We start from the raw sequence: 57221 nt of genomic DNA on the forward strand, positions 1-57221 counted from the left end.
AGTTCACCGATTTCAGCGTCGCCAGAACATCCTTATCGCGCACATGCACGACAGGCGCGGCCTCAAGCGAGGCCCCGATCACCTTGTCGCGGCGCTGGATTTCCAGTGCGGCTGTCACCACGCGACGAGCCCTGCGGATGCCTGACCATTTCGCGGCCAGCGGTTCGTCAAGCCAGTCGGCGGGCGTGTTCGGGAAATCGATCATATGCACCGAGCTTTGGTCGCCGGGGAAGCGTTCCAGCCAAACCTCTTCCATCGTGAAGACCAGAACGGGCGCAAGCCACGTGGTCAGTCGGTGGAACAGGATATCCAGCACTGTGCGCGCGGCGCGGCGGTTCAGGCTGTCGGCCCCATCGCAATACAGCGCGTCCTTGCGGATGTCGAAATAGAAACTCGACAGGTCCACCGTCGCGAAGTTGAACACGGCCGAGAACACACCTTGGAAGTCGAAGGTCTTGTATCCCTCGCGCACCGTGTGATCGAGTTCCGCCAGACGGTGCAGCACCCAACGTTCCAGTTCTGGCATGTCGGCCGCGGCCACTTTCTCATCCTCAGAGAAATCGGCCAGGTTGCCCAGCATGAAGCGCATGGTGTTGCGCAGGCGACGATAGCTGTCGGCCACACCTTTCAGGATTTCCGGCCCGATCCGCTGATCGACCGTGTAGTCCGTCTGGGCCACCCACAAGCGCAGGATATCCGCGCCATATTGTTTCACGACCGTTTCAGGCACGATGGTGTTGCCAAGTGACTTGGACATTTTCATGCCCTTTTCGTCCAGCGTGAAACCATGCGTCACGACGTTCTTGTAAGGCGCGCGCCCCTTGGTGCCGCAGGCCTGCAGAAGCGAGGAGTGGAACCAACCGCGGTGCTGGTCGGTGCCTTCCATATAGACATCCGCGATGCCGTCCGGCGTGCCGTCTTCACGGTCGCGCAGGACGAACGCGTGGGTCGAGCCACTGTCAAACCACACGTCCAACACGTCAAACACCTGGTCATAGTCGTCGGGGTTCGCTGCATCCCCGATGAAGCGCTCCTTGGCGCCGTCTTTATACCATGCGTCCGCGCCTTCAGCCTCGAACGCCTCGGCGACACGGGCGTTGACGCCTGCGTCACGCAGCAGGAAGTCCGGGTCAGTCGGCAGAGCACCTTTCTTGGTGAAACAGGTCAGCGGCACGCCCCATGCGCGTTGACGCGACAGAACCCAATCGGGCCGCGCCTCGATCATCGAATACAGTCGGTTGCGCCCCGATTGCGGCCACCATTTCACCAGCTGGTCGATGGAATTGAGCGCGCGGGTGCGGATGGTCTTGCCCATCTCGTCCTGCCCGTCACCGACCTCTTTATCCACGCTCGCAAACCATTGCGGCGTGTTGCGATAGATGATCGGCGCTTTCGACCGCCATGAATGCGGATAGGAGTGCTTGATCTTGCCACGGGCCAGCAACCCGCCAACCTCGACCAGCTTGTCGATCACGGTCTTGTTGGCATCGCCTTCGCCACCTTTGCGCGACAGAATGAATGTTCCGCCAAAGAAGGGCAGATCTGCACGGAATGATCCGTCATCAAGCACGTTGTAGGTAATGACCTGCTCAAGCATCCCAAGGTCACGGTAAAGCTCGAATTCTTCCATCCCGTGAGACGGCGCACAATGGACGAAACCGGTGCCTTCTTCATCGGTGACGAAATCGGCGGCGCGGAAGTCACGCTGATCATCCCATTCGCCATTCCCGCCTTCGGCACCCGCCAGAGGGTGGTTCAGCGACAGCGTGGCCAGTTCGTCCGCCTTGACGTCCCGAACGCGCGTCCACTGGTTGTCGTCAAGGCGGGCGCGGGCGAATACGTCACCGGCAAGCTTGTCCGCCAGAAGAAAGCGGTCGCCTTTACTGGCCCAGCATTCCGCCGGGGTGTCGGTCACTTCATAAAGTCCGTAATCGTAGTTTTCACCATAGACCACGGCTTTGTTCGACGGGATCGTCCAAGGAGTCGTGGTCCAGATAACCACGTTCGCGCCTTTCAGGTCACCATCTGTCGCGACCGGGAATTTCACCCAGATCGTGAAGCTTTCCTTGTCGTGGTATTCCACCTCGGCCTCAGCCAGCGCAGTCTGCTCAATCGGCGACCACATCACGGGCTTGGACCCCTGATAGAGCGTGCCGTTCATCAGGAACTTCATGAATTCCTCGGCGATCACGCGCTCGGCGTGGAAATCCATCGTCAGGTAGGGATCGGCCCAGTTGCCGGTGATGCCCAGCCGCTTGAATTCGTCGCGCTGGATGTCGATCCAGCCTTCCGCGAACTTGCGGCATTCCTGACGGAAATCGACCACGTCGACGTCGTCTTTGTCCTTGCCCTTCTTGCGGTACTGTTCTTCGATCTTCCACTCGATGGGCAGACCGTGACAATCCCAGCCCGGCACATAACGCGCGTCGAACCCCATCATCTGGTGGCTGCGCACGATCATGTCCTTGATCGTCTTGTTCAGCGCGTGACCGATATGCAGATGCCCGTTGGCATAGGGGGGGCCATCGTGCAGCACGAAGGGCGTGCGGCCTTCTTTTTCGCGCAGGCGGTCATAGACGCCGATCTTTTCCCACCGGGCCAGCCATTCAGGCTCGCGCTTGGGCAGGCCTGCGCGCATGGGGAATTCGGTGACGGGAAGCGTCAAAGTGTCTTTGTATTCAGGGGTGTCGGCACACATGTGTCCGGTCCTTTTCAGGATATTTCGCAATCTATCGGATGGGTCGGCGCGGGTCGCCCATGCGCCTTGTCCCGGCGGCTCAGTGGGTCAGAGCGCCGGGCTGATAATTCGAATAATGATGGCTTTGGCGTGCATCATGGGCGCGTTATAGGCGCGTGGGTCGGCGGCGTAAAGACTTGGCAGACCGGCAAAGATCATGACGTGGTGCGCGCAATTGTCTCTTTCGCCCGCACACTAATCTGACTAAAAGCATCAGATTAGCAGGAGCCACCATGACTGACCTCAACCCCCTTGCCCGCTTTCCCGTGTCCGGCGACCAGATCGCGCGGGTCATGCAGGTGTTTTATACGCGCATTCGACGCCACCCCGAGCTTGGCCCGGTGTTCAACGCCCATATAGGCGAAACCGACGCCGAGTGGGCCGCCCATATCGACAAGATTGAAAGCTTTTGGCGCAACGCGATCTTGCGTGAGAAAGGGTATGACGGGAACCCGATGCGCGTTCATGTTGGGTCGCCCGACATCCGGCTGGAGCATTTCGCCCCGTGGCTTGAGATGTTCGAGGAGGTATTGCGTCAGGAACTACCCGAAGATCTGGCCAATACGTGGATCGCCTTGGCGCAGCGCATCGGACGGGCCTTCAAGTTCCAGATGGAGGATACGCGCAGGCCTGCCTCTGCCCCGCCCAAACTATTCTGACTTCGTCCCGAACAGCCCTGTCAGGGCACGTTTCACAATTCCGGTGACGCTTGGGCGTTTCTTGGGGCCGAAGGGCAGCGGGCGACAGACCTCAAGCGCGGCCACACCCACGCGGGCGGTCAGCGCGCCATTCACCACGCCTTCGCCAAACCGGCGGCTGAGCTTGGACAGCATCCCACCGCCAGCCAGCGACCCGATCATGTCATCCCCCACCGCGACGGCCCCGGTGGCGACAAGATGCGCCATCACAGCGCGGGTCAGCCGCCAACTGCCCAGCGCACCAGAGCGACCGCCATAGATCTCGGCCACGCGGCGGATCATACGGATATTGGCCGTCAGGGCTGTTGCTACATCGGCCAGTGCGATCGGCACGATGGCGGTGACGGTCGCGACCTGACGGGCGGCGGCTTCGACCTCTTTCAAGGCGGCGGCGTCCAGCGGGGCCATCAACTCGGCCTCAGCCAAAGCAAACAGTGTGTCGGCGTCGAAAGCATCGCCTTCGCGCTCGGTCATGCGTTCCAGCCCCCAGCGCAGATCGTCGCGCCCGTGGTAAAGCTGCTTCAGGCGGTCCACCACGCGCCGCGCCTCGGTCAGGTCGCCATGGGCAATCGCAGCTTCAGACGCGCGGTGCAGGCTGTCGACGCGTCGCAACCGGGCGAAGGCCACCCATTCCTTCAGCGCAATGACCAGCAGAACCAGAATGAACGCCGCGACCAGACCCAGCGCTGCATATCCCAGCAGAGGCTGGCGTTCGATCAGACCCGTCACGAAGTCGTAGGCGGCGACCGACAGCACAAACCCCATGATCGCCATGAGAAGCGACCAGAACCAACGCGCCAGACGCGACCGTTTACGGCCCGCAAAACTGATCGCGCCTTGCATCGCGGCCCCCGTGGCATCGACCGCGGCCAACTCGGGCACCGGCGGGGCGTCGGCGGGCGTGGCCCGTGGCGCATCACCCAATTCGATCAGGACCGGGCCTGTGGACTTCTTTGGGGTGTCAGCCATCACGCGGCCCTCCAGATGAACCGTATGTCCGGCAGGTTTTCGTCATTGCCCGCGCCATCGGTGCGAAACGCCTCGGTGAAGCCCTCGCGCCGATAGAAGCGACAGGCGCCTTCGTTGGCTTGAAACGCAAACAACGCGAGATCGGCGCGGGCGGTTTTAGCCTGATCCAGCAGCGCCTTGCCCATGCCCCGACCACGCGCGGCAGGCGACAGGTAGAGCGCATGAACCTCGCCCCCGTCACGGGCCAGAAACCCCCGCACGCGGCCCCGTTCACGCGCGACCACGGTCCAGCCGCGATCCACCAGCATCCGCGCGAACCCCTTTTCATCCGCGCGGCTGTGGACGCGCGGCATCCACGGCGTCGCGGCCACCCAACCGGTCAGGATATTGGCAATCGCGGGCACGTCCGCCGGGGTTGCTGGCGCGATCATCACAGGCGATCCCCGATCAGAAATTCCGCGGCCTTGTCCAGCCGGATATGCGGCGGCCCCTCGCCGGGTCTGAGCGTGACAGCGGCAGGCGCAAACCGCATGATCTGGTAATCTGCATCCAACCACGCCTCGGCCCCGTCACGCGCAGGCGACAGAAGGCGGGATGGGTCATCGGGCAGCGCGCCGGGATAGAACGCGGCCGTCTTGCCGCTGTCCAGCAACGTCCCGCGCACGCAGTCAAGCGTTTGGCCGTCATGCTCCAACCGTTCCTCGACCGTGGTGCGCAGCGCGGCGATGGACATGGCGGCGGTCTTGGCGCCCGCAAAATCTGCGCGATCACGGGCTTCGCGCAAAAGCGCCTCGGTGATCGCGGTCAGGCGGGGGTGCTGGCTGTGATGCAGGTGGTCGGCCTTGGTGGCGGCAAAGAGGATGCGTTCGACCCGCCGCCCCAAGAAGATCGAGCTGAGAAACGCATTCGCGCCGGGGCGAAAGGCGGTCAGGATCTCGGCCATCGCGCGGCGCAGGTCTTCCAGCGCAGCGGGGCCGGAATGGATCGCGCCCAGCACATCCACCAGCACGATCTGACGGTCGATCTTGGCGAAATGATTGCGGAAGAACGGTTTTACCACGCGGGATTTATAGGCCTCGAACCGGCGCTCCATCTCGCGCCACAAGCTTTTGCGCGGGGTGGTGTCGGGATGCGGGATCGGGGCGAAGGTCAGGGCCGGGCTTCCCTCCATATCGCCGGGCAGCAGGAAACGCCCCGGCGTGCAGTCGCTATATCCATCCTCGCGCGCGGCGGTCAGATAGCCGGCAAATCCGCCGGCAAGGCGCTTGGCTTCCATTTCGTCGAGCGGCTCGGCCCCATCGATGCCCTGAAGCATGCCCAGATAGCTGTCCGCCTGGGGGCGGTCCGCGATCCGGTCCAACACCTGCGCGGCCCAATCGGTATAGCTGAGGTCCAACAGTGACAAATCCAACAGCCATTCACCGGGGTAATCCACGATATCCAGATGCACGGTGCGCGGCCCACGCAGCCCACCCAACAGACCCGAGGGCTGAACCCGAAATGACAGCCGCAACTCCGACGTCGCGCGGGTTGAGGCAGGCCAATGCGGGGTCGGCCCGGTCATCGTCGCCAGATGTGTTTCGAAATCGAAACGCGGCACCGTATCGTCTGGCTGAGGTTGCAGAAACGCAGTTTGAATGCGCCCGTCCGCCGCTGCCATCAGGCCAGACATTCGCCCCCTGTTCATCAGATTTGCCACCAGCGACGTAATGAAAACGGTCTTGCCCGCGCGTGACAGCCCGGTCACGCCCAAGCGGATCACCGGTTCGAACAGCGCCTCGCTGGTCGCGTCGCCGATCGCTTCGATCTGACGCGTGATACTGTCTGCGATATCGCCTAGCCCCACGGGTGCCTCCGTCTTTCAATTAGGCTGAACATAGGCGCGCGGACACCCATGTGCCAGAGGGGAGCTTTCAATGCGCTCTCCCCTTAGAGTCGCGCCTTGCCCGCACCGTCATCGCGCGGTATGCGGAATGCCATGCCCAGATACACTTTGAAAGTCGAATATCACGGCGCGTCCTTTGCCGGTTGGCAGCGCCAGAAAGAACATCCTTCGGTTCAGGGGGTGATCGAGGCTGCGTTGACGAAACTTGAACCCCGCGCGCATAAAATTGTTGCGGCCGGGCGCACTGACGCTGGCGTGCATGCGTTGGCGCAGGTCGCGCATTGCGATCTGGCGAAGGAATGGGACGCTTATCGCCTGTCCGAAGCGCTGAATTTCCATATGAAGGGCGCGCGCGTCGCAATTGTTGATTGCGCAAGGGTGGACGATGATTTCCATGCGCGCTTCTCGGCACTCGAACGTCGGTATCTTTTTCGGCTGATTAACCGACGCGCGCCATTGACGAATGATCGTGGTCTGGCGTGGCACATTAAACGCAATCTGGACCTAGACGCCATGCAGGCCGGTGCCGATCGCCTGTTGGGACGACACGACTTCACCACGTTCCGATCGACGATTTGTCAGGCAGAAAGCCCAATAAAAACGCTTGATGAACTGCGGATTGAGAAGCATGCCATCGCCAATGGCACAGAATATCGCTTCCACGTTCGCGCGCGTTCCTTCTTGCACAATCAGGTGCGCAGCTTCGTGGGCACGTTAGAGCGGGTTGGGGCGGGCACATGGACGCCGGATGATGTCACTCGTGCACTCGAGGCGCGTGATCGCGCCGCATGTGGTCCGGTTTGCTCTCCTGATGGGCTTTATCTTGCTGGCGTCACCTATCCCACAGACCCGTTTGCCTGACCGTTCACGCCGAATGCGCAAAAAGGGCTTCTGGCAACATGATCAGGCCACCAAATCGGCGGGCGGGTACCGCTTTGACAAGTGTTTGCCGTGTTTCCCCTTATGTGATGGTCGTCGCGGTATTAAACTCCCATAATTGTTAAACTGGGAGGTATTGATATGAGTCTTGTTGGAACACTGGCAAAAATCGCCATCGGCGCCGCTATCGCAAAAGGGGTTTCGAGCATGAGCAAGGGTGGCGCAAGCAGACGTCCTGCGCCTGAACCCGGCACGGGCAGTATTTTTGGAAGCGAACATTCCCCGGAAGGTGGTCTTGGTGACATTCTCGGTGGTCTTGCCGACGGGCGGCCGGAAGCGGGCGAGCGGCCCAGTGGGGATTTGTCCGATATGTTGGGCAGCATCATGAAAGGTTCAGGCAGCAATGGCCGTGACACGGGCGGCGGACTGTCAGACATTTTCGGAGGCGGCGGGCAATCAACAGGCCGTCAGTCGGCCAATCCGGGCGGAGAGCTGGTGGATATGCTGGGCAAAATGCTGGGCGGCGGCAAGGCGGCGGCCGGTGGCGCGCAAGGCGGGCTGGGTGGTCTGCTGGAAAGCCTGACCGGCGGCGGCGCTCCGGGCAATACACCTGCGGCACCCGAGGCCGGTTCGTTGGGCGATATGCTGAATGATGCCTTCCAACGTGGCGGCGCGCCCAAGGCCACGCCGACGCAAGCCCAGGAAGATCAGGCCGCACTGCTGCTGCGCGCCATCATTCAGGCTGCCAAATCCGATGGCCGTATCGACGCGAAGGAAAAGGAAGCACTGATGCAGCATTTGGGCGACATGACGGACGACGAGGCGCGCGCTGTGAATGACGAACTCCGCCGCCCTGTCGACATTCAGGGCTTGGCGCGCGATGTGCCACGCGGCATGGAGGGTCAGGTCTATGCGATGTCGCTGGTCGGGCTGGACCTCGACAGTCAGGCCGAGGCGAAATACCTGCACGCGCTGGGTCAGGCACTTGGCATTGACGCACGCACCGCCAATGCGATCCATCAGAAGATGGGCGAGCCGTCCTTGTATGGCTAAGCGCTGACCTGATAAGCATCACGTAAAAGGGCATCGGGTTTTCGGTGCCCTTTTGGTTTTGCAGGATCGCGCTACGTGCTGAGTGTGGCTGGATCGCCCCGTGCCAGTGCGTGCAGATCCTTGATCGCTGCATGAATATGACGATCACGGGTGCGATGATTGGTCAGCGCGGCACGCAAGCAGGTAATTCCATTCACATGCGTCGTCGAAAACACCGCGCGTTGGTCCAGCTGCAGCTTGATTGCAATCTCGCTGTTCTGGGCCGATTGCTGGGCTGGTGACAGGCCGGGGCTTGCCGTAAACACGCAGATATTCGACACGACCGGGGCCATCAGCGCCATGCCATGCGCCACCACCAGATCGGCCATCATGGACGCCTGCGCGCAGTTGCGGGTGATCGCGGCGGAAAACGCCGCTTCGCCGAACATTTCAAGCGCACACCATACCTTAAGCGCGCGATTGCCCCGCGAAAGATCAATGCCGTAGTCGCAGAACCAGCGGTCCCCGCCCGACAACCCGGTGGCCGAGCCTTCAAGATAGGGCGGACGCACGGCGAACGCGGCGCGGTGGTCGGCCTCGCTGGCAATCAGGGCCAAGCCGCAATCATACCCGACATACATCCACTTGTGGAAATCAAGCGCGATGCTGTCGGCCCGTTCGATTCCATCGGTTAGATTGCGCCAAGGCGTGTCTGCCAGACGGGTCCACGCGCCGAACGCGCCATCAATGTGCAACCAGATGCTCTCGGCTTTCGCCACGTCAGCCAAGGCGTTCAGGTCATCGAAACTGCCCACATCCACCGATCCGGCGGTGCCGACGACGGCCAGCGGCAGAAAGCCATCCTGTCGATCCTTTTCGATTTGCTGCTGCAAAGCCGCCACGTCCATCGCCCCGCGCGAGGTCGGAATAAGGCGCAGCGCATTGTGCCCGAGGCCAAGCAGTTCCACCGCCTTGCGCGTCGCGTTATGAACTTGACCCCCGGCATAAACTGTCAGCTTCGCGCCACTGCCCCCGGGCCGCAAATCGGGACATGCGCGCACCTTGGCGGCATGAAGCGAGATCACGGTCGCCTGAGACGTTCCGGTCACAAGCACACCGCTCGCATCTGGTCCCATACCCATCTTGCGGCGCGTCCAGTCGATGACCGCCTGTTCCATCGCGTTGGCACCATGATCGCGACCGCCGACATTAGAATTCATCACGGCCCCTGCAATCCCAGCCATAAGGTCCGACGGCAATCCGCTGCCCTGAACCCAGCCCCAGAATTGCGGATGCGTGTTGCCGCTGTGATAGGGCATGACCTGTTTGGTCAATCGGGTCACCAGGTCTCCGCCCTGTCCGATCGCATAGGTTTCGGCTAGATTTTCAGGTGGCGCTTGCCACGGGTGGCTTTCCGCATCGCGCATCCGGTCCACGCTTTGATCCAGCAATTCATGCATTTGGGCGCGAAACACCTCCCAATCAGGCGGGGTCAACGGGTCGCTGGGCACACGCCCGAAGTGTTCCTTGTCATTGGGGTTTGAATGCTCTGCCACGATCTGGTCCTTTAAATTCCCGGTGAAAAGGCGTCTCAAGGCCAACAAGCAGCGCGCGCGCCCTTTTCCCGGTCGGGGTGCTCTGTCATAGTATGGCAAATAGCAAAGCAAAGCAGCATGCAGGGCAAAAAATCTATGAGCAACGACCTTCTGGCCGGTCACGGCCAAGATACCTATGACGCGTCCTCGATCGAGGTGCTTGAGGGCCTTGAACCCGTTCGCCAGCGTCCCGGCATGTATATCGGCGGAACCGACGAACGCGCGCTGCATCATATGGTGGCGGAAATCCTCGACAACTCGATGGATGAAGCCGTCGCGGGTCACGCCAACCGGATCGAGGTTGAGCTGCACGAAGACTACGCTGTCACGGTCCGTGACAACGGGCGCGGCATCCCGATTGATCCGCACCCGAAGTTTCCTGATAAATCCGCGCTTGAGGTGATCTTGTGCACCCTGCACGCGGGCGGCAAGTTTTCGGGCAAGGCGTATCAGACATCAGGCGGTCTGCACGGCGTTGGCTCGTCCGTGGTGAACGCTCTGTCAGACACGATGGTCGTGCAGGTGGCGAAGAACAAAGAACTGTTCGAGCAACGCTTTTCGCGCGGCATCCCTCTTGGCCCGGTTGAGAAAATCGGCGCGGCCCCCAACCGGCGCGGCACCGACATCACCTTCCACGCGGACGAAGAGATTTTCGGCCACCACAGGTTCAAACCCAAACGCCTGTTCACGCTGGTGCGGTCCAAGGCCTATCTGTTTTCAGGAGTTGAAATCCGCTGGAAATCGCACATCGACGACGGCGAAACCCCGACCGAGGCGGTGTTTCACTTCCCCGGTGGTCTGTCCGACTACCTGAAAGAAACACTGGGCAGCGCGTCCGTCTATGCCGATGCGCCCTTCGCGGGCAAAGTGACGTTTCAGGAACGGTTCAACCAACCCGGCTATGTCGAATGGGCGATCAACTGGACGCCGTCGATGGATGGTTACCTGCAATCCTATTGTAACACCGTGCCGACACCAGAAGGCGGCACCCATGTGACCGGGTTCTGGGCCGCAATGCTGAAGGGCATCAAGGCGTATGGAGAGCTGGTGGGCAACAAAAAGGCCGCCAACATCACCCGCGACGACCTGATGACGGGCGGTTGCGCACTGGTGTCGTGCTTCATCGCCGATCCCTCTTTCGTCGGGCAAACCAAGGACCGGCTGTCGACCGAAAGCGCCACCAAGATGGTCGAACAATCCGTGCGCGACCATTTCGACAACTGGCTGGCGGCGGACACGAAATCCGCGGGCGCAATCCTTGATTTCCTTGTCCTGCGCGCCGAAGAACGCCTGCGCCGCCGGCAGGAAAAAGAGACCCAGCGCAAGACCGCCACCAAGAAACTGCGCCTGCCCGGCAAGCTGGTCGATTGTTCCGCGACCAACCGCGAAGGCACCGAACTGTTCATTGTCGAAGGCGACTCGGCCGGTGGGTCCGCCAAAATGGCGCGCAATCGTAAGACGCAGGCGCTTCTGCCCCTGCGCGGGAAAATCCTGAACGTGCTGGGGGCGGCAGGCTCCAAAATCGGCACGAATGCTGAGATTAGCGACCTGACCCAAGCCCTTGGCGTCGGGCTGGGCACGCGGTTCAACGTCGACGACCTGCGCTATGACAAAATCATCATCATGACTGACGCGGATGTCGACGGTGCGCATATCGCGGCGCTGCTGATGACGTTCTTCTTCACCCAAATGCGCCCGATGATAGACGCGGGCCACCTGTATCTGGCCTGCCCACCCCTGTTCCGCCTGACCCAAGGCGCAAAACGCGTCTATTGTCTGGACGAGGCCGAGCGGGACGAGTGGTTGGAAAAAGGTCTGGGCGGCAAAGGCAAGATCGACGTCAGCCGCTTTAAAGGTCTGGGCGAGATGGACGCGAAAGACTTGAAGGAAACCACGATGGACCCGGCGTCACGCAAGCTGATCCGCGTGACGATTGACGAGGATGAACCGGGCGAAACGGCGGCTCTGGTCGAGCAGTTGATGGGGAAGAAGCCGGAATTGCGGTTCCAGTATATCCAAGAGAACGCGCGGTTTGTGGAGGAGTTGGATGTTTGAGTAAATACTTTTTCGGATTAACCGATAGTTCAATCAAAGAAGCATTAAAACTGTCGCAAGAGCTTAAGTCGAAAGGCCGCGAATTACACGAGATCACAGCCACTGCAGGTCCGCCCAAAGATCATTTTATTGTGTATGAAGACGGCCTACATCCACTGAAAGCAACAATCAAAAAGGCCATGGAGCTTAGCGGTATTGACCCTAGTGACGACTCACGACGTGGGTTCACGTCGCACAATGCCAGGGATTGGTTGCCTAAACTCGGCTATTCTTGGGAGCAAATCTCGAACCCAACTCCATCTAAGATTACTGACTTTGAACGTCACCGAAAATTGCAGAAAATCCTCGCGCGGCCCGAGCAGGCTAGGTTCCGATTGGAGGTTGCGAGGCTTTGGGGCTATCGCTGTCCGCTTACCCAGTGCTCCGCAATGGAAGCGATGGAAGCCGCGCACATTATACCCATTGGCGCTGGCGGGAGCGACGACCCATCAAATGGAATTTTGTTGCGCGCCGATATTCACAAACTCTTTGATGCTGGCCTATTGGAATTCGAATTACCCGAACTGACTATCGTTCTTAAGGGGGCTGCTGCAGAATGCTACCGTGAGCTGAGCAATTGTCGCTTAAGTGTTCCAAACACACTGGACCACGCTCGGTTTTCAAAGAACCTTCGCGTCAGGCAAAATTGCCCACCAACCAGTCACCAGTCCACCGACCGATAGATTAATCAAGCTGATTGCCCGGTCTGTTAACCGGGCGAAACTCTACCCCTGCACACTCTCCAAATACTCCGCCAGCCTCACCAACGCGCCCGGCGTCGGGGTCTGCACGCCTTTTTCGTCCACCCAGACCTCCATCTCGCTTTCCAGATGTGCGCCGAATTCGGGCATGGGGCCGCGTGTGCCTTTCGCGTATCCGTCGATGGTGGACATCACATAACTTGCGGGGAAATTGCCGCCGTGGCGGGCGGTCAGTGTGGTCAGGTCGGGTGCCTCGGCCATCACGCCGCCTTTGGCGTCCGCCCCGTGGCACGCGGCGCAGTTTTCCGCAAAAATCTGTTCCCCCGTTTCGTCCGTCACGTCAATTTTTTCGCTATTTGCGTTGAACAACCCCTCCGGCTCGCAGGCAGCAAGGGTCAGGGTCAGGACGGGAAGGATCAGGGCGGTGCGCAGCATGGGACCTCGCAGCTGTGAAAGGAGTTGCGCTAACCTAGCACGCCGCCCGTCAGGTTCAACCAAAACGCGGGGAGCAGGCGGAATTTGACCTCTGCCCCTGCGGGCCTAGTTCAGAACCAAATCCGTGATCTGTCCGCGCGCCACGGTGTTCGTGTCGTCGCTATCAGATGACAGCGCCAAAGCGACCAGCGCGCCGGGATCAGTGCCAAAAGCGCGGCGATAATCGGCGGCCAGATCAACGCGTTCGGCATGTCCGCCCGTGCCGGACGGCCGCAACACCACGGTTTTCCCGCGCGCGCCCAGATAGGGCGACGCCAACACCGCCCCGCGCCCGTGATCGCCGCCCCAGACATAGACCAGCACGCGGCCGTTCGGGTTTTTCAGAAGACGGCGCAGGTTGCGACCACCTTTGACCCGTTCCGCCTCGGCCTTCGGCAGGAAGGCGAAATAGAGCGCAAGATTGCGATCATCCCCTCCCTTCAGGCGCAGGTCAGTGGCGGGCACGGTCTGGTCCACGGACCACTGCCATTGCGCAGCCCGAGCGTCCCAATCGCTTTGGTCCAGCAGCTTATAGGTGATCGACACCGCGCCGTTGGCCTGCACGTCCAACGCTTTGGGGGAATAGGTGAAGTCCACGTCTGCGAACCGCGCAAACCAGTGTTGGCGCCAGTCGCCAAACCCAACCGGCCCTGCAGCAGCGGCTTGAGCGGTCAGGGTCGCGGCGAGGAGGATGGTTTTCATCAGATGGGGCATGGTAAATCTTTCATCAGCGGTGGTCGGGCCATACTGCCAGACCGCATGGGCCGCTCAATGGTGGTTCACGTGAATGTCAGAGGGCGCGAGCGGTCAGGTGATCACACCGCTGTCCAGCCGCAGCGTCCGATCCATCCGCGCGGCCAGTTCAAGGTTGTGAGTGGCGATCAGGGCTGACAGCCCGGTGTCGCGCACTAGCTCCATCAGTGTGTTGAACACCGTGTCTGCGGTGTCTGGGTCAAGGTTGCCCGTCGGCTCGTCCGCCAGCAAAAGCGCGGGGCGGTTGGCAAGCGCGCGGCAGAAGGCGACGCGCTGCTGTTCTCCGCCGGACAATTCAGCCGGGCGGTGAGTGGCGCGGGTATCAACGCCCACACGCGCCATAAGCTCCATCGCGTGGTCGCGGGCCGCCTTGTCGCTGATCCCGTTGGCCAGTTGCGGCAGAACGATGTTTTCCAGCGCGGTGAATTCGGGCAGCAGGTGGTGGAATTGATAGATGAACCCGACCTGATTGCGGCGCGCGGCCGTTCTGCGCCGGTCGGACAATGCGCCCATATCCTGCCCGTTGATCGACACGCTTCCAGTGTCAGCTGTGTCCAACAGCCCAGCGATGTGCAGAAGCGTCGACTTGCCCGACCCCGAGGGGGCGACCAGCGCCACCACCTCACCGCGCGCGATCTGAAGGTCGGCACCGCGCAGCACGCGAATTTCGCCGGGTGTGCCTTCGTTATAGGTCTTTTCGATGCCCGAGAGGTGAAGGACAGGATTACTCATAGCGCAGCGCCTCGACCGGGTTCATCCGCGCGGCCTTGCGCGCCGGGAAAAGTGTAACAAAGAAGGATAAGGTCAGCGACAGACCGACGGCTGAGGCAACGTCCCAGAACTCCAGCTTGGCGGGCAGGCGATAGATGCCACGGATAGATGGATCCCACACCCCGCCGCCTGAGAAATAGTTGATGGCCGAAAAGATGGAGTCGATGTTGATCGCGAACAAACACCCCAAAATGACCCCCGCGATGGTGCCGACAATCCCGGTCAGTGAGCCACACAGGAAGAATATCCGCAGGATCGACCCTTCGGTCAGGCCCATCGTGCGCAGGATGCCAATATCGCGCCCCTTGTTTTTCACCAGCATGATCAGGCCCGATGTTATGTTCATCGACGCGATCAGCACCAAGACTGACAGGATGATGAACATCACGTTGTCTTCCATATCAAGCGCCCGCAGGAACGCACCTGACCGGTCGCGCCACGTCCAATAGGATGACGGCTCCACGGTCGCGGCCAGAATGTCTTCGATCAGGCGGTCAACCTTTTCGGGCTCATCAACGATGACCTCGATCTGGTCGGCCTTGCCTTCGCGGTTAAAGAAGCTCTGCGCTTCCGCGAAGGGCAGATAGACGCGGGTGCGGTCGATGTCCCAACGCCCGGCGGTGAAGATATAGGTCACGTCATAGGCATTCACCCGCGGGCTGGTGCCAAAAGCCGTCTTCACGCCGTTGGGCGAGATGATCTTGATCTTGTCGCCCAGCCCGATGCCCAACTCGGCTGCCACGCCCGAGCCGATGGCGATGCCTTGCTCAAATGCCGAGATATCGCCAAGAAAGCTTTCCGGTTGAGCCACGCGGGGAATGGCGAGAAGATCGTCATACGAGATGCCAAAGACCTCGACGCCTGCGTTGTTCTGACCCGAACTGGCCATCACCTGGCCCTTGATCAGCGGCGCGGCGCGGGTGACACCGGGCACCTGCGCGATGCGTGCAGCCCAGCCTTCGAAATCGGTGATTGACCGTTCAACCTGCCCGGCCTCGTTCACATGGCTTTGGGCAAAAACTTCGACATGGGCATTGGCGCCAAGGATTGTGTCGACAAATTCGTCGCGAAACCCGGTGCGCACGGCCAGCGTGATGATCAGGGCCGCGACCGCCAGCGTGATGCCAATCAGGCTGATCCACGTCATCGTGCTGACACCGCCGTCAGAACGGCGTGCGCGCAGGTACCGCCACGCGATTTGCCACTCAAACCGGGAAAACGGGGCTGTGTGTTTGGACACCTGTGTCTCCTGACATCTTCTGTTTCGCGGCAAACTGGGGGTTCGGGGTGATAAGGTCAAGCAGAGTGCAATAAACCGGCTTCGTTCCGCCTTCACACACAGGTCACCCTAACCTGTGGAGAAACAAATGTTTTCTGTGGACAACTCCTTCACACGGGAAAGTTTATCTTTACAGCGACTCGGTGACCTGACACCATATCTAGTAAGGGCAAGGCGCGTAGAACGCCGAACCTAGTACAGGCATCAAGCTTTAGTGGCCATTTTGGGTCCAACTCCGACCCGCCACAGGTCGGCCACATAGCTGAAAAGAATGGAAGGGCAGCGCTATGTCCGCGACCGAGCATTTCATCGACAGTGAAGATCTTCACCCTATCGACATCGTGGAAACGATTGCGGAACACCACGCGTGGGAATTCGACCGCGTCGCGGATGATCAGATCGCCATGGCGGTCGAAGGGCAATGGCGGACCTATTCGATCACGCTGGCTTGGTCGGCCTATGACGAAACCCTGCGCCTGATCTGCACGTTTGAGATGGAGCCGCCGGAAGAAAGCTTGCCGCGGCTATACGATGCGCTGAACCGCACCAATGACATGTGCTGGACCGGGGCATTCACCTATTGGCACGAACAGCGCCTGATGGTCTATCGCTATGGTCTTGCGCTGAACGGCGGGCAGATCGTCAGCCCACAACAGATCGACCAGCTGATTTCAAGCGCAGTCGCCACGTCCGAGCGGTTCTATCCCGCCTTCCAACTGGTCTGCTGGACCGATCGCACCATAGACGACGCGCTTCAGGTCGCCATCGCCGAAGCTTACGGCCGCGCCTAAACCCAACTTTCGACATTCCATAAGAAAGGCTCGGTCCATGACCGGGCTTTTTTTCTGGCCCCACGCCCAAGCCGCGCGTTATCCATGACCTCAACAACGGAGGACGCATCATGGGCGCTGGTGATATGAAGGATCTGGAAGCACGCGGTCTTGTGCTTCTGGGCTGCGGAAAAATGGGGTCGGCGATGCTGGAAGGTTGGCTGGCACAAGGTCTGCCCGCCGGGTCGGTCTGGGTGAACGATCCTTATCCATCGGACTGGCTGTCTGCGCAGGAGGGTCTGAACTTGAACGTGGACCTGCCCGACAACCCGGCGATCGTTCTGGTCGCCGTGAAGCCGCAAATGATGGCAGATGCGCTACCAACACTGGCAAGCTTCGGCAACGGCACGACCCTGTTCCTATCGGTTGCCGCCGGCACGCCGATAGCGGCCTATGAGGCGATGCTGGGGGACCAAACCCCGATCATCCGCGCCATGCCCAACACCCCCGCCGCCATCGCGCGCGGCATCACCGCGATCTGCGGCAACGATCAAGCGACCCCCGCCCATCTGGATATGGCCGAGGCGCTATTGTCCGCCGTCGGGCAAGTTGTCCAGCTGGACGGCGAGCATCAGATGGACGCCGTGACCGCCGTGTCCGGCTCTGGCCCCGCCTATGTCTTTCACCTGATTGAAACGCTGGCCACTGCAGGGGCGGCGCAGGGTCTGACACCAGAGCTATCATTGCAGCTTGCCAAGGCCACCGTCGCCGGTGCAGGCGCGCTGGCGATGCAGGCCAATGACGACCCGGCCCAGTTGCGGGTCAACGTGACCAGCCCCGGCGGCACCACGGCAGCCGCGCTTGAGGTGTTGATGAACGAAACAGACGGCTTCCCCGCCCTGCTGAACCGCGCCGTCGCAGCCGCCGCCAACCGATCCAAGGAGCTTGCAAATGGGTGATCTTAGCTTCGACGATTTCCTGAAAGTGGACATTCGCAAGGGGACCATCACCCGCGCCGAACCCTTCCCCGAGGCCCGCAAGCCCGCCATCAAGCTTTGGGTCGATTTCGGGCCAGAGCTTGGCGAGAAGAAAAGCTCGGCCCAGATCACCACGCATTACGACCCCGAAATGCTGGTGGGCAAAGAGGTTCTGGCCGTCGTCAACTTCCCACCTCGCCAGATCGGCCCGGTGATGAGCGAGGTTCTGGTGCTTGGCCTACCTGACGAGAACGAAGATATCGTGCTGTTGACCCCGGATAAATCTGTGCCCAACGGCGCAAGGATGTATTGATGAAGCTCTTTATCTCTCGCCCCCTGCCCGACGCCGTGATCGACCGCGCCCGTGCCGGTTTCGATGTGACTCTGCGCGAGGATACCACATCCATGTCGCATGACGAGATGGTGACGAGCCTGCGTGATTTCGACCTGGTGCTGCCCACGCTGGGCGATTTCTACTCGGCCGAGGTGTTCAAGGCGGCAGGGACTATCCGCGCCAAGTTGCTGGCCAATTTCGGTGTGGGCTACAACCATATCGACGTGGACGCCGCCCGCGCGCATGGCGTCGCAGTCTCAAACACACCGGGCGCGGTGACAGACGCCACCGCCGACACGGCGATGACGCTGACCCTGATGACCGCGCGCCGGGCGGGTGAAGGCGAACGGCTGGTGCGGGCCGGTAGATGGGAAGGCTGGCACCCGACGCAGATGCTTGGCCTGCACGTCACCGGCAAAACCATCGGCATCATTGGGATGGGGCGGATTGGCGAGGCGATTGCCGCGCGGTGTCATCATGGATTCGGCATGGACGTGATGTTCTACAACCGCTCCCCGAAATCCCCACCCTTTCCAGCGCGCCAGATGGACAGCATTGGGGACGTTGCCGCCGCCAGTGATATTCTGGTAATCGCCGTGCCGGGCGGGGCTGACACTAGACACTTGATCGGCGCGGACACCTTCGCCGAGATGCAAAACCACGCCATCTTCGTGAACATCGCGCGCGGAGAGATCGTGGATGAAGCCGCCCTGATCAACGCGCTGGACGCCGGGCAAATCGCGGGCGCGGGGCTGGACGTTTACGAATTTGAACCCAAAGTGCCCGACGCGCTGATTGCCCGCGAAAACGTCACCCTGCTGCCCCATCTGGGCACCGCGACGTTAGAGGTGCGCACAGCAATGGGCATGTTGGCCGTAGAAAACCTGGAAGCCTTCGCGGCGGGTGACGATTTGGTCAGCCCTGTCTGACCTAAGCGCCGGTGTCAGGATCCCCGACCGCCTCGCGCCAGTGACGGCGGCAGAGCGAAACATAGGTCTCGTTCCCACCGATCTGCACCTGATCACCATCGGTCAGCACGTTACCGGCATCGTCTTGCCGCACCACCATCGTGGCTTTCTTGCCGCAATGGCAAATCGTGCGCACCTCGCGCATTTCATCTGCCAGCGCCAGCAACGCCGCCGATCCCGGAAACAGATTGCCCTGAAAATCAACGCGCAATCCGTAGCACATGACAGGCACGCCAAGGTCATCGACCGCACGCGCAAGTTGCCACACCTGATCGGGTTCAAGAAATTGGGCTTCGTCAATGAAAACACACGCGCACGGGCCTGCGTCCAATCGCGTTTTGATTTTCTGAAACAGATCCTCGCCGACCTCGAATGTGTCAGCGTCCGATCCAATCCCGATCCGGCTGCCAATCCGGGCAGACCCGATTCGATCATCAAGTTTTGCCGTGATCAAATAGGTCTGCATACCGCGTTCGCCATAATTATGGCTGGCTTGCAAAAGCAGGGTCGATTTGCCCGCATTCATCGTCGAATATTGAAAGTACAGTTTGGCCATGCACAGGGATTACGCGTCACCAACGCTGTGATCAAGAGCATCCCTCAATGCGCGCGCAGGCGAAAAGGGGGCGACAGGACGAATTCGTTACCGAGGCCTGCGGGTCGAAACCCTGGGGATGGAACGGACCTCATACTCAATACTCGTGCCCTGCCGACACTGACCTGGACAACATGCCCAAATCTCCCACCATCAAACACATGATGGGCCCTTTCCACGCGCTGGCGCAACTTGCGCCAAGCACTCGATAAACTCACCAACTTGCCACAGTTTAAATAAGCCATTCCATTGCGCGTAGAATAATGGGAAAAGAAAGTCGTATTTCCCCGCAATGTAATGCGGTCTTGCAGAGTTTACGTGATGGAAAGTACTGGCAGCTACTTGAAAAAACACACCGAGGCGCTGGTCAAGGATGTGGGACTTGAGGCGGCGTGTGAACTTACCGGCAAATCCAAGGCCACGCTGGGCCGATATTATTCCGACAGCGACGAACATTCTGACAGGTTTATGCCGGTGGACGCGGTGGCCGCGCTGGAAAAAGCCTCGCGCTATCCGCATGTCACCAGCGCGCTGGCTGAACTTCAGGGCATCACCATGTCCTATGATGCCGAACGCAAGAACGCACCGGACGGCGGCGTAAATTCCGACGTTATTGCCCTGTCGCAGCGCTTTGCGATGCTGATGGGCGAATATCAGCAGTCCATTTTGGACGGTGTAATCTCGATCAATGAAGCCAAACGCCTGCTGCGCGAAACGCTAGCGCTTCAACATGTTCTGATCGACATGAAGCTGCATCTGGAAGAAGAAAGCGGAAGCTAATCGGCGCTTGGTGGCGACACAAGATCTCCACCCTAGCTGCGCGCGGGCAGATCAGCATGAGCTATGTAATGGTCCACGCAATCCTGCACACGACGAAACCGATCACCACCCAGTTTGGTGCCGCCGAACCAGCGGGTGACGACGATGACGTGACCGTGCAGCCCTTCACGCTCTAACATCCGCAAGATGACCAGCCCAGCCCCGGCCTCTCCATCATCGCCTTTAACGGGGCCCGCGTCGAGCAGCAGCGCCGCCCATGTGTTGTGAGATGCCTTGGCGAACCGTTTGTCGCGCGTCAGCGTTTTCAAAAAAGCCTTCACATCGGCGCGCGACGCGACGGGGCCACCCGACACAGCGTATTTTGACCCTCGGTCCGTCAGAAATCCGTTGAACTGCTGCATATACCCCCGCTGATCATCCCAGTATAAGCAGCGCTACCCTCCGCGACCAGACGAGGCGCTGGCCTTTGGCGCGTGATCGCGTAAACTCGACATATGTTTACTATTGAGCACGAATTTGATGCCACCGTCGTTACCCTTGTGGACGAAGGCGGCCAGCATTTGAACGAAGATGTCACCATCAACGCGTTTGACGATTGCGTCACGCTGGAACAATGGGATCCGCGCACTGATCTGGTGCATCGGATCACGCTGTCCCTTGCGCAGCTTGGTGACCTGACAGCGGCGTTAAACCTGCCAGAAGGGATTTATCGGTCCGCCAAAACTACGGGCGACTAAGCGTTCGGCTGACCGCATCCTGCCACGCGTCATAACGGCGGTCGCGGGTGGGTGCGTCCATCTTGACCTCGAACCGGTGGTCCAGCGCCCAGCGCGTGGCAAACCCATCTTGATCCGGATAAATACCCGCTTTCATCCCGGCCAGCCACGCGACGCCCAGCGCCGTGGTCTCCAGCACAGTCGGGCGATCCACAGCCGCACCGGTGATGTCTGCCAAGAACTGCATGGTCCAATCGGACGCCGCCATACCGCCATCGACGCGCAAAACCGTTTCGCTGTCATGGCCCATATCTGCCTGCATTGCCGTCAAAAGGTCACGGGTCTGAAAGCCGAAGCTTTCAAGTGCCGCGCGGGCAAATTCCTTCGGGCCAGACGCGCGCGTCAAACCAAAAACTGCGCCGCGGCATTCCGCATCCCAATAGGGCGCACCAAGCCCGGTGAAAGCCGGGACGAGAATGACCTCTTGTTCGGGATCGGCGGCTTCTGCCATCTCACCCGTCTGCGCGGCATCATCAATAACCCCCAACCCATCGCGCAGCCACTGCACTGCGGCCCCGGCGATAAATATCGACCCCTCCAGTGCATAGGTCGGCTTGCCGTCCAGTTGATAGGCAATGGTCGTCAGTAGCCGATTGGTCGATGCAACGGGCACATCCCCCGTGTTCAGAAGCGCAAAACATCCAGTTCCATAGGTCGATTTCATCATGCCGGGCTTGAAACAGGCCTGCCCGATTGTCGCTGCTTGCTGATCACCCGCCACGCCAAGGATGGGCGTCTTGCCCCCCAACAAATCCGTCGCGCCAAACTCGGCGGCGCAATCCAGCACCTCGGGCAGCATCGACATCGGAATGTTCAGAAGCGCACAAATGTCCGCATCCCACGCGCCGGTTTTGATGTCGTAAAGCATGGTGCGCGCAGCGTTGGTGGCGTCGGTAACATGCCGCGCCCCACCCGTCAGACGCCAGATCAGGAACGTATCGACCGTGCCAAACGCCAACTTACCAGCCTCGGCGCGCGCGCGGGCACCATCGACATTGTCCAAAATCCACGCCAGCTTCGTGGCCGAGAAATAGGGGTCCAACAACAACCCCGTGCGATCTGTCACAAGCGCTTCGTGCCCCGCTTGTTTCAGCGCCGCGCAATTGTCTGCGGTGCGACGGTCCTGCCAGACTATAGCGTTGTGGATCGCTTTGCCTGTGGCACGGTCCCATACCAGCGTCGTCTCGCGCTGGTTGGTGATCCCGATGGCCGCGACATCTGCGCCGTTGGCGACCTCAAGGCAGGTTTCGCGGACGGTATTCCAGATATCTTCCGGATCATGTTCTACCCAACCGGAGGCCGGGAAATGCTGTTTAAACTCTCGCTGCGCGCTTCGGGTCGGGCGTATGTCTTCATCAAACAAAATGGCGCGCGACGATGTGGTGCCCTGATCAATGGCTAGAATTTGGGTCATGAAATCTCCGATCACCGAATGAATCGCCGCCCTGTCGCGACAAGATATCGCTAACATTCCGGTGCGGACCTGTCACGGGGGATTGCGACTATACCTTGCGCCTGCTCAGGCATACTTTGCATGAAAACAGGAGGTCACATGGATTTGTTGGAACGCCTTCGCAAGACCATCGGCGAGGCCCATGTGCTGACTGGGGCCGATACGGCCCCTTGGGCCAGCGACTGGCTGGGCAAGTATCACAGCGCCCCGATGGCCGTGCTGCGGCCCGGCACGACCGCAGATGTGCAGGCTGTCATGGCAATCGCGCATGAGACCGGAACGCCAGTGGTGCCAGTCTCGGGCAACACCAGCCTGTCTGGTGGCACGCAAGCGCCTGCAGGCAGTCTTGTTCTGTCTTTGTCGCGCATGAACCGCATCCGCGACATCCGTCCCGAGGCACGGCTTGCCGTCGTCGATGGTGGCGTGGTGCTGGTAAATCTGCAAACCGCTGTCGCGTCCCACGGCCTGAGCTTTCCAATGAGTTTCGGTGCCAAAGGGTCGTGCATGATCGCCGGGATGCTCGCCACCAATGCGGGCGGGTCAAACGTCGTGCGCCATGGTAACACCCGTGACCTGTGCATCGGTATCGAAGCAGTTTTACCGAACGGTGAGCTGCTTGATCTGATGAGCGAGTTGCACAAGGACAATTCCGGCTATGATCTGCGTGATTTGTTGATCGGGTCAGAAGGCACGCTGGCGATTATCACCGGTGCGGTTTTGAAGCTTGTCCCTGCCCCAAAAGCACGCGCAACGGCCATGCTCGCCGTTAAGTCGCTGGGCGACGCGCTGGCAATCCTGAACCAATTACAAGACGCGACAGGCCGCGCGGTTGAGGCGTTCGAATATATGCCCGACCGGTATTTCGACGCCTTGGCGGCGAAACGACCGGATTTCCGCCCGCCATTTGCAGACCCTCACGCGATCAACATCTTGGCCGAGATCGGGTCGACCGTGGCGCGGGATGCCACGCACGAAGACGATGGCTCGGTGCCGCTGAACAACCGGCTGGAAGAGGTTCTGGCGGGCTTCATGGAAGATGGCGCGATCATCGATGCCGTCATCGCCCAGAACGACGCCCAGCGCGCCCAGATGTGGGAAAGTCGCGAAGCCGCCGCCGAGGTCATCCTGTCGCGCCACCCGCTGGTGAACAACGACATCGCCTTGCCACTGGATCGGGTCGAGGCATTTCTGACGCGCATGGGCGATGAGCTGACTCAAATCGACCCGCTTGCCGAGGTCATCGAGGTCGCGCATCTGGGCGACGGAAACATCCACTACACGGTCTTTCCCAGCGACGCCGCCCTTGCCGATCCGATCATGGAACGGGTCGAGGAAGTGACCATCGCCCTAGGTGGCAGTTTCTCGGCCGAGCACGGCATTGGGCTGTCAAAACTGCCCTCCATGCGGCGGCGCAAAGACAGAGTTGCTTTGGCTGTGATGCGGCAAGTCAAGCAGGCGTTGGACCCAAAGGGGATCATGAATCCGGGGAAGATGCTGCCGGACTAACACGCGCGGGGAAAGACCGGATAGCGGCATTGAGTCCAGAGCGCTTAACCCTCGGGGGTTGTCAAATTTCCGAAGGATGCGGAGGTCGGCCATTCGTTGACGGTTCGGCTGGAGAGAACCCAGACAACCGATGATGGACATGTGCATGGTAAGCCACGAGGTGTTGTAAGAACATCCGCCTCACAAAATGGCGCTTCGCGTGGTCAGTCAAGTGGCACAGGCTCTAGGCAACTTTGTGACCGTGCAGCCAGTCAGCCAAGTGCAAATTTCGTAATGTTTCTAACCCGTGCTATTTCGTGGGACGCAAGACGGTATTTATCAAGGTGGGAATTGCGCAGGCTAGAACAGCCAAGCCAATAGTGATTTGGTGGACATTCCCGCCGATGAGCGTCCCAAACACAATAGGGCCAGCGATCGCCCCCAGCATAACGGTTGGTGCCAAGAAACGGACGGCCAATTGCGGGTATTCCTGCGCAACCGTCCCTTGAGCATAAGTCGCCAAAATGTTCAGGGATATTTCGAGGAAAACGACGACAAAAAGGATGATTTCTAGCGGGCCTTCACCGATCAGTGCGAACACGCATGATATTTCTGCCATGCCCCACAGGATCAAACCCTTGTTGTCACCACTTTTGATGAGAGCGGTGTTGAAAGCGATCAGTAACACACCCGCCGCAATTCGCGGGACACTGAAGACAAGCAGCAACAAGTTGATATCGTCAAATTCGAAGGAGGCGTGCAAGGAATAGAAGCCGGGTTGCCCCACAAAAATCAACCACAGCAATGCAAACCCTGCAAGCGGTAGAACCCATGACGGCGGCCCTTTCACGTGCGGCGGTCTGACCTTTGCCGCACAGATCTTCACATCGGGGAAGCCGGCCAGCAAATACAGGTAAATTACCGCTAGAATAAGGAACAAACCCGCCAGGTTGAGCGACCCAAAAAGCACTGTGAGCAAGCTGATGACAATGCCCGTGTTGATCAACGAATAGCCCAGTCGGGTGGCGAAGGCCTTCGGCTTATCATCCGCGGTGATCGACACGCAGGTCCCGAAAAACATCAGCACCCCGCTAGATATCCTCAACAGAAAACCAAGGATTAGCAGTTTGGTAACATCCACTTGGGCGAACGTTGCCATAAAAGTGCTACGATGCTCACCGCAAAAAGACAGCCGCGCCACCCATGTTAATGAAAAGCTGGTAGAGACATTGCCCAGAATCAATGCTGCGGCCAGTTGTCCTGTCATGATGGATGCGGGGAAGGTGCCGACTACCGGCAGGGACATCGCCAAATCGTTGGCCAGCAAAATCAGCAGAAACGGCGAGGCGTGGAAGGGGATGATCCCGAAAACGCTGAAAGCTGGTTCGAAAAATGAGGCCACTTCGCAGATTGATTGTTAAAAATCGTCCATTGCTCAAACACAATTCGTACAGTCTGCTCAAGCGCTTCAAACAAACACCCATTCTCACATTTGTTCTACTCCATAAGCCAGTGCCCTTACTTCGGCGTTCCCGGCAAACAAGGGGGGTTCAGCCAGCTAAAGTGCACGATTGAGGGGTTCAAAGACCTCCGACTTCTACCATTGCTTGTGCGGTATTCCGCGCGCTATCCTGCCTTCATCTTGACCGGAATGCTTCAGTGCTGAACGGTTGGATGGCTTTCTTATTTTGGGGGACTCAATGTGAAACGGATAATTACAGGTGCGCTATGCGCATCAATTGTCACTTCTTCAGCATCTTACGCACAGCAAGCTGCCATCTATTCCGGCGACGATCGTGTGCATCCAGTTTATGCCGAAAATGGTATGGTTGCCGCACAAGAAGCTTTGGCGGCGCAGGTCGGGCTGGACATTCTGGAAGCAGGCGGCAACGCAATTGACGCCGGGATCGCGGTGGCTTTTGCACTGGCGGTCACGCTGCCGCGCGCGGGCAATCTTGGCGGTGGTGGTTTCATGCTGGTTCATGATGCCGAGTCCAACGAAACACGTGCGATCGACTACCGTGAAATGGCGCCTTCCGGTGCCGAACGCGATATGTTCCTTGATGCTGATGGCAATGCCGACAGCGAATTGTCCCGCTTCACTGGTTTGGCCTCGGGTGTCCCCGGCACGGTCGCTGGCATGAAAATGGCTTTGGATGAATACGGAACCATGTCGTGGGAAGAGGTGCTCAACCCTGCAATTGCTTTGGCGCGCGATGGTATTGCCGTAACACCGGGATTGGCCGACAGCCTGAAAGGGCTGGATGAGCGGCTCAAGAAATGGCCATCGTCGGAAAAGATATTCTACAAAGAAGGTGGTGATTACTATGAACCCGGCGAGCTGCTGGTTCAGGCCGATCTGGCGACCACACTGCAAAAAATCTCTGACGAAGGTGTTGACGGTTTTTACAAGGGAAGCGTTGCCGAACAGATTTCAGCTTCTGTGCAAGCGGCAGGTGGACGCATCACGGTCGAAGACATGGCCGCCTATAAACCCGTCCTGCGCGAACCCGTGACCGGTGAATATCGGGGTTACGAGATTGTTTCGATGCCGCCACCCAGTTCGGGCGGGGCTCATATCGTGCAGATCTTGAACATCCTTGAAGATTATCCCATCGGGTTCCTTGGTCACAATTCGGCCGACACAATCCACCTGATGTCTGAAGCAATGAAACGCGCCTATGCGGACCGGTCTGAATATCTGGGCGATAGTGATTTCGTCGACGTCCCATTGGACGAGATCACGTCGAAAGACTATGCGGCGGATATCAGGAACCAGATCAGCCTGAACGTGGCCACGCCGTCGGATACGATCAAACCGGGTGATCTTGCTTCTTACGAAAGCAACGAGACCACTCATTTCTCGATCGTGGATCAGTGGGGCAATGCGGTGTCGAACACCTATACGATCAACTTCTCATACGGCACCGGCATGGTCGCCGATGGCACGGGTGTTTTGATGAACAACGAGATGGATGATTTTTCGGCCAAATCTGGCGTCGCCAACGCCTATGGTCTAATTGGTGGCGACGCAAACGCGGTGGAAGCAGGCAAGCGCCCGCTATCTTCGATGTCGCCGACCATCGTCATGAAGGACGACGATGTGTTTCTGGTGACAGGAAGCCCTGGTGGGTCGCGGATCATCACGACCACATTGCAGATCATCATGAATGTCATCGACCATGGCATGAACATCGCCGAAGCATCGGTTGCGCCGCGTATTCACCACCAGTGGCTACCTGATGAAATCCGCATCGAAGATGGCATCAGCAAGGATACGATCCGCATTCTGGAACAACGCGGCCATAATGTGAAAGCAAAGTCTGTCATGGGATCGACGCAATCGATCATGGTCGATTCAGAGGCCGGTCTTTTGTTTGGTGCGTCAGACCCCCGTCGGGTTGATGCAGCAACTCTGGGTTACTAGTCTGACAGGCAATCCGCAAAGACAGAACCGCGCGACCTCCGATTTTTTCGGAGGTCGTTTTTCTGTAAAGAAGGGCCTCGCACACCTTTGCGGCGTTAGAAACAGCTCAATGCTCAAGCCGCTCTTGTGCGCCAATTAGATGACAACTGACACGCCGGGCTTACTGCTTTCTCGCTTGCCAGCTTCTTTTCAGTAGTTCTGGGCCAAACTGCGCTTTAGCCGCGAATATGCATCGGAGTTTGCTGCACATGGGGTCACGGCGATGGCATGTGTCTGGTTTGTCCGCAGACCGAACACCCATCAACTCACGCCACCCAACACACACCATGCTTCAGTAACTGTATTCGGCGTAAATCCGGCTAAGATCGCCATCCCACTCGCCATGGTATTTGGCCAGCAATTCACACGCGGGGGACCGGCCTTCCTCGACACTCTCCTGAACGGCGTTCAGGAAATGGGTTTCGTCCGGCACCAATCCGGCATTGCCTGCCCGCGCGCGCGCTTTCAGGCCAGCTTCGGCGATCTTCACGGCCTCGCGCGCAAGGTCGTGCAGTTTCACGCCGCCCGCCTCGCCTTGCAAGCCTTTGACCGATGCCGCAACGCGTAACCCCTCGCGCGTTTCGGCATCAAGGTTTTTGATCAAGTCCCACGCCGCATCAAGGCTGCCTGCGTCATACATCAACCCGACCCAGAACGCCGGCAGCGCGCAAAGGCGCCGCCACGGGCCGCCATCGGCGCCGCGCATTTCCATATATTGTTTGATACGGGCTTCGGGGAAGATTGTGGTCAGGTGGTCGGCCCAATCGGACAGCGTCGGCGTTTCACCCGGCAGTGCGGGCAGTTTGCCTTGCATGAACTCACGGAAGGACTGGCCCAGCGCGTCGATATACTGCCCGTCGCGATAGACAAAATACATCGGCACATCGAGCGCGTATTGCACATAGCGCTCGAACCCCATGCCGTCTTCAAATACGAAGGGCAGCATTCCGGTGCGGGCCGGGTCCAGATCGCGCCAGATGCGCGACCGCCATGACTTGTGGCCGTTGGGTTTGCCCTCAAAAAACGGCGAATTGGCGAAAAGCGCGGTGGCAACGGGCTGCAGGGCCAGCGCCACGCGGAATTTCTGCACCATGTCAGCCTCGCTTGCGAAGTCGAGGTTCACTTGAACCGTGCAGGTCCGATACATCATCTGTTTGCCGTGCGTGCCCACTTTGTCCATGTAGTCGGTCATCAGCTTGTAGCGCCCCTTGGGCATCACCGGCATCTGCTCATGCGACCATTCGGGGGCAGCACCAAGACCGATGAATCGCGCGCCAATCTTGTCAGCAACCTCTTGCACTTCGCGAAGGTGTTCGTTCACCTCGTCACAGGTCTGGTGGATGCTATCCAATGGCGCGCCGGACAGTTCAAACTGCCCGCCCGGCTCTAGACTGATATTCGCGCCGTCACGCTCTAGCCCGATCAGGTTGCCCGCCTCGCGCACCTCGGACCAGTTGAAACGGTCACGCAGACCTTCCAGCATCGCCAGGATCGACCGCGGTCCGTCATAAGGCAGCGGCTTTAGCGTGTCCTTGCAATAGCCGAACTTCTCATGCTCGGTGCCGATCTTCCACGCATCGCGTGGCTTGCAGCCGTCCGACAGGTATTGAGCCAACTGGTCTTGGTGGGTGATCGGTCCGCCGCCGGACTGAGGGATGGACATGGGCGTCTCCTACTGTTCGCGCCTTGCAAGGTCATTCAGTGGTGGTCCAATGGGCCGGGACTGTCAATGCAGCTTAACGACAGCGCGCTGCCAGATCACGACGGTTTCATTGGGTGGGGCGTTGGCCGCATGGATGGCTGCATCAATGTCTGCGCCTGATAGGGCGGTGAGCGCATCAAACAATGCTTCGGCCCCTTCAGCGCGCACTGGGATAAACAGAATTTCGCTGCCCGTGCGCAGGGACCAAACCGCCATACCCGCACGATCTTTGGTGATTTCGATCCGCTGAACATCGTCCAAAGATGCAAAGCCGCCTCCGATTGGGGCTAGATAGGTGATTTGCCGTTCGTCCACCTGCACGACACCGACACCACCGTGCCCGGCACGGATGCGCGCGTGACGCAGGCCCGACCACAGGATCAACGCGCCAAACGCGGCCAGTACCAATCCCATCCATTTTATGAGCCCCAAAGAGCCCCACGCCCACCACAGACCTAGCAATAGCACGCTGCCGCCAACCAGCGCCTCGCGATAGCGCGCCAGTGCAACTGATGCATCGGGTCGAACAAAGCTCATGCGACACCCAATATGACAGGCTCTTTCAGTATAGCCAGCGCGTAGGAGCCGATGTGGCGAAATCCAATGGCTTCATAGGCGCGACAGGCGGCGGGTCCGCTGGCAAACAGGATGGCGCTTGCCACGCCTTGCTCGCGCTCCTCGGCGAGGTGGAGAGCAACGACGCGGCGGGCATACCCCTTGCCACGCAGATCCCGAGGTGTGTAGACGCCCCCGATCTGGATCATGTCGGGCAGGCGGGCGTTGATCGCAGTCATGGCAACCGGCTGACCGTTGACCTCCAGAATGCGCACGTCACCAGTTTCCAATGCTCGGTCCGTTCGGCCCTGCGCCTCTTCATCCAGTCGTTCGGGCGAAGACATATGAAGTTCAGCAGCATATGCGCGCGCCCATGAAAAGATCAGATCCCTGTCCGCTTCAACCGATTTTCGAATAGTGCCGGGTTGATCTGGCACGTTAAGATTCGCCAAAGGCAATCGGTAAAGTGGCTCAGGCGCATCGAGCGCCCAGTCCGCGTCTTCTACCCTCAGAGCCCGTTTTGCGGCATCGACCTGCCTGGTTTCCCCCGTGATGCCCGCCAGTTGCCGCCCGGCAACTTCAGCTGCAAACGCGTCCCAATGGGCGGCAGTCACACGTGGCGCCTGGCTCATTGCAAACCCGGTGTTTGAGATGCCGAACACAGCCTCAATCTGCTCTGAGCCAGACAGCCAGAATTCTGTCGCGTGCGTATGCTCGCGATTGAACAACCCAAATCGTGAAAGGTTCGAGCGTAGAAACATGCTCGTCTCGGCGTGATGTGCCAGGAATGTGTCGATGGCAGCTTCGTCGCCTGCCTGCTCGGACCGTATCACGTCCAATCCCCCAACGTATGCTGCCACAAGGTCATCGCTGCCACCGCGGCTGTATCCGCCCGCAAGATACGCGGACCAAGGCTGACGGGGTGGGCGATATCCATTGCGTGCAGACGCGCGCGTTCACGGTCGGAAAAGCCACCTTCCGGCCCGATGAAGATCGCCCAGCGATGGCCGCTGGCTGCACTCAGAGTCTCTGCCGCGCCCACAAGCGCTTCGTCACAAAACATGATCTGGCGATCATCTGGCCATGCGCCCAACAGCCTGTCCATGCGCATCAGGTCCACGACCTCGGGCACATAAGTGCCGCCGCATTGTTCGGCGGCCTCGATGGCATGGGCCTGCAGCCGGTCGCGCCGGATGCGTTCGGAATTGGTGTATTCGGTCGACATGGGCTGGATCAGGGCCGCGCCCATCTCGGCCGCTTTTTCGACGATGAAATCGGTGCGCGCTTTCTTGATCGGCGCAAAGCACAGCCACAGGTCGGGCGGCATGTGCAATGGGCGCGACTGCGCCTGACATTCCAGAACGCCCTTGCGCTTCCCGGCTTCAATCACACGGGCCGGGAACTCTCCGTCCCGACCATTGAACAGGGCGACAAGGTCGCCCTCACCCAGCCGCATCACCCCGAAAAGGTAATGCGCCTGATCGCGATCCAGCGAAACGGTTTGCCCCTTGCCCAAGGGGTGATCTACATAGAGCCTGACTTTCGCCTGTTTCATGAGGGAAACCTATGACCCAAAACGCCAATATGCCAGAGCCAAAAGGGCAAGTCGCCGATGCCTATACCGGCAATTGGGTCGATCGTCGCGCACCGGGTTGGAGCCGCCCTTACCTGCGCCTCAGTCGCGCGGACCGGCCCATTGGCACCTGGCTGTTGCTGCTGCCGTGCTGGTGGGGGCTGCTTCTCGCCGCCAATGCGACCGGGCGGTTCGGCTGGTTCGATCTGTGGATCATGCTGGGCTGCGCCATCGGGGCATGGCTGATGCGTGGTGCGGGTTGCACGTGGAACGACATCACCGACCGCGACATTGATGCACAGGTCGAACGCACCCGCAGCAGGCCCATTCCGTCCGGGCAAGTCACCGCAAAACAGGCCGCGATATGGATGGCCCTGCAGGCATTGATCGCCTTCGGGATTTTGCTGACCTTCAACGGCACAACCATCTTGCTGGGCATTGTGTCGCTGGCCCCGGTCGCGATCTATCCGTTTGCCAAGCGATTCACATGGTGGCCGCAGGTCTTTCTGGGCATCGCCTTCAACTGGGGCGCGTTGCTGGCTTGGACCGCACATACCGGGAGCCTTGGCTGGCCCGCTGTGGTGCTATATGCCGCAGGTATCGCGTGGACACTGTTTTATGACACGATCTATGCACATCAAGACACCGAGGATGATGCCCTGATCGGGGTTAAATCCACCGCGCGGCTCTTCGGCGACAACAGCCGCAAGTGGCTGCTTTTGTTCCAGATCCTTACCATTATCCTGATGGCGATTTCCGTTGCTTTGGCCTTAATTCCCAATGAAAACGTTCTGTCGCTGGTGGTTGCGCTGGGTGGCGTGTGGTTCATGGGCTGGCATATGATGTGGCAGCTTGGGCAGCTAAAAACGGACGACCCCGAGACATGCTTGCGGCTGTTTCGGTCCAATCGAGATACCGGGCTGATCGTTGTGCTGTTTCTCGCCATTGCGAAATTGCTGTGATTGCGCCGAGCTTCGACACACCTTAAGAAGCGTAGGATTCACCAGATAACGGACGCCACCCAGTATGCGCCTTTCGCAAGTTTTCCTAGTTCCTGCCTCGTTCTTTATCGCGGCATTGGTGTCATTGTTTGTTGCGAACTTTGCCGTTTCTACAATCGAGAGGACATCGCAGGAATCAGTCGAAAGCGAGCTGTTCTTGCAAAGCCATGAATGGGCCAGTGTCGAAGCCGACGGTTTACAAGTGGTCCTTTCCGGTACTGCCCCCAGCGAAGCGGCGCGTTTTCGCGCTTTGGCCGCCGCGAGCAAGGTTGTCGATTCGACCCGCGTCATTGACAACGTCACCATTCCCGAAGCGGAAGCCATTAAGCCACCGCGCTTTTCGATTGAAATCCTGCGCAACGATGCCGGTATTTCCATGATTGGCTTGATCCCGGCGGCGTCGGACCGTGAAGGCCTGAACGACGATGTCAACGCGATCACAGGCGTTTTGCATGTCACCGACCTGCTTGAGGTAGCCGACTACCCAGTGCCTGCCAACTGGGACGAGGTACTGGCATTCGCGATCTATGCGCTTGAGACCCTGCCACGATCCAAGATCTCGATGGATGCGGGCAAGGTGGCGATCACGGCATTGGCGGACAGTGAAGCACAGAAAGCCAAATGGGCGCGTGATTTGAAGCGCCAAGCGCCGCGCTCGGCCCTGCTGGCGATTGATATTTCTGCGCCCCGTCCAGTGATCACGCCATTCACACTTCGGTTTTTGATCGACGAAGAAGGCGCACGATTTGATGCCTGTTCAGCCCATACCACGGTCGGCCGCGCCAAGATCGTGTCCGCCGCTACGGAAGCTGGCTTGACCGGCAGCGCCAACTGCACAATCGGACTGGGCGTGCCTTCGCCGGACTGGCCGGACGCCGTCGCAACCGGCATTCTTGCGGTCAAAGAATTGGGCGGCGGTTCGATCACGTTTTCGGATGCTGACGTAACGCTTATCGCGCCCGACACCACGCCACAGACCGACTTTGATCGCGTGGTGGGAGAGTTGGAAAACGATCTGCCAGACCTGTATTCACTGCATTCCGTGTTGCCCGCGCCGGTTAAGATCGACGGAAGCGGCGACGGCGTCGGGACGCCCGAATTCGTCGCCACACGCAGCCCCGAAGGACTGGTGCAATTGCGCGGCCGCTTAACCGATGAAACTCTGCGCAGCGCCACAGACAGCTTCGCGCGGGCAAAATTTGGGTCGGGCAATGTGTATCCCGCAACCCGGCTGGATCAAGATCTGCCGACCGACTGGCCCACCCGCGTCCTTGCCGCGTTGGAAGCACTATCCTATCTGGCCAGCGGCTCGGTCGTGGTCCAGCCAGAGGTCGTGGACATTCGCGGTGTGACCGGCGACAAAGATGCCAGCGCGACGGTTTCGCGTATCCTTAGCGAAAAACTGGGCGCCTCGAAAAACTTTCAAGTCAATGTGGAGTATCAGGAGGAGTTGGACCCGCGCCACGCGCTGCCCAGCCCTGAGCAATGCGCCGCGAACATAAATGCCGCCATGGCTGAGGCGAAAATCACCTTTGCGCCGGGCTCGGCCAATATCGAGGCCACGGCCGCTGACACAATCGACAAGATCGCCGAGATCATGAAAGACTGCGCCGATGTGCGGATGGAAATCGCAGGCTACACCGACAGTCAGGGACGCGAAGAAATGAACCTTTCGCTGTCGCAAAACCGCGCCCAGGCGGTCCTGAATGCCCTATTGTCGCGACGTATCCTGACCACGAACCTGACCGCTCAGGGTTACGGCGAAGAAAACCCGATTGCCGATAACGGAACCGAAGACGGGCGCGAAGCCAATCGCCGCATTGAATTCCGCCTGCTTGATGCCCCCACGACCGACGCGACCGAGGGGGCAGACGACGGTGCCGAGCCGCAAGCTGAAGGCGACGAAGAAGCAGATGCAGCCGACCCCCCTTTCAGTGGCGTAGATGTATTTGCACCCAAACCCGATGACGCCCGCCCCAAACCGCGCCCCGAGCGCTAGGCCACCAAACAAGGACTTCCGCCGATGAACAGAACCGAGTTTATCATCGTCACCGCCATCATCCTGTTTGTGGCATTTGCTCTGGGGTGGTTTGCCCACTGGCTGATCCATCGTTTCGTGCAAGTCGCTGGCAGCGAAATGGGCGAACTGGACAAAATGGCCCAAGCCCTTCACGAGGCTGAAGAAACCCGCGATCAGGCGATGACTTATCTGCAGCAACGCGAAGCGGAAATGTCGAACCAGTTACAACAGACCGAAGCAGAGCTAAGCGCCGCCATGGACGGTTTGCGCGACGCACGGCAGGAAGCGGGCGAACTGCGCGCCTATATCGAGCGGGTCCAACAGGGCAGCTAGCGCGTCCTTAGATATCCTTGACCAACCGTAGCGCGTCATAGATCGCCGCATGGGTGTTGCGCGCAGATACCGCATCACCGATCCGGAAAAGCTGAAACGCGCCGTCTGGATTGGTGCGGATCGACTGCGGGCGACCCTCGATCAGGGCGGCTTGATCCACTTCGCCACGGTTCACGGACGTCTCTTTCAGATCGAAATAAAGGTCCGCCATCGGCAACGTGCCGTAGTTGACCACCACCTGATCATAGGTCGCTTCGCGGGTGTAATCTGAATAGTCCGTGCCAAGGGTCACACGCAGGCGGTTGCCATCTCGTGCGATGTCCAGCAGCCGCTCGGTCACGGTGAACCGCACGCCTTTGGGTTGGAGCGACCGCATGTAGGGCACCAAGTTCATCGCCATGATGTCAGGGGCGAAGACGCGATCAGGCGTCATCACCTCGACTGTGGCCCCTGCCTCGGCGGCAATTTCGGCGGCTTGCAGCGCCGGATGGTCCCCGCTTTCGTCGTAGATCAGCACATCACCTGCGCATTTCACGTCGCCCGCGATCACATCCCACGCGCTGACGGCCAAGTCCTGATCGCCCTTGCTTTCAAACAGCTCAAGGTTCGGCAGGCCGCCGGTGGCGACAATCACCACATCCGGGTCCAGCGCCGTCACGTCATCGGCTTCCGCCCATGTGTTGAAATGAAACGTTACATCCCGCGCGGCACATTGCGCCATGCGCCAGTCGATGATCCCGATCATCTCGCGCCGACGCGGGGTTTGGGCGGTCAGGCGCACCTGCCCACCGGGGTTGGGTTGCGCCTCAAAAACGGTCACATCATGACCACGCTCGGCGGCGACGCGGGCGGCTTCCAGCCCGGCCGGACCAGCACCGACGATCACGACTTTACGGTTCTGGGGGGCGGTTTTGACCACATGCGGCATCGTCAATTCGCGCCCGGTGGCGGCATTGTGGATGCACAACGCATCGCCCGCCTGATAGATACGGTCCAGACAGTAGGTCGCGCCGACGCAGGGGCGGATATCATCCTCGCGCCCCTCGACGATCTTCTGCACGATATGGGGGTCAGCCATGTGCGCGCGCGTCATGCCCACCATATCGAGCTGGCCCGAGGAAATTGCATGACGCGCCGTTGCCACGTCAGGGATACGGGCGGCGTGAAAGGTCGGCATACCGACTTCAGCGCGCACCCGCCCGGCAAAATCCAGGTGCGGCGACGAGGGCGCGCCCTGAATGGGGATCATATCTGTCATCGCCGGGTCCGTATGAATGCGCCCGCGGTTGATGTTCAGATAATCCACCTGCCCGCTATCGCGCAGCATCTTGGCAATCTCCATGCCCATTTCCGGGTCAATGCCACCGTCCTGAGCTTCGTCCGGGGCAAAACGCACGCCGAGGATAAATTCATTGCCGACGCGTCCACGCACGGCATCAATGATGTCCATCGTCAGTCGCATCCGCCCTGTCAGATCACCGCCGTAGGGTCCATCGAGACGGTTGGTAAGGGGCGAAATGAACTGATCCAGCAAATGCCCATGGGTCATGATCTCGACCCCATCCATGCCGCCCTCTTTCATCCGCTCAGCCGCGTCGGCAAAATCGGAAATGATGCGGGTGATATCCCAGTCCTCTGCCAATTTTGGAAAAGCGCGGTGGGCCGGTTCACGGTGCGGTGTGGAACAGACCGGCGGCAACCAGTCGCCTTTGTTCCAACCCGTGCGCCGCCCAAGATGGGTCAGCTGGATCATGCAGGCCGCGCCATGTTCATGGACAGCATCGGTTAGGTTCCTGATCCACGGCACCACCTCGTCCTTATAGGCGAGGATGTTGTTGAAGACGGGTGGGCTGTCCTTTGACACCGCCGCCGACCCTGCCGTCATCGCCATCGCGACGCCGGCCTTGGCACGTTCCGCGTGATAGGCCGCATAGCGTTCCTTGGGCATTCCATCTTCGGGATAGGCCGGTTCATGGCTGGTGGTCATGATCCGATTACGCAGTATCAGGTGGCCCAATTGATAGGGCTGCAATAGAGGATCAGTGGACATGGTCGTCTTCCTTAAAACCAAGCATTAATACCAAGCATCGTCCATGGACGCCTTCTTGCGGGCTATGTACTCTTTCAGGGCATCGTCAACAGCGGCGTCGATGGGCGGCGCCTCATAGGCAGCTAACTGGGCCTTCCAGCGCAAATTGGCACGAGCGGCCATATCAACCTCGCCCTGCTCATCCCACGTTTCCCATGGTTGATGGTCGTCCAAGGCACTGTCGTAATAGGCGGTTTTGTAGTGGCGCATCGTGTGGGCGGTTGAGAACAGATGCTCGCCCGGCCCCTTTTCGGCCAGCGCGTCGAAGCCCAAAGTATCCTCGTTCACCACAACCCCGTCCAGATAGGCGTGAAGCGCGCCACAAAGATCGAGGTCGAGCATGAATTTCTCGTAAGACATCGACAGCAATCCATCCAGGAACCCTGCTGAATGCAGCAGGTAATTCGCGCCGCTGTGGATAGCCGACATCATCGACATCATGGCTTGCTGCATCGCCTGTGCATCTGGTAGTTTCGAGGTCGAGAAGTTGCCTGCGCAGCGCAGGGGCAAGTTCAGACGACGCGCAAGTTGGCCAAAGACCAGACTGCCCACCGCCGCCTCGGACGTTCCAAATGTGGGTGACCCGGATCGCAAAGACATGGTGCTTAGGAAACTTGCCAGCACAACCGGTGCGCCGGGGCGTTCAAGTTGGGCGATTGCACAAGATACCATGCTTTCGGCCAGACATTGTGCCGCCGACCCCGCCATGGTCAGGGGCGACACTGCGCCACCAAGCAAGAACGGCAAGTGGATCGACCCCTGCCCCGCCTTCGCATATTCGCGAATACCTTGCGAGGTCACACCGTCAATCACCAACGGGCTGGTCGTATTGAAATTGCCCATGATCACGCAATTCTGATCTACGAAATCTGCCCCGAACAGGATGCGGCACATCTCGACGCTATCGGCGGCACGCTCGGGCGCTGTGACCGACCCAAGGAAGGGCCGGTTAGAATACCGCATGTGCGAATAGACCATATCCAGATGGCGCTTGTTCACCGGGATGTCGGTCGGCTCGCACACTGTGCCGCCAGAATGGTGCAGCCAAGGGCTCATTTGGCCCAACTTCACGAAGTTCTGGAAGTCCTCAAGCGTGCCGTATCGCCGCCCCCGGTCCAGATCCATGACGAAGGGGCTGCCATAGGATGGTGCGAACACCACGTTGTCACCGCCGATTTGCACATTGTTGGCCGGGTTGCGCGCGTGCTGGGTGAATTCAGCCGGGGCAGTTTTCAGGATTTCGCGGATCATGCCGGGGGCGAATTTGATGTTCCGGCGCGTGGGGTCAATATCTGTGACCTGCCCGCCCGCCTTGCGAAACATCTCGACCGTGTCCGGATCGTCGCGAAACTCGATCCCGATCTCGGCCATGATGCGGTCTGCGGTCGCCTCAATCTGCTCAAGCGCATCATCGCCCAGAATATCGTAAGTGGGGATACCGCGTTTGATGAACGGACGTTCCAGATGCGGGTTCTGCCCCGGCTGACTGTCACGCTGTCCACGGGTGCTGCTGCGACGACGTCGCTTGATCACTTCGTTCATCGCAACCTCCCTTTTGCGAGTCACACTCTTTACATATCTGTCATCCCATTTGACAGTTGTGTCAAGTTTTCTAAGATGCGGGCATGAACAAGATTACCCCAACCCGCCCGCGTGCCTCCGATCAAATGTGGCTGGATGCAGCTTTGGAATTGCTGATTGAGGCTGGCGTGGACGCCGTAAAAGTCATGCCGTTGGCGAAGCAGCTTGGGCTGACCCGCACCGGTTTCTATCATCATTTTCGCGATCGAGAGGCGTTGCTGGACGCGATGATCGCGCGGTGGGAAGATAAGAACACCGGCAACCTGATCGCCCGGTGCGAGGCTTACGCCGAGACGATTTGCGAGGCGATGTTCAACCTTCAGGACTGCTGGATCGACCGATCCCTTTTCGACGCCCCGCTGGATCATGCAATCCGCAGCTGGGCGCGCCATGACCCACCTTTGAAGCAACGTCTGGACCAAGCGGATGCGCGGCGAAAAGCAGCGGTGCTCGCGATGTTTCGACGGTTTGGGTATGCTAGGGGCGACGCCGAAATACGAGCGATGACGATCCTTTACACGCAGGTCGGATACATCTCGATGGAGGTCGAAGAAGATCCCGCCCGTCGCATCAACCGCGTTCCCGCTTACGTAGAGCTTTTCACCGGTGAAACACCTTCAAAGAGGGAAATTGACCGGTTCCGCACCAGAAACGGATATTGACTCCAATAGGGGGGTAGCACCCCATTCCCGTCCATGCTCAATTGATTCCATTGCGAACAGAATGACTTGCGGAGGGGGCCGCACATGGCGCCAAACATCCTTTTCATCATGTATGACCAGCTGCGGTTCGACTACCTTAGCTGCGCTGGACACCCGACGCTTGAGACGCCGAATTTCGACCGGGTCGCCGCGCGGGGCGTGCGGTTTGATCGCGCCTATTGCCAATCGCCCGTCTGTGGCGCCAGCCGGATGAGCACATATACCGGGCGTTACGTGTCCTCGCACGGAGCGGCACACAACAACTTCCCATTGAAGGTCGGCGAGATGACGATGGGCGACCATCTGCGCAAGGCCGGGATGGCATGCTGGTTGATCGGCAAGACCCATATGAAGGCCGACGCCGAAGGGATGGTGCGCCTTGGCCTGTCGCCGGACAGCGTGATCGGTGCGCGCGTTGAGGAATGCGGCTTTGATGTGCGGATCAGGGACGACGGTTTGTGGGCTGAAGGACCCGACGGGTTTTATGACCAGAAACGCTCGCCCTATAACGAATACCTTAAAGCCAAAGGATATCCGGCTGATAACCCGTGGCACGACAATGCGAATGCGGGCCTAACGGATGCAGGCGATATCGCATCGGGTTTTCTGATGATGCACGCCGACAAGCCCGCCAATATCCGCGAAAAAGACAGTGAAACGCCATGGCTGACCGGGCGCACGATTGACTTTTTCGAGGCACAGAAAGGCAAAGGCCCGTGGTGCGCCCATGTCAGTTTCATCAAGCCCCACTGGCCCTATATCGTGCCCGCGCCCTATCACGATATGTATGGGCATAACCACATCAAGCCGGTCGTTCGGTCCGAGGACGAACGCCGCGACCCCCACCCCGTCTTTGGCGCGTATATGGAGGGCGGCGTCGGGCAAGCCTTTTCGCGCGACGAGGTGCGCGAGACGGTGATCCCCGCCTATATGGGCCTGATCAAGCAATGCGACGACCAACTTGGGCGGCTGCTGGATTATCTTGATGACAACGGGCTGGCGGACGATACCGTGATCGTGCTTACCTCGGATCACGGCGATTATCTGGGCGATCATTGGATGGGGGAAAAGGACCTGTTTCACGACCCCTCGGTTCGTGTGCCGTTGATCATCGCCGATCCACGCGCGCAGGCTGACGCGACCCGCGGCACGGTCTGCGACAAGCTGGTCGAACAGATCGACCTCGCCGCCACGTTTGTCGAGATGGCGGGCGGCGAGGTGCCACGCCACATCCTTGAAGGTCGGTCGTTGCTGCCACTTCTGGAAGGACGCGACACAGACTGGCGCGACTTTGCGGTGAGTGAATATGATTTCTCAACTTCTGGCGCGGCCACAAAACTTGGGCTTGCGCCAAAAGATTGTCGTCTGTTCATGATCGCCACCGACCGCTGGAAGATGATGCATGCAGAAGGTGGGTTTCGGCCAATGCTGTTCGATCTGCACAATGACCCGGATGAACTGACCGATCTGGGTGCATCCAAGGATCATGCCGCTATCATCGAAACGCTCTATGACCACCTGTTCACGTGGGCCCGCCGTCAATCCCAACGCACCACCATATCTGACGCGCAGATCGAGGCGCGGCGCAAAGGAGGCTCAGGCCGCGTCGGTATTCTGCTGGGCCTGTTCGGTGACGAAGACATCCCCGAAGAATATCTGTCCAAATACACCGGCCCGGCGACCAAGTCAGAGCCCAACTGACATGCGGCTGTTTTCCACCAAAAACCGCCCGGCCCATCTGGGCCCTTATCCGCTTGAACGGCTGGAAAGAATGAGCGGAGCACCGGACCTATCCAATGTTCCACCACAACGGCCTGTGCGATTTGATCGCTCCGACAAGCCCGAAAACATCGTAAATGCGATGGCACCCTATCAGGCCGCGCTGGATGCGATCCGTGATGGCGACGTGAACCCGGTTCAGTCCACCATCCCTGATGATCACATCACGCGCGCCGAGCATCTGAAAGCATTTGGCTATTTCTCGGATGCGTCACTGGTGGGTATCGCGGATATACACGCGGACGATCTGCTGGATCAGCCGATTGCGAACCGCGGTATCGACGCCCTTGTGGCATCGCTTGACACCCGCGAGGTGCGCACGCTGGCCGCTGGCATCGACACGTTGATGGCCGAGTTGCGCGACAGCCTTGGCGCGACACGTCGTCCGGTCAGCGCCCACCGGCACGCGCTTGTGTTCTTGTATGAATACCACCGCGACCCCAGACCGGACGAGCCGGGGTCAGAATGGATCACGGACGCACAAGACCAACGTGCCTGCCTGCTTGGGGCCGAGACAGCGATTGTCATCGCAAACTACATCCGCCTTCTGGGGTTTGACGCCAAAGCGCATACGGGGGCTGCCACCGATGTTGACCTCAACCGTCTGGCGATTACCGCAGGATTGACCACAGTCGAAGATGGCCAGCTTGTGGCCCCGTGGATTGGCCCGCGGTTCGGATTGGCAGCCGTGACCACTGAGATGGCGCTGCAGCCGGATCAGCCGCTTGCCCCTTTGCACAAGCAACCTTGGCACAAGACCAACGGGCCTGCCTGGTGGCTTGGCACCGGAACCGTGAAGTCAGCTCTGAACCGCGACCCTTACGCCAAGCGCGACTATGCGATGGGCGCGCATCCGTTTGAACGCCTAAAACGGGTCGGCAGCCCGACCACCTATATCGACGAGCCAAACGTCGCCCGTGTACCTAAACGCGCCGACATGTTTGCTCGCGCGCAATTTGGGGACATGGGAAAGCACCTGCAGGAATGTTCGTCAGGTGGGTATTATGTGCGCAAGGCGGCACCAAGCTATGCCCAGCGGCGAGCTTTGGGGGTGCTGACACCCCTACAAGACGGCCCGGTCAACGATCTGCTCCACCGCCCCAGCGACCCGACCGAAAATGCAGCCGCGCTGAAGGCGGCCAGTTATTTCCTAAGCATTGACGCAGTGGGCACCAGCCGCTGCCCGGACTGGGTGTGGTACAGCCACGACGCGACGGGGGCCGAAATCACGCCTCCGCATAACCACGCCGTTTCGATGATCGTGGATCAGGGGTTTGAAACGATGGAGGGCGCGTCAGGTGATGACTGGATTGCCGTCAGCCAATCCATGCGCGCTTATCTGCGGTTTTCCCTAATCGGTGGCGTGATTGCGCAGCAGATCCGAAACCTCGGCTTTTCGGCCAAGGCGCATACCGTGATGGACGGCGCTGTCCTGCAACCGCCTCTGCTTCTTTTGGCCGGGTTGGGCGAGGTCAGCCGGATTGGCGAGGTCATCCTGAACCCCTATCTCGGCCCGCGCCTGAAGTCGGGCGTGGTGACGACCGATATGCCGATAGCGCATGACAAACCGATCGACTTCGGTCTGCAACGGTTCTGCGAAGCCTGCAACAAGTGCGCGCGGGAATGCCCGTCGGGCGCGATCACCGCCGGGCCAAAGCTGATTTTCAACGGGTATGAAATCTGGAAATCAGACAGCCAGAAGTGCACCACCTATCGCGTGACGCAACCGGGTGGTGCGATGTGCGGGCGGTGTATGAAAACATGTCCTTGGAACCTTGAAGGGCTGTTCGCGCAAGCGCCGTTCCGGTGGGCGGCATCAAACCTGCCGGGGGCGGCACCGATCTTGGCCAAGCTGGACGATGCGGTGGGCAATGGCGAGTTGAACGACATAAAGAAGTGGTGGTGGGATCTGAAGCTGGGCGCGGATGGCGGGTATCACCCAACAGACAACCCGGTGAACAGACGCGGCCTCAACCGCGATCTGGACCTTAGATACGAAGATCAGACCCTTGCCGTTTATCCCGCCTCGCTGGCCCCGCCGCCCTATCCGTATCCCTTCCCGATGGATCGCGAGGCGGGCATCGCCGCGTATCAAGCGATGATCCCGGCACGTGATTATCGCGCACGACTGGGTGCGAGCGACCGCTCCATGATCAACCAATATACGGTTTCGGAAGATACCCCTGTGTTGCAGCTTGTCGTCAACCGGATTGAGCCGATGACAAGCGACATTACCAAATATGAATTCGCCGCCCTTGATGGCGCACCGCTACCAGAATGGACCGCCGGAGCGCATCTGGACGTGCTGGTGTCGCCGGATTTCCTACGTCAGTATTCATTGTCGGGCGATCCGGCGGACCGAAAGACCTATGAAATCGGCGTCCTGCGTGAACCCGATGGCCGTGGTGGGTCGGCGCTGTTGCACCGTATTTTCACCGAGGGCCGCAAAGTGTTCGTCGCCAAGCCGATCAACCATTTTGAACTGGACGAGAGTGCGACAAAAACCTTGCTGATGGGCGGCGGTATCGGCATCACGCCGATGATCGCCTTTGCCCACCGCTTGCACGCCATCGGTGCAGATTTCGTGCTCCATTACTCGGCCAGCCGTCGCGCGGATGCGGGCTTTCTAAAGGATCTCGCGTCCATGCCATGGGCAGACCATGTGCATCTTCATTTCTCGGATGAAGGCACGCGGGCTGATTTCGATGCGGTTCTCGCAGGCGCCCCCCACGGCACCCATGTTTATTGCTGCGGGGCCGATCGTTATATGAGCGCCGTGATGGAGGCCGCCGAACGGCAAGATATCCCCGAAAACGCGCGGCACTTGGAGTATTTCAACCCGCCTGAACAGCCAGAGTATGAAAACCATCCCTTCACCATCAAACTGAAAGATGGTCGTCGGGTTGAAGTGCACGAAGATCAGACCGCTGCTGATGCCCTGAACGCTGCGGGCATCCACGTGGATGTGAAGTGCGCGGACGGACTTTGTGGCGTGTGCAAATGCGGCGTCATCGCAGGCTTGGTCGAGCATCGCGATTTCGTGCTGTCAAACGCTCAGCGCAACGACGCGATGATCCTGTGCCAAAGCCGGGCAGCAGACCCGGAGGGTGAGATCGAACTGGACCTTTGAATGCCCCATCAAGAAGCGTGTTCAACTTCCTTGGGCAAGGTCAGAAGGAACGACGTGCCATCCGGGCCTGACCTTTCTAACTCAAGCGTGCCGCCATGGCCGCGCACAAGCTCAGCTGCGATGGCCAGACCCAGACCCGAGCCGCCTTTCCGGTTGGTACCGGCGAAGGGTTGAAACAGATGTTCCTGCGACATCTTTGGAAGTCCCGGCCCGGTATCCACAACCCGAATTTGCCAGTCTTGGTCCGTCTCAACCGCCTGCACGGCGATCTCGCCCGGTTTGCCGGTTGCGACGATGGCTTGGCGTGCATTGCGTACAAGGTTCAAAAGCACGCGATACAACTGTTCGGGATCGGCCCGCAGGGTAAGACCGGTCGGGATATCCTCGGCGAACGAAAGGTCATGATCGCCCGCTGCAAGCCGTTCGCTGTCAAATATGTCGCTCGCCAAATCGGCCAATCCAATCCAGCCCAATGCCGGTGCAGGCTCTTCGGCCTTGCCAAAGGTCAACGTGTTCTCGCAAAGGCTGACGGCGCGGTGGATCGAGTTCACTAGTTTTGGCCCCACCCGTTTGACCATCGGGTCTTCGCTGTTTTCCATGCGGTCGGCAAACAGTTGCGCGGTGGTCAGGATGTTTCGCAAGTCGTGACTGATCCGCGCAATAGCCCCGCCCAACTGCGCTAGGCGTTCTTTTTGTTTCAAAGCGCCCGTCAGGTCCGTCTGAAGGCTTTTCAACGCCAGCTCTGCATCGCGCAGTTCGGTGACATTGGTTCCGGGCTGGATAATTCGACGCGCGTCTTCCGGGTCGATCGCATAGTCTTTCATGTTGCCGACCAACCGTTTGATCGGACGCACCATAAGCGAGCGCACGGCCAGAAACAGAAGGCTGGCGGTGATCACCGAGATAACCGCCGACAGGTAAAGAATATTCAAGCCGTAGTCGATCATCGCACTGCGCAACTTGCCAGTCATCATGGTGATTTCAATGACCAAACCGCCTGCGCGCACAGGGTCGCCGATCACGCGGATCACCTCGGGTTCGGGTGCAAACAAGCGCGCCATCGCATCGCGGATCAGGGTAAGCGGCGTTGACTGGCGCAAATCAAAGCTTTTATCGACTGCCGCTGGCATGGGCGAAGACAACATCAACTCGCGCACCTCGTCGCGGCGCAGCACCACGTTATAGACCTCGGCGTTTTCCAGCAGTTCGGCTTCCAGTTCCGGGGCGATCATGTCGTCGGCCAGCAGCACAAGAGATGCGATTTGCGCGCGTTCCAGCCGGGTTCTCAGGTAATCCTCGCGAAAGCGCGCGACCGAGGGCACGAAGATCAACACTTCGGCCAGCATGACGAACAGTGTCGTCAAGATCAGGAAACGGCCTGAAAGAGTGTTCAACACGTCGCGCGCTCCGCCTTTATGTCCTTACGGTAGAACCTTTTGCACCAGTCCGACAATCCGCTTAACCCAAGGGTTATCAAACAGTCGCGGCGAGAAATAGGCCCCTGCTGCGCGTTTGCTGACTTCCGCCATCGTGGGGTATGGCGCGACCATAGCCGCGATCTGCCCCATTTTCAGCTTGTTGGCCAAGGCCAGCACCCAAAGGTTGATCATTTCGCCCGCCCCCGGCCCAACAATTGACACCCCCACGGGCCGCCCTTTGACCACCATGACCTTGATCAGCCCGTTGGTTTGCTGCGTCGCGATCGCGCGGTCATTGCCAGCGAAATCGAACCGTGCGACTTCGACCTTGTCGCCATGTTCCTCATGCGCCTGTGCCTCGGTCAGACCAATTTGCGCCATTTCAGGTGAGGTGTAGGTGGCCCACGGGATATGATCCGTGCGGGATTTTGACGGCAGACCGAACAGCATTGACCGGATGATCACGCCAGCATGATAGCCCGCCACATGGGTAAACTGCAGCCCACCCGCCACGTCGCCAATGGCATAGACCCTGCGGTTGGTCGTGCGCAGGCCCACGTCCACCTTGATGCCCGCGCGCGTGGGCTCAATACCTGCGGCCTCCAGATTTAGCTTGTCGGTGTTGGCTTTACGCCCCACCGCAACCAGCAGGTGCGAGCCTTTGAAGGCGCGCCCGTCTTTGACCTCGACCTCAATCGCACCGACCTTGCCACGAACCTCAGCGGCCAGCGCCTCTTCTTCAATGGCGATGCCTTCGTCTCGCAGAGCATCTAGCACCTGCGCGACCATTTCCGGGTCGTCATTGCCCAGCGCCTTCGCACCTTCGATCACCGTCACCTCACAGCCCAGCCGCCGATGCGCCTGCGCCATTTCCATGCCAATCGGACCGCCACCGATGATCAGCAGGTGCTTGGGCTGTTCTTTCAAATCAAAAAGGGTCTCGTTCGTTAGATGCGGCACCTTGTCCAACCCCGGAATGGGCGGCACCAAGGGCGACGATCCGGTGGCTATCACGAAGCGGCGCGCCTCGATTATATGGTCGCCCGCTTCGACCTCGGTTGGCGAAGTAAAACGGCCATAGTCCTGAATGACACGCACGCCCAGCCCTTCGAACCGCTCAACCGAGTCGTGCGGTTCAATAGTCGCGATGGTCTGGCGCACATGGGCGTGGGCCTCGTCCCAGCCCATGCCCGACTTTGCCGCGTGCAGCAGCGCTTTTGATGGCACACAGCCATAGTTCAGGCAGTCGCCGCCCATTTTGTGACCTTCCAGCAGTACAACGGAGGCGCCCATCTGAACCGCGCCCGACGCCACCGACAAACCACCTGATCCGCCCCCGATGACGCAAACATCAACCTTGATACGTTCGGCCATTTCAGGCTCCCTTTTTGAAACGCTTCAGCACCATGGGAAGGGCGGCGAGCGCGGCCAGTCCCAAGATGGGCAGAAGGATGTGAGGCTCAAAGATGACGCCAAGATCGGGGGTTTCGCCACGGGCAAAAACCTCGCCCAGCCCAGCGCCGACCGAGGTGTAGACCAAACCGCCCGGAATGATCCCAAAGAAGGTCGAGATCAGGAACCGGTGCAGCGGCACGCCGACCAGCGCGGGGATCAGGTTGGCCACAAAGAACGGCACAGCCGGCACAAGGCGGATCAGGAACAGGACGGACCACTGGTTTTCGTCGATCCCGTCCTTGATCGCTTTCACCTTGCCCTCGCTTGTTTCCATCTTGGCGGCGAGTTTTTCACCCAAACCCCAACGGGCGGCCAGAAAGATGATCGTGGCCCCGATGGTGGCAGCCGTGACGTTGAACAACACGCCGGGGAAGGTCGAGAACAGAAAGCCTCCGGTAAGTGTCGCGATCGTCGCGCCGGGCAGTGAAAAGCCGACAATGACCACATAGGCCGCAATGAACGCCAGCACCGTCATCAGGTAGTTTGCATCGCGAAACGCCAAAAGCGCCTCGCGGTTTTCGGCCAGCGTTTCAAAGCTGAGGTAGTCACGCAGCGTAAACGCGCCAATCGCCGCAACGCTCAGTATCGCGATCAGCGGAAGGCGGCGCAGGATTGGGCTTTGGGTCTTTTTCGCGGTTTCCGAATTGGGTTCGGTCATCATCATGGATCTTTCCAGTGCCGTCATGGCATAATAAGCTGGGTAGCATGTTGGTCTCGCTGCAAGATGAGCGCAAATGCGCCCCTTGCCCACCCACATCACGCGTGCTTGAACGGGGCTGACGAAAACGTTCCCGCCTGTAACAAAAGGCGTAAAAATAATGCATCGGGCATTTGACTTGCCCTCGAATGCCGCCTATAGACCGGGCTTCGAATAACACACGCTCCGAATCCACCGGGATTGGGACGCAAATGACGGAGACGGGCGATGAAACGCACCTACCAACCTTCGAACCTGGTTCGCAAACGCCGCCACGGCTTCCGTGCGCGCATGGCTACTGTTGCTGGCCGCAAGATTCTGAACGCGCGCCGTGCACGCGGTCGGAAGTCGCTGAGCGCATAAGCCGTCGGGTCGCAGTCATGTCTGCGCCCAAAGCTGACACATCGAAAACCGCCGGGACCGAAGGGTCTGCGGCGGTTTCCGTTTGCGCGAATGATCGCACGATCGCAACCTTGACCGAACGGCGCGATTTTCTGGACGCCGCCCGTGCCCGCCGCGCGCCTGCGCCTGCCTTTCTGTTGCAGGCCCGTCGTCGCCGTGAGGACGAAAAAGCGCCGGCCGACCAAACCCGCATCGGTTACACCTGCTCTAAAAAAGTCGGCAATGCGGTGGCGCGCAACCATGCCAAGCGGCGCTTGAGAGCCATTGCGCGCGAGGTGCTGCCGTCGCTTGGCAAACCTGGCTGGGACTATGTGCTGATCGGTCGCGCTGAAAAGACCGCCAGCCGTGCTTATGTTGACATGAAAGCGGACCTTGCCCGCGCCATCGAACAAATCCACGCCCCGCGCAAGAAGCCATGAGTCCCGCCGCCTTCATCCTGTCCCTGCCAATCCGGGCCTATCGGCTGATCTTCAGCCCATGGGTTGGGTTCAACTGCCGCTATCAGCCCACCTGCAGCGCGTACGCGTTGGAAGCCCTGCAAAAGCATGGGGCGATTAAGGGCGGCTGGTTTGCAGCCAAACGGATTGCGCGTTGTAACCCATGGGGGTCGTGCGGCTATGACCCAGTGCCGGACGATCAACCGGGCTGCGATCACGACCACTCGCACTGACCGCCCTGTGTCCACATCGCCACACCAAGTGGCCCGGTTGCCACGCCCGTTGATTTTTTCGCTGTTTGCGCTATAAGCCCCCATCCGCAACGCTAGAGCAAGAAGGAGGCGTTTCATGATAGATACCAGCGCTTTTCACCTTGCCTGTGACCTTGCGGTGCTTTGGGGCTGCTAAACTTCGTGACCTTCGCGTCGCGAGACTGACCGCCCCAATTCAACGCCTGTAGTCAGGCTTTCTCTCGTCTCGAAACTCATCCTGTCCTGACGCCCGAATTGCGTCTGCGATCACGTCTGTTTTTGGGATGTCGCAACCATAACTTCAAAACAAGAGGGCCGATATTCGCATCGGTATCCAACCCATGATGGACTCGAATATTCAGTCAGAGCCGCTGCGGCTCAACAATCTCGTTGACGATCTTGTCACACATCACGGCGCATGGCGCGTCGTGCGTGTGCTGGTCGCGAACCTTGCAACACGGCGCCGCCGGCGACCGCGCACGGACCACTTGTCCGACCACCTGCGTCGCGACGTGGGGCTTGCGCCCGACCACCCTCCGCCAAGGTTGCGCGGCCTGCGACTGTAACCCCAATGCCCCGCGGCCTTTGCTGCGGGGCATCCATCACGCCTTCGCAATGCTTGCCAGGTGCAGTGAAAGCGCTTAGACGCCCGTCCATGACCGATCTTATCAGCAACGACCTGGACGACATCCACCCGCTTTTTCACGGCGCGCCTTCGACCACCGAATTCAAGAAGCTGCGCAAACGGATCGTGCGCAATGTGCGCGAGGCTTTGGATCAATACGGTATGGTGGAGCGCGGCGCGAAATGGCTGGTCTGCCTGTCCGGCGGCAAGGACAGCTATACGATGTTGGCCGCGCTTTACGAGCTGAAATGGCGCGGCATTCTTCCGGTCGAAATTTTAGCTTGCAACCTTGATCAGGGGCAGCCCGGCTTTCCGGCCACGGTATTGCCCGAGTTTCTTGCAAAGATGCAGGTTCCGCATCGGATAGAATACCAAGACACATATTCTATCGTCATGGACAAAATTCCGCAGGGCAGGACGTTCTGCGCGCTTTGTTCGCGCCTGCGTCGCGGCAACCTTTATAGAATCGCGCGCGAGGAAGGGTGTTCGGCCGTTGTGCTGGGCCATCACCGCGATGATATCCTTGAAACCTTCTTTATGAATCTGTTTCACGGCGGGCGGATGGCGACGATGCCACCAAAATTGGTGAACGAGGAAGGCGACTTGTTCGTCTATCGCCCCCTTGCCCATGTGGCCGAGGCGGATTGCGAGAAGTTCGCCACCCAGATGGGTTATCCGATCATTCCTTGTGACCTCTGCGGGTCACAAGACGGGCTGCAACGTCAGCAGGTCAAGAAGATCCTCGATGGGTGGGAGACTAACTTTCCCGGCCGCCGCCAAATCATGTTCAAAGCCCTGATGAACACGCGCCCAAGCCATCTGCTGGACCCGCAACTGTTTGACTTCAAAGGATTATCTTGCACACACCCGGCGGGTCAAGACAATTCGCTCTAATTTTCCGACGCGCGTTAACATCTGATTGACCACATGTTCCTAGTTTGTCCTTGGACCGGGCGCGTGTTTATGAACGCGGGCCCTTTGTGTGTGATCCGCGACAAAAGGAACCTGTCATGGCGTTAGTTCAGGGTGGCGAACAAGTGAAGCGGCGCGTGCGCGCAATTCTGACGGCACCTCATCTGGCCGCTTTCCTGCCCGCGATCATGATCACGGCATATTGGTATGGAGGGGAGCATTTGATGGTGCTTGTCGCCATCCTGTTCCCCGGCCTTCTTGCCATTGGCGGGGCTTTGACGCGTCCCGCACCGCCAAAACAGCGTAAAAATGACGTGATCACTGGGTTACCACCGCGGCCAAAACTGCTTGAGCAACTGGACCGCGGCTTCGCAAGCGATGCGGAATACGAAAAATCCTGCCTCGCTTTGGAGATAGATGATATCCAGAAGCTGACCGCACAATTGGGCACAGAAGGCATCCGTCAGGTCCTCAGGGCGACGTCAGATCGGCTGCGAGCGACGTTGCGTGACACGGATTTGGTATGCGCATTGGGCGCTGGCAGGTTCGGCGTCTCGATTGACAGACGGCAACGCGTTGATCTGGAAGCCACGCTACAACTGGCCGCACGACTTCAGGCAGCGGTCAGCGAACCGATCTCGATTGATCAATCACGCGTGCTTCTGTCCTCCTGCGTCGGGTTTGCCTTGCCAAGCCGCGCACCGGAAGCAACCGGAGAGGCGCTGTTGGCCGCCGCCGAAAGTGCGCTTGGTGCCGCGCTGTTGGCCGGGCCGGGGTCTATTCGCGCCTTTTCGAACGGGATGACTGCACGTGTCGAACGCAGCGAACATAATCGTGATGAACTAAGCCGCGCCCTTGATACAGGCGAGATTATGCCGTGGTTTCAGCCTCAGGTCTGTGTCAAGACCGGGCACGTCACGGGGTGCGAGGCGTTGGTACGTTGGCAGCACCCGACAATGGGGCTGATCGCGCCCGGAGCCTTTTTGCCCGCTATCGCCAAGGCTGGGCTTTTGGAACGGTTGGGCGAGGTCGTGTTGTTTGGTGCGCTTTCTGCCCTGCAGGACTGGGACCGCCAAGGCGTGGACGTTCCCGCCGTGGCGATCAACATCTCCGCCGAAGAACTGAACAACCCAAACCTATCAGAGAAAATCAAATGGGAGCTGGACCGGTTTGACACGCAACCCGATCGGTTGGTGATCGAAATCCTTGAAACCGTTGTCGCACAAACCGAAGACGACGTCGCCAGACACAACATCAACGCGTTGGCGGACTTGGGGTGCAAGATCGACCTTGACGACTTTGGGACCGGCAACGCGTCGATCGCCAGCATTTCACGTTTCAACGTACACCGTATCAAGATTGACCGGTCCTTCGTGACCCATATCGACACCGATACCGACCAGAAAAACATGATCTCGGCGATTCTGACCATTGCCGATCAACTTAATGTTGGGACCGTCGCGGAAGGTGTCGAAACACATGGCGAGCATATGAAGCTTGCGGCATTGGGTTGCGATCATGCGCAGGGTTATTCAATTGCCAAACCGATGCCCGCGCAGGCCTTTCTGGACTGGGTTAAAGCCCATGAGCCAAAATTAACGACACAAAGGGTTGTTCCCAAGCTCGCATGATGCCGCGAAACACCTGCATCCCAACGGCGCGCGACTTAAAACTGCTTGACCTTTTGTGCCCTGCCCTGTTGAACCACTCTGACCGAAATTGATGAGTGGTGGGGCCCTATGGACGACCAGAACAAGAACCTAATCCTCGCAACAGTGCTGAGTTTTCTCGTCATCACTGGATGGATGATCTTGTTTCCACCTGCAGAACCTGTCCAAGACAGCGCCCCAACAGAGCAGGTCGCAGCCGAAGGTCAAGTTGTCCCGACGCTGCCTGAAACCAACAGCGCGGCCGCCACGGCAGCCACCACCACAGATGTTTCGGCCGAGCAAGCCAATGTCGGGCGCGTCGAAATCGACACACCCGTCCTGTCCGGCTCAATTTCGTTGCTGGGTGGTCGCTTCGATGATCTTAAGCTAAAGGATTATCACGTCGAACTCTCGAAAGAGAGCGACATCGTTAAACTGCTGCACCCCACTGGCGAGCCCGAGGCCTATTACGCGCTTTATGGCTGGACCCCTGGCGGACAGACCGCGCTGGAGGACGTCCCCGGCCCAACCACAATCTGGTCGGTTGAGAACGGTACAAAGCTAACCTCGCAAACCCCGATTACGTTGCGCTGGGACAATGGCAACGGATTGACCTTCCGTCGCACTGTGTCGGTTGATGAAAACTTCATGTTCACGGTCAACCAATCGGTCGAGAATACAAGTGCTACTGCCCACCGCATGGCCCCTTACGGCGTTTTGGCCCGTCACGGCGAACCATCTAATCAGAAAGGGTTTTTTATCCTTCATGAAGGCATCATTCGTCAGGTCGACAAGGAGCTGGAAGAAACCGATTATTCCGACGTGGCCGACCTGTCATTTGACGAACGCGAAGGCGCAAGAGCTGATGTCGCACAGGTGCAAGAAAACGGCTGGATCGGCTTCACTGACCATTACTGGATGACCACGCTGATCCCGGAACCCGGGCAAGGTTTCACATCGGTGGTGCGCTATGCTGACAGCGCCGACATTTACCAGACCCAGATCAGAATGCAGACACAGGACGTGGCACCCGGCGCATCTGCCAGTGTCGAGACACGCCTGTTTGCCGGTGCGAAAGAATGGGAAGCCATCCGAGCCTATCAAAACGAGAACGGCATTTACAGATTTGTCGACTCGATCGATTGGGGCTGGTTCTTCTTCCTGACCAAGCCGATTTTTGCGGTTCTGCACTGGCTAAACGGCGTGATCGGCAACATGGGCTGGGCAATCATCGGCCTGACCTTGGTGATCAAGGCCGTTCTGTTCCCCTTGGCGTATAAGTCCTATGTCTCGATGGCGAAAATGAAAGAGCTCCAGCCCCAGATGGAGAAGTTGAAAGAGAGCGCAGGCGATGACCGCGCAAAGCTTCAGCAGGCAATGATGGAGTTGTACAAGCGCGAGAAGGTAAACCCTGCCTCTGGCTGTCTGCCAATCCTTCTGCAAATCCCGATTTTCTTTTCACTCTACAAGGTTATCTTTGTAACGCTTGAACTGCGTCACGCGCCTTGGATTGGCTGGATCAACGACCTATCAGCCCCCGACCCCAGCTCAATCCTGAACCTGTTCGGCCTTCTGCCCTACGCCCCTCCGGGTCCGGAAAGCCTTCTGGCGATCGTTTCTCTTGGGGTTCTGCCGATTGTCCTTGGTATCTCGATGTGGTTGCAGCAGAAGTTGAACCCGGCACCCACCGATGCAACACAGGCGATGATCTTTGCATGGATGCCTTGGGTGTTCATGTTCATGCTGGGACAGTTTGCATCGGGTCTGGTGGTTTACTGGATCGCGAACAACACGATCACGTTCATCCAGCAATATACGATCATGCGCAGCCACGGTCATAAGCCGGACGTGTTGGGCAATGTGTTTAAAACCTTCAAACGCAAGTCGAAGGACGCGGGATAATGGCGCATGTCGCCGAAATCTGGCGACATCCTATCAAGTCGCATGGGCGTGAAGCGCTTTTGCAGGTCATGCTGAAAGTGGGTGAATGCCTGCCCCATGATCGCCAATGGGCGGTGGCGCATGAAGCTGCGAAGCTGGTTGAAACTGGCGAATGGGCGCCATGTTCGAATTTCTCACGCGGGGCGAAGGCCCCATTGCTGATGGCGTTGTCTGCAAGTTTTGACGCGACCAGCAACACGATCACGCTGACGCATCCGCTCCAGCCCGGCCTTACCTTCAATCCCGACCGCCCTGACGACAACGCGCGGTTCATCGAGTGGGTCACCCCCCTTTGCCCGCCAGAACGCGCAGCGCCTGTGCAGCTTGTAGCGGCTGATCGCGGGATGACGGACACAGATTTCCCCTCGATCTCGTTGATCAATCTGACCTCGCATAAAGCGGTCGAGGCGCATCTGAACCAAGAACTTTCACCGCAACGCTGGCGCGGAAACCTGTTGCTGGCCGGACTTGCGGCCTGGGATGAAAAAAGCTGGGTGGGCAAACATATTCAGGTGGGCGAAGCGGAGCTGGAGGTCCGCGAAGAGATTACACGTTGCCTTGCCACCACAGCCAATACGCGCACGGGCGAGCGTGACGCAGATACATTGGGGGCGCTGAAGCAAGGCTGGGGTCATCAGGAGTTCGGCGTCTACGGCTACGTCGTAAGACCCGGTATCGTCCATGTCGACAGTCCGGTGCAGGTGATCGCATGAGCCAGTTGCCCTTCCCCTTGGCAGAAGACCCGGACGCACCGGAACGTGAAGCGGGCCGCCTGCTATTTGCCGCTAACACTGACTTTCTGAAAGGTGTTGTGGCGATGGACGGACTACCCGACCCAGACCGGATCGAGGTATGCTTCGCCGGGCGATCGAACGTTGGGAAATCAAGCCTGATCAACGCCTTGACGGGCCGTAAGGGGCTTGCACGCGCGTCAAACACGCCGGGCCGGACGCAAGAGATTAACTTCTTCACGACGACCAACGGCCCCTATCTGGTGGACCTTCCCGGCTATGGTTATGCCAACGCACCGGTAAAGGTGGTCGAGAAATGGCAGCGGCTGCTGAAATCTTACCTCTCGGGGCGTCAAAACCTGCGCCGCGCCTTCGTTTTGATCGACGCCCGCCACGGCGTGAAACTTGTGGACGACGAGATCATGTCGCTACTGGACAAATCCGCTGTGACATTTCAGGCGGTTCTGACAAAGGCTGATAAGGTCAAGGAAAAAGACCGCGAGAAGATGCTGACGCAAGTGCGAAGCGCACTGTCCAAACACCCGGCGGCCTTTCCGGAAATGGTGCTGACATCCTCGGAAAAAGGCCTGGGCATCGAGACATTGCGCGCCATCATCGCGTCGCTGGACTAACCAAACGCGGGCCTACACGTGCTGGGCGCCATTCACCTCGATCTCGGTTCCCGAGATATACGAGCTGTCATCCGAACACAGGAAATAGATCGCGGCGGCGACTTCCTCGGGCTGACCGAGGCGGCGCATTGGCAGTTTCTCGACAATTTTTTCGGTTCCCGGCGACAAGATCGAGGTTTCGACCTCGCCGGGCGCGATCGCATTGACCCGCACGCCGAGTGGCCCGAAATCATGCGCCATTTCACGCGTCAGCGCGGCAAGGGCCGCTTTTGAGGTCGCATAGGCCGCGCCAGCAAATGGGTGGACGCGCACGCCTGCGATTGACGTCACATTCACCACAGCCCCTTTGGCCGCCGCTAGTTCGTCTTTCAACCCCCGCGCCAGAACCACGGATGCAAAGAAGTTCACATGGAACACCTTGCCCCAATCCATCAGGTCGGTGTTCAGCGTGCTCAGCCGCTCTCCATTCGGCCCCTTCGGAGAAATACCGGCGTTGTTGACCAGCGCATCGAGGCGTCCATCCAGTTTATCTTGAATGACCCCAACAGCATTAATCGTATCTGTGGGGTCGGACAGGTCCACTTGCACGTGATCCTCACCAGCTCCGCCCCAAGGACATTCTTCAGGGATCGCGTGGCGCGAACAGGTGATGACCCGCCAGCCTTCAAGATTGAACCGGCGCACGGTTGCATGGCCGATACCGCGGCTGGCTCCGGTCAGAAGAAGGGTCTTTTGTCGCTCGGCCATGATCGCCATTCCTGTCGGTTGGGTTCGCCGCAACCCTAGCAGCACGCGGGCCGGGCGCAATGCCCCTTGGCAGCGGGTTGCCGACGCTCTAACACGGGGTGGCACGAGGAATAAAAGATGAAGACGCAAGAAATGAACCGCGACTGGATCGCCACCGCCCGCACTCTTTCCCAAGCCCTGCCCTATTTGCAGCGCTATGCTGGGGCCACTGTTGTCATCAAGTTTGGCGGCAATGCCATGGGCGATGACGAGGCGATGGCGAGCTTTGCGCGCGACATTGTCCTGATGCGTCAGGTGGGCGTGATGCCTGTGGTCGTGCATGGCGGCGGGCCGATGATCAACTCCATGCTGGATCGGTTGCAGATCAAAAGCGAGTTTGTGAACGGCAAGCGTGTGACGGACGCCGCCACCGTTGAAGTGGTCGAAATGGTGCTTTCAGGCAGCGTCAACAAGCGGATCGTGCAGGCGATCAACGCAGAAGGCGGCAAAGCCGTCGGGCTTTCGGGCAAGGACGCCAACCTTGTGATATGCGACCAGTCCAACCCCGATCTGGGCTTTGTCGGCACGCCGGTCGATGTGGACGTGTCCGTTCTGCACGATCTGGCCACCACTGAAACCATCCCGGTCATCGCCCCATTGGGGGCGGGCCGCAACGGTGAGACGTTCAACATCAACGGTGACACGATGGCCGGGGCAATCGCGGCTGGCCTGAAGGCGGACCGCTTGTTGCTTTTGACTGATGTCGAGGGCGTCAAGAACGCGGACGGAGAGGTTCTGACCGAACTGACGCCCACGCAAATTCGCGAGATGACGGCCGCGGGCGTGATTGCTGGGGGGATGATCCCCAAAACCGAAACCGCGCTTGCTGCGATTGACGGCGGCGTGCGGGCGGTGGTCATCCTTGATGGACGCGCGCCCAATGCCTGCCTGCTGGAACTTTACACCGATCACGGTGCAGGGTCGTTGATCCGCGCCTAGACGTCGCGGCACAATTCGTCGCGGGAATGTGTCTTGCGCTTGGGTGGGTAGTCCATAAATACGCTGTATGGAATATGAACTCATCCTTCGCCTTGGCACGTTTCTTGGCCTATTCGCGCTTTTCGCAACTATCGAGGCCAAAGTGCCGCGACGGCCGCGCACCCAACCAAGGCAGACGCGTTGGTTCACCAATTTGTCGATCATTGTTGTCGACACCCTGACCCTGCGCTTGATGAATGTTCTTCTGCCCTTGTTGGCCGTCGGTGCAGCTTTGGATGCTGCCGCCCAAGGCTGGGGGCTGTTCAACATGATCACGCTGTCCGTCTGGGTCGAGGTCATCGCCGCCATGGTGATCCTTGATCTTGCCATCTGGGCGCAGCACCTCGTCTTTCACAAAGTGCCTGTCTTGTG

At 59.3% G+C, this 57221-nt stretch carries 53 protein-coding genes (2 of these 53 cut by a window edge); 30 read left to right on the top strand and 23 right to left on the bottom strand.

What is annotated here, in order from left to right; translation table 11 throughout:
• Positions 1-2698, bottom strand: the 5' portion of a protein-coding gene (gene ileS / locus MUY35_RS10790; RefSeq protein WP_248367849.1) for an isoleucine--tRNA ligase. 209 nt of this gene lie to the left of the window's left edge; 2698 of the gene's 2907 nt are visible here — the first part of the coding sequence; its start codon is at positions 2696-2698; its stop codon lies beyond the left edge, outside the window.
• Between the two features lie 272 nt (positions 2699-2970).
• On the opposite strand from ileS, the gene MUY35_RS10795 reads away from it, so the two are divergent.
• The gene (locus MUY35_RS10795; protein WP_248367851.1) at positions 2971-3396 is read left to right on the top strand and encodes a group III truncated hemoglobin; all 426 of its coding nucleotides are present in this window, start codon (positions 2971-2973) and stop codon (positions 3394-3396) included.
• On the opposite strand, the gene MUY35_RS10800 is transcribed toward MUY35_RS10795, so the two are convergent.
• Genes MUY35_RS10800 through MUY35_RS10810 form a run of 3 tightly spaced genes read right to left on the bottom strand, consistent with a single transcriptional unit; the run spans position 3388 to position 6250 of the window.
• The gene (locus tag MUY35_RS10800) at positions 3388-4404 is read right to left on the bottom strand and encodes a TIGR01620 family protein (protein WP_248367853.1); all 1017 of its coding nucleotides are present in this window, start codon (positions 4402-4404) and stop codon (positions 3388-3390) included. The two genes, MUY35_RS10795 and MUY35_RS10800, sit on opposite strands and share 9 nt — an antisense overlap.
• Positions 4404-4835, bottom strand: coding sequence for a GNAT family N-acetyltransferase (locus MUY35_RS10805; RefSeq protein WP_248367855.1), 432 nt, complete (start codon positions 4833-4835; stop codon positions 4404-4406). Before MUY35_RS10805 ends, MUY35_RS10800 begins: the two co-directional genes overlap by 1 nt.
• Entirely contained in the window at positions 4835-6250 is a 1416-nt protein-coding gene (locus tag MUY35_RS10810; protein WP_248367857.1) for a YcjX family protein, read from the bottom strand. Before MUY35_RS10810 ends, MUY35_RS10805 begins: the two co-directional genes overlap by 1 nt.
• Before the next feature lie 132 nt (positions 6251-6382).
• On the opposite strand from MUY35_RS10810, the gene truA reads away from it, so the two are divergent.
• Positions 6383-7150 carry a tRNA pseudouridine(38-40) synthase TruA gene (truA, locus tag MUY35_RS10815; protein WP_248367859.1) on the top strand — a complete coding sequence of 256 codons (768 nt, stop codon included), beginning with the start codon at positions 6383-6385 and terminating at the stop codon, positions 7148-7150.
• 159 nt (positions 7151-7309) lie between these two features.
• Positions 7310-8221 (top strand): DUF533 domain-containing protein, encoded by a 912-nt coding sequence (locus MUY35_RS10820; RefSeq protein ID WP_248367862.1) that lies wholly within the window; start codon positions 7310-7312, stop codon positions 8219-8221.
• Positions 8222-8292: 71 nt separating this feature from the next.
• On the opposite strand, the gene MUY35_RS10825 is transcribed toward MUY35_RS10820, so the two are convergent.
• On the bottom strand, positions 8293-9756 hold the full coding sequence (locus MUY35_RS10825; protein ID WP_248367864.1) for a pyridoxal-dependent decarboxylase: 1464 nt from the start codon (positions 9754-9756) through the stop codon (positions 8293-8295).
• A gap of 135 nt (positions 9757-9891) precedes the next feature.
• Here MUY35_RS10825 and parE point away from each other — a divergent pair, with 135 nt between their 5' ends.
• Positions 9892-11850: a DNA topoisomerase IV subunit B gene (gene parE, locus MUY35_RS10830; RefSeq protein ID WP_248367866.1), complete on the top strand. Its 1959-nt coding sequence runs from the start codon at positions 9892-9894 to the stop codon at positions 11848-11850.
• A complete protein-coding gene (locus tag MUY35_RS10835; RefSeq protein ID WP_248367869.1) occupies positions 11847-12572 on the top strand; it encodes an HNH endonuclease signature motif containing protein in 726 nt (241 codons plus the stop codon). The genes parE and MUY35_RS10835 overlap by 4 nt, the downstream gene beginning before the upstream one ends.
• 42 nt (positions 12573-12614) lie before the next feature.
• Here the strand turns inward: MUY35_RS10835 and MUY35_RS10840 are convergent, their stop codons facing one another.
• The 4 genes from MUY35_RS10840 to MUY35_RS10855 all read right to left on the bottom strand — a co-directional run bounded on the left by MUY35_RS10840 (position 12615) and on the right by MUY35_RS10855 (position 15828).
• Positions 12615-13025, bottom strand: coding sequence for a cytochrome c (locus MUY35_RS10840; protein ID WP_248367872.1), 411 nt, complete (start codon positions 13023-13025; stop codon positions 12615-12617).
• Between the two features lie 105 nt (positions 13026-13130).
• Positions 13131-13778: a DUF3047 domain-containing protein gene (locus MUY35_RS10845; RefSeq protein WP_248367874.1), complete on the bottom strand. Its 648-nt coding sequence runs from the start codon at positions 13776-13778 to the stop codon at positions 13131-13133.
• Positions 13779-13871: 93 nt separating this feature from the next.
• Positions 13872-14549 (bottom strand): ABC transporter ATP-binding protein, encoded by a 678-nt coding sequence (locus tag MUY35_RS10850; RefSeq protein ID WP_248367877.1) that lies wholly within the window; start codon positions 14547-14549, stop codon positions 13872-13874.
• Positions 14542-15828 (bottom strand): lipoprotein-releasing ABC transporter permease subunit, encoded by a 1287-nt coding sequence (locus MUY35_RS10855; RefSeq protein ID WP_248367879.1) that lies wholly within the window; start codon positions 15826-15828, stop codon positions 14542-14544. The genes MUY35_RS10850 and MUY35_RS10855 overlap by 8 nt, the downstream gene beginning before the upstream one ends.
• 326 nt (positions 15829-16154) lie before the next feature.
• On the opposite strand from MUY35_RS10855, the gene MUY35_RS10860 reads away from it, so the two are divergent.
• From MUY35_RS10860 to MUY35_RS10875, 4 genes are all read left to right on the top strand, one after another.
• A complete protein-coding gene (locus MUY35_RS10860; protein WP_248367881.1) occupies positions 16155-16658 on the top strand; it encodes a YbjN domain-containing protein in 504 nt (167 codons plus the stop codon).
• Between the two features lie 110 nt (positions 16659-16768).
• Positions 16769-17596: a pyrroline-5-carboxylate reductase gene (gene proC / locus MUY35_RS10865; RefSeq protein ID WP_248367886.1), complete on the top strand. Its 828-nt coding sequence runs from the start codon at positions 16769-16771 to the stop codon at positions 17594-17596.
• Complete coding sequence (locus tag MUY35_RS10870) at positions 17589-17927, top strand: tRNA-binding protein (RefSeq protein ID WP_248367889.1); 339 nt, start codon at positions 17589-17591, stop codon at positions 17925-17927. The genes proC and MUY35_RS10870 overlap by 8 nt, the downstream gene beginning before the upstream one ends.
• On the top strand, positions 17927-18877 hold the full coding sequence (locus MUY35_RS10875) for a D-glycerate dehydrogenase (protein WP_248367891.1): 951 nt from the start codon (positions 17927-17929) through the stop codon (positions 18875-18877). Before MUY35_RS10870 ends, MUY35_RS10875 begins: the two co-directional genes overlap by 1 nt.
• Position 18878: 1 nt before the next feature.
• Here the strand turns inward: MUY35_RS10875 and MUY35_RS10880 are convergent, their stop codons facing one another.
• Positions 18879-19472: a thymidine kinase gene (locus tag MUY35_RS10880; RefSeq protein ID WP_248367894.1), complete on the bottom strand. Its 594-nt coding sequence runs from the start codon at positions 19470-19472 to the stop codon at positions 18879-18881.
• 360 nt (positions 19473-19832) lie between these two features.
• Between MUY35_RS10880 and MUY35_RS10885 the strand changes: the two genes are divergently transcribed.
• Positions 19833-20291, top strand: a complete 459-nt coding sequence (locus MUY35_RS10885; RefSeq protein ID WP_248367897.1) for a hypothetical protein — start codon at positions 19833-19835, stop codon at positions 20289-20291.
• Positions 20292-20323: 32 nt separating this feature from the next.
• Here MUY35_RS10885 and MUY35_RS10890 read toward each other — a convergent pair whose 3' ends face one another.
• Positions 20324-20692, bottom strand: coding sequence for a YigZ family protein (locus MUY35_RS10890; protein WP_248367899.1), 369 nt, complete (start codon positions 20690-20692; stop codon positions 20324-20326).
• A 93-nt stretch (positions 20693-20785) separates the two neighbouring features.
• On the opposite strand from MUY35_RS10890, the gene MUY35_RS10895 reads away from it, so the two are divergent.
• Positions 20786-21028, top strand: coding sequence for a hypothetical protein (locus MUY35_RS10895; protein ID WP_248367901.1), 243 nt, complete (start codon positions 20786-20788; stop codon positions 21026-21028).
• On the opposite strand, the gene glpK is transcribed toward MUY35_RS10895, so the two are convergent.
• Positions 21015-22481 (bottom strand): glycerol kinase GlpK, encoded by a 1467-nt coding sequence (gene glpK / locus MUY35_RS10900; RefSeq protein ID WP_248367903.1) that lies wholly within the window; start codon positions 22479-22481, stop codon positions 21015-21017. The genes MUY35_RS10895 and glpK overlap by 14 nt on opposite strands.
• Positions 22482-22619: 138 nt before the next feature.
• On the opposite strand from glpK, the gene MUY35_RS10905 reads away from it, so the two are divergent.
• Positions 22620-24026: an FAD-binding oxidoreductase gene (locus MUY35_RS10905; protein WP_248367906.1), complete on the top strand. Its 1407-nt coding sequence runs from the start codon at positions 22620-22622 to the stop codon at positions 24024-24026.
• A gap of 289 nt (positions 24027-24315) precedes the next feature.
• Here the strand turns inward: MUY35_RS10905 and MUY35_RS10910 are convergent, their stop codons facing one another.
• The gene (locus MUY35_RS10910) at positions 24316-25407 is read right to left on the bottom strand and encodes a hypothetical protein (protein ID WP_248367909.1); all 1092 of its coding nucleotides are present in this window, start codon (positions 25405-25407) and stop codon (positions 24316-24318) included.
• Between the two features lie 300 nt (positions 25408-25707).
• Here MUY35_RS10910 and ggt point away from each other — a divergent pair, with 300 nt between their 5' ends.
• Positions 25708-27432, top strand: a complete 1725-nt coding sequence (gene ggt / locus MUY35_RS10915; protein WP_248367912.1) for a gamma-glutamyltransferase — start codon at positions 25708-25710, stop codon at positions 27430-27432.
• Between the two features lie 331 nt (positions 27433-27763).
• On the opposite strand, the gene MUY35_RS10920 is transcribed toward ggt, so the two are convergent.
• The 4 genes from MUY35_RS10920 to MUY35_RS10935 form a co-directional block, all read right to left on the bottom strand.
• A complete protein-coding gene (locus MUY35_RS10920; protein ID WP_248367915.1) occupies positions 27764-29134 on the bottom strand; it encodes a glutamate--cysteine ligase in 1371 nt (456 codons plus the stop codon).
• Positions 29135-29197: 63 nt separating this feature from the next.
• Complete coding sequence (locus MUY35_RS10925) at positions 29198-29710, bottom strand: hypothetical protein (RefSeq protein ID WP_248367918.1); 513 nt, start codon at positions 29708-29710, stop codon at positions 29198-29200.
• Positions 29707-30561, bottom strand: a complete 855-nt coding sequence (locus MUY35_RS10930; protein WP_248367921.1) for a GNAT family N-acetyltransferase — start codon at positions 30559-30561, stop codon at positions 29707-29709. Before MUY35_RS10930 ends, MUY35_RS10925 begins: the two co-directional genes overlap by 4 nt.
• Positions 30558-31283: a 16S rRNA (uracil(1498)-N(3))-methyltransferase gene (locus MUY35_RS10935; protein ID WP_248367924.1), complete on the bottom strand. Its 726-nt coding sequence runs from the start codon at positions 31281-31283 to the stop codon at positions 30558-30560. The genes MUY35_RS10930 and MUY35_RS10935 overlap by 4 nt, the downstream gene beginning before the upstream one ends.
• A gap of 11 nt (positions 31284-31294) precedes the next feature.
• On the opposite strand from MUY35_RS10935, the gene ubiA reads away from it, so the two are divergent.
• From ubiA to MUY35_RS10950, 3 genes are all read left to right on the top strand, one after another.
• Positions 31295-32263, top strand: a complete 969-nt coding sequence (gene ubiA, locus MUY35_RS10940) for a 4-hydroxybenzoate octaprenyltransferase (RefSeq protein ID WP_248367926.1) — start codon at positions 31295-31297, stop codon at positions 32261-32263.
• Positions 32264-32327: 64 nt separating this feature from the next.
• A complete protein-coding gene (locus MUY35_RS10945; protein WP_248367933.1) occupies positions 32328-34301 on the top strand; it encodes an OmpA family protein in 1974 nt (657 codons plus the stop codon).
• A 24-nt stretch (positions 34302-34325) separates the two neighbouring features.
• The gene (locus tag MUY35_RS10950; RefSeq protein ID WP_248367935.1) at positions 34326-34655 is read left to right on the top strand and encodes a hypothetical protein; all 330 of its coding nucleotides are present in this window, start codon (positions 34326-34328) and stop codon (positions 34653-34655) included.
• Positions 34656-34662: 7 nt separating this feature from the next.
• Here MUY35_RS10950 and MUY35_RS10955 read toward each other — a convergent pair whose 3' ends face one another.
• Both MUY35_RS10955 and MUY35_RS10960 read right to left on the bottom strand, forming a co-directional pair.
• Positions 34663-36705: an NADH:flavin oxidoreductase gene (locus MUY35_RS10955; RefSeq protein ID WP_248367938.1), complete on the bottom strand. Its 2043-nt coding sequence runs from the start codon at positions 36703-36705 to the stop codon at positions 34663-34665.
• A 24-nt stretch (positions 36706-36729) separates the two neighbouring features.
• On the bottom strand, positions 36730-38286 hold the full coding sequence (locus MUY35_RS10960; protein ID WP_248367941.1) for a trimethylamine methyltransferase family protein: 1557 nt from the start codon (positions 38284-38286) through the stop codon (positions 36730-36732).
• Between the two features lie 83 nt (positions 38287-38369).
• Between MUY35_RS10960 and MUY35_RS10965 the strand changes: the two genes are divergently transcribed.
• The 3 genes from MUY35_RS10965 (at position 38370) to MUY35_RS10975 (ending at position 43935) form a co-directional block, all read left to right on the top strand.
• Positions 38370-38987 carry a TetR/AcrR family transcriptional regulator gene (locus MUY35_RS10965; protein WP_248367944.1) on the top strand — a complete coding sequence of 206 codons (618 nt, stop codon included), beginning with the start codon at positions 38370-38372 and terminating at the stop codon, positions 38985-38987.
• Between the two features lie 84 nt (positions 38988-39071).
• Complete coding sequence (locus MUY35_RS10970) at positions 39072-40727, top strand: sulfatase-like hydrolase/transferase (RefSeq protein ID WP_248367947.1); 1656 nt, start codon at positions 39072-39074, stop codon at positions 40725-40727.
• 1 nt (position 40728) lies between these two features.
• The gene (locus MUY35_RS10975) at positions 40729-43935 is read left to right on the top strand and encodes a 2Fe-2S iron-sulfur cluster-binding protein (RefSeq protein WP_248367950.1); all 3207 of its coding nucleotides are present in this window, start codon (positions 40729-40731) and stop codon (positions 43933-43935) included.
• Between the two features lie 8 nt (positions 43936-43943).
• Here the strand turns inward: MUY35_RS10975 and MUY35_RS10980 are convergent, their stop codons facing one another.
• The 3 genes from MUY35_RS10980 to MUY35_RS10990 are packed head-to-tail and all read right to left on the bottom strand — an operon-like array spanning position 43944 to position 47466.
• Positions 43944-45332 (bottom strand): HAMP domain-containing sensor histidine kinase, encoded by a 1389-nt coding sequence (locus MUY35_RS10980; RefSeq protein ID WP_248367953.1) that lies wholly within the window; start codon positions 45330-45332, stop codon positions 43944-43946.
• 24 nt (positions 45333-45356) lie between these two features.
• A complete protein-coding gene (locus MUY35_RS10985; protein WP_248367956.1) occupies positions 45357-46727 on the bottom strand; it encodes an FAD-dependent oxidoreductase in 1371 nt (456 codons plus the stop codon).
• Between the two features lies 1 nt (position 46728).
• Complete coding sequence (locus MUY35_RS10990; protein ID WP_248368213.1) at positions 46729-47466, bottom strand: TVP38/TMEM64 family protein; 738 nt, start codon at positions 47464-47466, stop codon at positions 46729-46731.
• Positions 47467-47733: 267 nt separating this feature from the next.
• Here MUY35_RS10990 and rpmH point away from each other — a divergent pair, with 267 nt between their 5' ends.
• The 9 genes from rpmH (at position 47734) to yihA (ending at position 55085) form a co-directional block, all read left to right on the top strand.
• Positions 47734-47868: a 50S ribosomal protein L34 gene (gene rpmH, locus MUY35_RS10995; RefSeq protein ID WP_248367959.1), complete on the top strand. Its 135-nt coding sequence runs from the start codon at positions 47734-47736 to the stop codon at positions 47866-47868.
• Between the two features lie 17 nt (positions 47869-47885).
• Positions 47886-48326: a ribonuclease P protein component gene (gene rnpA, locus MUY35_RS11000; protein ID WP_248367962.1), complete on the top strand. Its 441-nt coding sequence runs from the start codon at positions 47886-47888 to the stop codon at positions 48324-48326.
• Positions 48323-48577, top strand: a complete 255-nt coding sequence (gene yidD, locus MUY35_RS11005) for a membrane protein insertion efficiency factor YidD (protein WP_248367965.1) — start codon at positions 48323-48325, stop codon at positions 48575-48577. Before rnpA ends, yidD begins: the two co-directional genes overlap by 4 nt.
• A gap of 359 nt (positions 48578-48936) precedes the next feature.
• Positions 48937-49161, top strand: coding sequence for a hypothetical protein (locus tag MUY35_RS11010; RefSeq protein ID WP_248367968.1), 225 nt, complete (start codon positions 48937-48939; stop codon positions 49159-49161).
• An 89-nt stretch (positions 49162-49250) separates the two neighbouring features.
• Positions 49251-50114, top strand: a complete 864-nt coding sequence (ttcA, locus tag MUY35_RS11015) for a tRNA 2-thiocytidine(32) synthetase TtcA (RefSeq protein WP_248367971.1) — start codon at positions 49251-49253, stop codon at positions 50112-50114.
• 116 nt (positions 50115-50230) lie between these two features.
• Complete coding sequence (locus MUY35_RS11020) at positions 50231-51763, top strand: GGDEF domain-containing phosphodiesterase (protein ID WP_248367973.1); 1533 nt, start codon at positions 50231-50233, stop codon at positions 51761-51763.
• A 108-nt stretch (positions 51764-51871) separates the two neighbouring features.
• The gene (yidC, locus tag MUY35_RS11025) at positions 51872-53683 is read left to right on the top strand and encodes a membrane protein insertase YidC (protein ID WP_248367975.1); all 1812 of its coding nucleotides are present in this window, start codon (positions 51872-51874) and stop codon (positions 53681-53683) included.
• Positions 53683-54435, top strand: coding sequence for an MOSC domain-containing protein (locus MUY35_RS11030; protein WP_248367977.1), 753 nt, complete (start codon positions 53683-53685; stop codon positions 54433-54435). The genes yidC and MUY35_RS11030 overlap by 1 nt, the downstream gene beginning before the upstream one ends.
• Positions 54432-55085, top strand: coding sequence for a ribosome biogenesis GTP-binding protein YihA/YsxC (yihA, locus tag MUY35_RS11035; RefSeq protein ID WP_248367999.1), 654 nt, complete (start codon positions 54432-54434; stop codon positions 55083-55085). The genes MUY35_RS11030 and yihA overlap by 4 nt, the downstream gene beginning before the upstream one ends.
• Positions 55086-55097: 12 nt before the next feature.
• On the opposite strand, the gene MUY35_RS11040 is transcribed toward yihA, so the two are convergent.
• Entirely contained in the window at positions 55098-55841 is a 744-nt protein-coding gene (locus MUY35_RS11040) for an SDR family oxidoreductase (RefSeq protein WP_248368001.1), read from the bottom strand.
• A gap of 108 nt (positions 55842-55949) precedes the next feature.
• Here MUY35_RS11040 and argB point away from each other — a divergent pair, with 108 nt between their 5' ends.
• Both argB and MUY35_RS11050 read left to right on the top strand, forming a co-directional pair.
• Positions 55950-56810 (top strand): acetylglutamate kinase, encoded by an 861-nt coding sequence (gene argB, locus MUY35_RS11045; protein ID WP_248368016.1) that lies wholly within the window; start codon positions 55950-55952, stop codon positions 56808-56810.
• 67 nt (positions 56811-56877) lie between these two features.
• Positions 56878-57221 carry the start of a sterol desaturase family protein gene (locus MUY35_RS11050; protein ID WP_248368019.1) on the top strand. It continues 451 nt past the right edge of the window, so the window shows 344 of its 795 coding nt (coding positions 1-344); the start codon lies at positions 56878-56880; its stop codon lies beyond the right edge, outside the window.

This window comes from Aliiroseovarius sp. S1339, assembly GCF_023195695.1.
In the GTDB taxonomy this organism is placed as follows: domain Bacteria; phylum Pseudomonadota; class Alphaproteobacteria; order Rhodobacterales; family Rhodobacteraceae; genus Aliiroseovarius.

Bases quoted from the DNA above. Each gene is read 5' to 3' on its own strand.
- MUY35_RS10795 (WP_248367851.1), top strand. From the start codon at position 2,971: ATGACTGACCTCAACCCCCTTGCCCGCTTTCCCGTGTCCGGCGACCAG.
- MUY35_RS10800 (WP_248367853.1), bottom strand. From the start codon at position 4,404: ATGGCTGACACCCCAAAGAAGTCCACAGGCCCGGTCCTGATCGAATTG.
- MUY35_RS10805 (WP_248367855.1), bottom strand. From the start codon at position 4,835: ATGATCGCGCCAGCAACCCCGGCGGACGTGCCCGCGATTGCCAATATC.
- truA (WP_248367859.1), top strand. From the start codon at position 6,383: ATGCCCAGATACACTTTGAAAGTCGAATATCACGGCGCGTCCTTTGCC.
- MUY35_RS10820 (WP_248367862.1), top strand. From the start codon at position 7,310: ATGAGTCTTGTTGGAACACTGGCAAAAATCGCCATCGGCGCCGCTATC.
- parE (WP_248367866.1), top strand. From the start codon at position 9,892: ATGAGCAACGACCTTCTGGCCGGTCACGGCCAAGATACCTATGACGCG.
- MUY35_RS10840 (WP_248367872.1), bottom strand. From the start codon at position 13,025: ATGCTGCGCACCGCCCTGATCCTTCCCGTCCTGACCCTGACCCTTGCT.
- MUY35_RS10845 (WP_248367874.1), bottom strand. From the start codon at position 13,778: ATGCCCCATCTGATGAAAACCATCCTCCTCGCCGCGACCCTGACCGCT.
- MUY35_RS10850 (WP_248367877.1), bottom strand. From the start codon at position 14,549: ATGAGTAATCCTGTCCTTCACCTCTCGGGCATCGAAAAGACCTATAAC.
- MUY35_RS10860 (WP_248367881.1), top strand. From the start codon at position 16,155: ATGTCCGCGACCGAGCATTTCATCGACAGTGAAGATCTTCACCCTATC.
- proC (WP_248367886.1), top strand. From the start codon at position 16,769: ATGGGCGCTGGTGATATGAAGGATCTGGAAGCACGCGGTCTTGTGCTT.
- MUY35_RS10870 (WP_248367889.1), top strand. From the start codon at position 17,589: ATGGGTGATCTTAGCTTCGACGATTTCCTGAAAGTGGACATTCGCAAG.
- MUY35_RS10875 (WP_248367891.1), top strand. From the start codon at position 17,927: ATGAAGCTCTTTATCTCTCGCCCCCTGCCCGACGCCGTGATCGACCGC.
- MUY35_RS10880 (WP_248367894.1), bottom strand. From the start codon at position 19,472: ATGGCCAAACTGTACTTTCAATATTCGACGATGAATGCGGGCAAATCG.
- MUY35_RS10885 (WP_248367897.1), top strand. From the start codon at position 19,833: ATGGAAAGTACTGGCAGCTACTTGAAAAAACACACCGAGGCGCTGGTC.
- MUY35_RS10890 (WP_248367899.1), bottom strand. From the start codon at position 20,692: ATGCAGCAGTTCAACGGATTTCTGACGGACCGAGGGTCAAAATACGCT.
- MUY35_RS10895 (WP_248367901.1), top strand. From the start codon at position 20,786: ATGTTTACTATTGAGCACGAATTTGATGCCACCGTCGTTACCCTTGTG.
- glpK (WP_248367903.1), bottom strand. From the start codon at position 22,481: ATGACCCAAATTCTAGCCATTGATCAGGGCACCACATCGTCGCGCGCC.
- MUY35_RS10905 (WP_248367906.1), top strand. From the start codon at position 22,620: ATGGATTTGTTGGAACGCCTTCGCAAGACCATCGGCGAGGCCCATGTG.
- MUY35_RS10920 (WP_248367915.1), bottom strand. From the start codon at position 29,134: ATGTCCATCCCTCAGTCCGGCGGCGGACCGATCACCCACCAAGACCAG.
- MUY35_RS10925 (WP_248367918.1), bottom strand. From the start codon at position 29,710: ATGAGCTTTGTTCGACCCGATGCATCAGTTGCACTGGCGCGCTATCGC.
- MUY35_RS10935 (WP_248367924.1), bottom strand. From the start codon at position 31,283: ATGAAACAGGCGAAAGTCAGGCTCTATGTAGATCACCCCTTGGGCAAG.
- ubiA (WP_248367926.1), top strand. From the start codon at position 31,295: ATGACCCAAAACGCCAATATGCCAGAGCCAAAAGGGCAAGTCGCCGAT.
- MUY35_RS10945 (WP_248367933.1), top strand. From the start codon at position 32,328: ATGCGCCTTTCGCAAGTTTTCCTAGTTCCTGCCTCGTTCTTTATCGCG.
- MUY35_RS10950 (WP_248367935.1), top strand. From the start codon at position 34,326: ATGAACAGAACCGAGTTTATCATCGTCACCGCCATCATCCTGTTTGTG.
- MUY35_RS10955 (WP_248367938.1), bottom strand. From the start codon at position 36,705: ATGTCCACTGATCCTCTATTGCAGCCCTATCAATTGGGCCACCTGATA.
- MUY35_RS10960 (WP_248367941.1), bottom strand. From the start codon at position 38,286: ATGAACGAAGTGATCAAGCGACGTCGTCGCAGCAGCACCCGTGGACAG.
- MUY35_RS10965 (WP_248367944.1), top strand. From the start codon at position 38,370: ATGAACAAGATTACCCCAACCCGCCCGCGTGCCTCCGATCAAATGTGG.
- MUY35_RS10970 (WP_248367947.1), top strand. From the start codon at position 39,072: ATGGCGCCAAACATCCTTTTCATCATGTATGACCAGCTGCGGTTCGAC.
- MUY35_RS10975 (WP_248367950.1), top strand. From the start codon at position 40,729: ATGCGGCTGTTTTCCACCAAAAACCGCCCGGCCCATCTGGGCCCTTAT.
- MUY35_RS10985 (WP_248367956.1), bottom strand. From the start codon at position 46,727: ATGGCCGAACGTATCAAGGTTGATGTTTGCGTCATCGGGGGCGGATCA.
- MUY35_RS10990 (WP_248368213.1), bottom strand. From the start codon at position 47,466: ATGACCGAACCCAATTCGGAAACCGCGAAAAAGACCCAAAGCCCAATC.
- rpmH (WP_248367959.1), top strand. From the start codon at position 47,734: ATGAAACGCACCTACCAACCTTCGAACCTGGTTCGCAAACGCCGCCAC.
- rnpA (WP_248367962.1), top strand. From the start codon at position 47,886: ATGTCTGCGCCCAAAGCTGACACATCGAAAACCGCCGGGACCGAAGGG.
- yidD (WP_248367965.1), top strand. From the start codon at position 48,323: ATGAGTCCCGCCGCCTTCATCCTGTCCCTGCCAATCCGGGCCTATCGG.
- MUY35_RS11010 (WP_248367968.1), top strand. From the start codon at position 48,937: ATGATGGACTCGAATATTCAGTCAGAGCCGCTGCGGCTCAACAATCTC.
- ttcA (WP_248367971.1), top strand. From the start codon at position 49,251: ATGACCGATCTTATCAGCAACGACCTGGACGACATCCACCCGCTTTTT.
- MUY35_RS11020 (WP_248367973.1), top strand. From the start codon at position 50,231: ATGGCGTTAGTTCAGGGTGGCGAACAAGTGAAGCGGCGCGTGCGCGCA.
- yidC (WP_248367975.1), top strand. From the start codon at position 51,872: ATGGACGACCAGAACAAGAACCTAATCCTCGCAACAGTGCTGAGTTTT.
- MUY35_RS11030 (WP_248367977.1), top strand. From the start codon at position 53,683: ATGGCGCATGTCGCCGAAATCTGGCGACATCCTATCAAGTCGCATGGG.
- yihA (WP_248367999.1), top strand. From the start codon at position 54,432: ATGAGCCAGTTGCCCTTCCCCTTGGCAGAAGACCCGGACGCACCGGAA.
- MUY35_RS11040 (WP_248368001.1), bottom strand. From the start codon at position 55,841: ATGGCGATCATGGCCGAGCGACAAAAGACCCTTCTTCTGACCGGAGCC.
- argB (WP_248368016.1), top strand. From the start codon at position 55,950: ATGAAGACGCAAGAAATGAACCGCGACTGGATCGCCACCGCCCGCACT.